This window comes from Salmonella sp. NW177 (assembly GCF_051811585.1).
GTDB classification, from domain to species: domain Bacteria; phylum Pseudomonadota; class Gammaproteobacteria; order Enterobacterales; family Enterobacteriaceae; genus Salmonella; species Salmonella enterica.
Window position 1 is genome coordinate 1 of record NZ_JAMMZV010000006.1, and the last position, 57,671, is coordinate 57,671.

The window sequence follows — 57,671 nt, forward strand, 5'->3', positions numbered from 1 at the left end:
ATTCTGAAAGGCGAATACGGCCACACCCCGGTGCCGGTGAACGCCGCGTTACAGGCCCGCGTGCTGGAAGGGGGCGCTCCGGTGACCTGCCGCCCGGCAGACCTGCTGAAGCCGGAGCTGGCTGAACTGGAAGCGGACGTCAGGCGCCAGGCGCAGGAGAAGGGGATTACTCTGGCGGGAAACGCCATCGACGACGTGCTCACCGTGGCGCTGTTCCCGCAGATTGGCCTCAAATTCCTTGAGAACCGCCATAACCCGGCGGCGTTTGAGCCGGTACCGCAGGCGGAAGCCGCGCAGCCGGTGGCAAAAGCAGAGAAGCCTGCCGCCTCCGGTATCTACACCGTGGAAGTGGAAGGCAAAGCCTTTGTGGTGAAGGTCAGCGACGGCGGCGATATCAGCCAGCTTACTACGGCTGTTCCGGCGGCCTCTTCCGCACCGGTTCAGGCTGCCGCCCCGGCAGGCGCAGGCACACCGGTCACCGCGCCGCTGGCGGGCAATATCTGGAAGGTGATTGCCACCGAAGGCCAGAGCGTGGCGGAAGGCGATGTGCTGCTGATTCTGGAAGCCATGAAGATGGAAACTGAAATCCGCGCCGCGCAGGCCGGGACGGTACGCGGTATCGCGGTGAAGTCCGGGGACGCGGTTTCCGTCGGCGACACCCTGATGACGCTGGCGTAAGGAACGGAATCGATGGAAAGTCTGAACGCCCTGCTTCAGGGCATGGGGCTGATGCACCTTGGCGCAGGCCAGGCCATCATGCTGCTGGTGAGCCTGCTGCTGCTGTGGCTGGCGATTGCGAAGAAGTTCGAGCCGTTGTTGTTGCTGCCGATTGGCTTCGGCGGCCTGCTCTCCAATATCCCGGAAGCGGGCATGGCGCTGACCGCGCTGGAGAGCCTGCTGGCCCATCACGACGCCGGGCAGCTGGCGGTGATTGCCGCGAAGCTGAACTGCGCGCCGGATGTGCACGCCATTAAAGAGGCATTAGCGCTGGCGCTGCCGTCGGTGCAGAGCCAGATGGAGAACCTGGCGGTGGACATGGGCTATACGCCGGGGGTGCTGGCGCTGTTCTATAAAGTGGCGATTGGCTCCGGTGTCGCGCCGCTGGTCATCTTCATGGGCGTCGGCGCGATGACCGACTTCGGCCCGCTGCTGGCGAATCCGCGCACCCTGCTGCTCGGCGCGGCGGCGCAGTTCGGCATCTTCGCCACCGTGCTGGGGGCGCTGACGCTGAATTACTTCGGCCTGATTGCCTTCACCCTGCCGCAGGCGGCGGCGATAGGCATTATCGGCGGCGCGGACGGCCCGACGGCGATTTATCTGTCGGGCAAACTGGCGCCGGAGCTGCTGGGGGCCATCGCGGTGGCGGCGTACTCGTATATGGCGCTGGTGCCGTTAATCCAGCCGCCGATTATGAAGGCGCTGACCACGGAGACGGAGCGCAAAATCCGCATGGTGCAGCTGCGCACCGTCAGCAAGCGGGAGAAGATCCTGTTCCCGGCGGTGCTGTTGCTGCTGGTGGCGCTGCTGCTGCCGGACGCGGCGCCGCTGCTGGGGATGTTCTGCTTCGGCAACCTGATGCGCGAGAGCGGGGTGGTGGAGCGTCTGAGCGACACGGTGCAGAACGGGCTGATTAATATCGTGACCATCTTCCTCGGGCTGTCGGTGGGCGCGAAGCTGGTGGCGGACAAGTTCCTGCAGCCGCAGACGCTGGGCATTCTGCTGCTGGGGGTGGTTGCCTTTGGTATCGGCACGGCGGCCGGGGTGCTGATGGCGAAGCTGCTCAATAAGTTCAACAGGAATCCGATTAACCCGCTGATAGGTTCAGCCGGGGTGTCGGCGGTGCCGATGGCAGCCCGCGTATCGAACAAAGTGGGGCTGGAATCGGACCCGCAGAACTTCCTGCTGATGCACGCGATGGGCCCGAACGTGGCGGGGGTGATTGGCTCGGCGATAGCCGCCGGGGTGATGCTGAAGTACGTGCTGGCGATGTAAATCTGTTCCTTTCCCGGAGGCGGCGCGTTGCGCCTGTCCGGGCTACCGGATTGCATGGATCTGTAGCCCGGACAGATGCGCAGCATCGCCTCCGGGAATGTCCCATAAGGAGACTTTGATGAATGAAACCATAGCATTTCGTCCGGAAGGCCGGGCGTCGACAAAAGATGTGGTTGTCAATTATACGCTGGCGTCACTGGACGAGCTTGAACAACTGCACCCGGCGCTGAATCTGCTGGCGCACCCGTCAATCGTCCGTGGCAGCCATGATTTCTTTGTCCGTTGTTATGACGCGGGCGTACAGCATGCGCAGGCCGGGGCGGCTGAAACGGTAGCGGTTTTGCCTGATTCACTGCCACAAGAACGGCAAAGGAGCGGGCTGCTGTGTGCCGCAGCAGGTCGTCTGGATGCCCTGCGCCAGCCGCTGACGCACAATCGTTTATGTGACCTGGCCAGTCAGTTCTGTGCTGGCATGGCAGATGTTGACAGCGAAACCCGCAGCGGTTTTTATACCGTGCGCAGCATATCGCTGCCGGTTTACCGGCGGCTGTTGCGGGATCAACATTCTCACAGTGTCTGCCTGCAGCAGGCTCTGCTGCACCTGCTGGCCTGGAAGAGCTATTCTCCCTGGGCGCGGCAGCAGGCGCAGCGGCTGCTCTGGCAGGGCGGCGTGCTGGGCGATAAAGGTGAGTTTGCGCTTATGACGCTGGATGATGAACTGCGGGAGCGCCAGATTGAGTGGCCCGGGCTGTGGTCGCTGCTGGCCGTCACCGGGTTTCTGGCGAAATTCCCTGCCGGACCGATATTTGCTGACTGAAAAATGAGGACTGCTGACAATTATCTGTGGTGTTGGCATTTCTGCGAGAGGCAGCTAGCGCTTTGCCTGACTTACGAAACGAGAATATCAACAGATTACGTACTTTTTGTAGGTCCGTGGTTGGAACATTGCCACCTGGTTACACGTTGTCAGCAGCCTCAAGCGTGGATGGCTCCACGCTTTTTTTGTCTATGGAAAACCCCCAGCCAGGCCCTGTCTCTTGATCAGGAGATCTGATCAAGAGACAGGGCTATGCCGGAGGATATTTATTGGAAACCGGTGAGATAGGCCACCGTGTCATTAATCGAAATATAAATAAATATATAACGAAATAATTCGGCGCTATAATTCTCCTCTGATTAATAACGTAGCCCGAACCATGACCTGTCAGGACAAATCACTTTTAGCCCCCGGTTTCGCTTCCACGCCCGTCATTCCGCGCTATCGCCAGATCATACGAAAACGGGCTGTGCTCATGTTAGCTATTGCGCTGGCGATGATGGCTTCACTGATGGTGAATGTAACCTGTGGGTCTTCTGGTTTACCGCTCAGTGCGCTGTGGCAGGCGCTTTTTCAGCCGGAAAAGGTGAATGCGGGCATACACGTTATTGTCTGGGATATCCGCTTACCCTATGCCCTGATGGCCCTACTGGTGGGCATGGCGTTAGGGTTAGCGGGCGCCGAAATGCAAACCATTTTAAATAATCCGCTGGCGACGCCGTTTACCCTCGGCGTATCGTCCGCGGCGGCTTTTGGCGCTGCGCTGGCGATTGTGTTGGGGATCGGTATTCCCGGTATTCCTGCCGCCTGGTTTATCCCGGCCAATGCGTTCATCTTTGCGCTTTTATCCGCGTTACTCCTGGACGGTATTACCCGTTGGACAGGCGTCGCCGCATCCGGAGTGGTGTTGTTCGGTATTGCGCTGGTATTCACCTTTAACGCGTTGGTCGCCATTATGCAGTTTGTGGCTGATGAAGATACGCTGCAGGGGCTGGTATTCTGGACGATGGGGAGCCTGGTCCGCGCGTCGTGGGAAAAATTGGGCGTACTGGCCGTGGTGTTTATTGCTGTGCTTTTTTGCGCGTTACGAAGCGCCTGGCAACTCACGGCATTACGTCTGGGCGAAGAGAGGGCGATGAGCTTTGGGGTTCATGTCCGCCGTTTACGCCTACTGTCATTGTTGCGTATCAGCTTGTTATCAGCGCTGGCGGTAGCTTTCGTCGGGCCGATTGGTTTTATTGGTCTCGTTGCACCGCACATTGCGCGAATACTTTTGGGGGAAGATCACCGTTTCTACCTTCCGGGCAGCGTGCTGATAGGCGGGCTGGTGTTATCGCTGGCCTCTATTGCGGCGAAAAATAGTATTCCGGGCGTCATGGTGCCGGTGGGGATTGTCACCTCGCTGGTCGGGGTTCCGTTCTTTTTAAGCATTGTATTGCGACATCGGGGGAGTCTCTGATGCGCGGGTTAATGCTCCGCTCATTTAGCGCCGGCTATTCCACTCAGCCGGTTATTGCAGATCTCAACGTTCCCTTACTGCCGCGCGGGAAAATTACCATTTTGCTGGGGCCGAACGGCTGTGGTAAATCGACGTTACTACGTTCGCTGGCCGGGCTGAATAACGCCGACGGCGAGGCGCTGCTTGATGGCGAAGATCTCATGTCGTTATCGTTTGCCGAGCGGGCGCAGAAAGTTGTATTTTTGCCGCAGTCATTACCGCAGGGTGTACATCTGCATGTACTGGAGTCGATTATCGTGGTACTACGGGCATCAGGCGGCAGAGACAATGCGCAGGGCAGATCGCAGATACTGGCTATCCTTGAGCAATTGGGCATAACGCATCTGGCGTTGCAGTATCTCGACCAGCTTTCCGGCGGTCAGCGGCAGTTAGTGGGTCTGGCGCAATCACTGATTCGTCGCCCTGAACTTCTGTTGCTGGATGAGCCGCTCAGCGCGCTGGATTTAAACTATCAGTTTCACGTAATGGATCTCGTGCGTCGGGATACCCAGGCGCAAAATAGGGTAACGATAGTCGTGGCGCATGACATTAATGTTGCACTGCGTCATGGTGACCATGTCCTGATGCTAAAAGACGGCAGGCTGGTCGCCAGCGGCGCGCCGGAGACGGTGATTACTGCGGAGCGTCTGGCTGAAGTGTACCGGGTACGAGGACGCGTGGAGCGCTGTTCGCAGGGGAAATTGCAGGTGGTGCTGGACGGCGTGATCGCTGTTGCCTGATGGCGCTGCGCTTATCCGGCCTACCCATTGCTCGTAGGCCGGATAAGGCAGTTATACCGCCATCCGGCAAAGGTGATTACTTCGCTTTACCCTGATTCGCCACGGCAGCCGCTTTCGCGGCGATTTCGTCAGCGTTGCCCAGATAGTAATGTTTGAGCGGCTTGAAGTTTTCGTCGAACTCATACACCAGCGGCACGCCGGTCGGGATGTTTAACTCAAGAATCTCATCTTCACTCATGTTATCCAGGTATTTCACCAGCGCACGCAATGAGTTACCGTGAGCGGCGATGATCACGCGCTCACCGCTCTTCATACGCGGCAGGATGGTGTCGTTCCAGTAAGGAATAACGCGGTCGATGGTCAGCGCCAGACTTTCGGTCAACGGCAGCTCTTTCTCGCTCAGTTTGGCATAACGTGGATCGTGACCCGGATAACGCTCATCATCTTTGGTCAGTTCCGGCGGCGTCACGGCAAAACCGCGGCGCCACTGCTTAACCTGCTCGTCACCATATTTTTCTGCCGTTTCCGCTTTATTCAGCCCCTGCAACGCGCCATAGTGACGTTCATTGAGTTTCCAGGATTTTTCCACCGGTAGCCACGCCTGATCCAGTTCATCCAGTACGTTCCACAGCGTATGGATAGCGCGTTTCAGTACGGAAGTGTAGGCAAAATCAAAGCTGAAACCTTCTTCTTTTAGCAGTTTACCCGCTGCTTTTGCTTCGCTTACGCCTTTTTCAGACAGGTCAACATCATACCAGCCGGTGAAACGGTTCTCTTTGTTCCATTGACTTTCACCGTGACGTACCAGAACCAGCTTAGTTACAGCCATACTCTCACTCCTATAAATCATATGTAATGATAATAATTCTCATTATATTGCCGCGAGGTGTTGGCGGCAATGCTTACGCATAACCATAGCGAAAATAGTGGCGCAGTGTAAGGTTCTTGTGAACTCAGAGTTGCGATTTTGTCTTTAAGTGGTGGAGGTTTGAGCAGGGCAATGGCGCGTAGGCCCGATAAGCTTGCGTCATCGGGCATGTAGCGGCATATCGTTAGAACGGAATAAACTGATACTCGGTCAGGCTGGCGTACTCCTCGCCAGGGCGAAGGATACAGTCAGGCTGCGGCCATTCAGGATGATTCGGACTGTCCGGCAGCAGTTCGCTTTCCAGCGCCAGCCCTTGCCAGTCGGCATAAGGTTCCGGCCCGCGGGAAGGTGTACCCGCCAGATAATTGCCGGAATAAAACTGTAGCGCCGGGGCGGTGGTGTAAACCATCATTTGTAGCTTTCCATCCTGTGACCACAGACGGGCCGCCGGCTTTTTGCCATCACCCTGCGTCTGTAGCAGGAAAGCATGATCGTAGCCTTTAACCTTGCGCTGATCGTCATCGGCGAGAAACTCGCTGGCAATGACTTTTGGCATCCGGAAGTCAAACGAGGTATTGGCTACCGATTTTAGCCCCTGGCGTGGAATACCGGATTCATCTACCGGCAGATACTCATCCGCCAGAATTTGCAGCTTATGTTGGCGCACGTCGGTCCGATCGCCGTCCAGATTAAAATAGACGTGGTTGGTCAAATTCACCGGACAGGGTTTATCGACCGTTGCCCGGTAGGTGATGGAGATTCTATTGTCATCGGTCAGACGATATTGCGCCGTGGCGCAAAGATGGCCGGGAAAACCCTGGTCGCCGTCATCAGAGGTGAGCGCGAATAATACCTGGCGATCGTTCTGGTTCACAATTTGCCAGCGGCGCTTGTCAAAGCCTTCCGGTCCGCCGTGTAGCTGGTTCTCGCCCTGGCTTGGGCTTAACTGTACGGTTTCGCCGGCAAACGTATAGCGGCTATTGGCGATACGGTTCGCGTAACGGCCAATAGAGGCGCCGAGGAATGACGTCTGTTCAGGGTAGTGTTCCGGGCTGGCGCAGCCCAGCAATGCTTCCCGAACGCTGCCGTCAGACAGCGGAATACGGGCGGAAAGAAGAGTGGCTCCCCAGTCCATCAGCGTTACCACCATCCCTGCGCTGTTGCGCAGGGTTAGCAGGCGGTACGGTTGACCATCGGGGGCCAGTGCGGGCGTTTCATTTAGCACTGTCCTGCTCCTTGTGACGGTTTGCATACATAAAAGGTTTCTTTGATTCCGGTTTTCGCTTCGTACTGTTGCGCAACGGCCTGCCGAACAGCGGGAACCAGATCTTCCGGGATCAGCGCGACAACACAGCCGCCGAAGCCGCCGCCGGTCATGCGCACGCCGCCTTGATCGCCGATGGTCGCTTTGACAATGTCTACCAGCGTGTCTATCTGCGGGACGGTAATTTCGAAATCATCGCGCATTGAGGCATGGGACTCCGCCATCAGTTGGCCCATACGTTGCAAATCACCTTTCTCCAGCGCGCTTGCCGCTTCAACGGTGCGCGCATTTTCGCTCAATACATGGCGAACGCGTTTTGCGACTACCGGGTCCAGTTCGCTGGCAACGGCATTGAACGCCTCAAGGCTGACATCGCGCAGGGCCGGCTGCTGGAAGAAACGGGCGCCGGTTTCGCACTGTTCACGGCGGGTATTATACTCGCTGCCCACCAGCGTGCGCTTAAAGTTACTGTTGATGATCACCACGGCGACACCTTTCGGCATGGAAACCGCTTTGGCGCCGAGCGTACGGCAATCAATCAGCAACGCATGATCTTTTTTGCCGAGCGCAGAGATGAGCTGATCCATAATGCCGCAGTTACAGCCGACAAACTGGTTCTCGGCCTCTTGTCCGTTGAGCGCAATTTGCGCGCCGTCCAGCGGCAGGTGATAAAGCTGCTGGAAGACGGTGCCCACCGCCACTTCCAGCGAGGCGGAGGAGCTTAACCCGGCGCCCTGCGGCACATTGCCGCTGATGACCATATCCACGCCGCCAAACGCGTTGTTACGCTGTTGCAGGTGTTTCACTACGCCGCGCACATAGTTAGACCACTGCTGGCTATCGTGGGTCACGATCGGCGCATCCAGTGAAAATTCGTCCACCTGATTGTCGTAATCGGCGGCAATCACCCGTACGGTACGATCGTCGCGCGGCGCACAGCTAATTACGGTCTGGTAATCGATAGCGCAGGGCAGAACGAAACCATCATTGTAATCAGTGTGCTCGCCGATCAGGTTGACGCGGCCTGGCGCCTGAATCGTGTGGGTGGCAGGGTAGCCGAAAATTTCAGCAAACAGCGCGCGCGTTTTCTCTTTCAGATTCATTTTTATACTCCGGATTCGCGAAAATGGATGTCGCTGACCGCGCGCAGGCGTTCAGCCGCTTGTTCTGCGGTTAAATCACGCTGGGTTTCCGCCAGCATTTCATAGCCGACCATAAATTTACGGACGGTCGCAGAGCGCAGCAGCGGCGGATAAAAGTGCGCGTGCAACTGCCAGTGTGCGTTTTCTTCACCGTTAAACGGCGCGCCGTGCCAGCCCATTGAGTAGGGGAAGGAACACTGAAACAGGTTGTCATAACGACTGGTCAGCTTTTTCAACGCCAGCGCCAGAGAGTCGCGCTGCTCGTCGCTTAAATCGGTAATGCGCAGGACATGCGTTTTGGGTAACAGTAGCGTTTCGAACGGCCACGCCGCCCAGTAAGGCACCACCGCCAGCCAGTGTTCGGTTTCGACCACGGTGCGGCTGCCGTCCGCCAGTTCCCGCTGGACATAATCCACCAGCATTGGCGAACGCTGTTCGGCGAAATAGGCTTTTTGTAAACGATCTTCGCGTTCGGCCTCATTCGGCAGGAAGCTGTTGGCCCAGACCTGTCCATGCGGATGCGGGTTCGAACAGCCCATCGCCGCGCCTTTATTTTCAAAGACCTGCACCCACGGATAGGTTTTGCCTAACTCGGCGGTCTGCGTTTGCCAGGTTCTGACGATTTCCGTCAGCGCGGGCAGGCTCAACTCCGGCAGCGTTTTACTGTGATCGGGAGAAAAGCAGATCACGCGGCTGGTGCCGCGCGCGCTCTGACAGCGCATCAGCGGATCGTGGCTGTCCGGCGCATCCGGCGTATCGGCCATCAGCGCCGCGAAATCGTTAGTAAAGACGTAAGTCCCTTTGTAATCGGGATTTTTATCGCCGGTGACACGCGTATTGCCCGCACACAGGAAGCAGTCCGGATCGTGGGCCGGCAGCATTTGCTGAGACGGCGTTTCCTGCGCCCCCTGCCAGGGGCGTTTTGCGCGATGCGGCGAAACCAGAACCCACTGGCCGGTAAGCGGGTTATAACGGCGATGCGGATGATCGATGGGATTAAATGGGGTCATAACAACGTCCTTAATCTGGGTATCCCTGCGGATGGCGTGACTGCCAGTGCCAGGTGTCCTGCGCCATTTCGTCAAGCGTGCGGGTGACGCGCCAGTTCAGCTCGCGATCGGCTTTGCTGGCATCCGCCCAATACGCCGGGAGATCGCCGTCGCGACGCGGCGCGAAGTGGTAATTAATGGGTTTACCGCAGGCTTTACTAAAGGCGTTGACCACATCCAGGACGCTACTACCGACACCCGCGCCGAGGTTATAAATATGTACGCCGGATTTGTCCGCCAGTTTTTCCATCGCCACGACGTGCCCGTCGGCTAAGTCCATAACGTGAATGTAATCGCGCACGCCGGTGCCATCCTCGGTCGGGTAATCGTTGCCGAAAACGGCGAGCGATTCGCGACGCCCCACGGCGACCTGGGCGATATAGGGCATCAGGTTATTCGGAATACCTTGCGGATCTTCTCCCATGTCGCCCGACGGGTGCGCGCCGACCGGGTTGAAATAACGCAGCAGCGCAATACTCCACTCCGGCTGGGATTTTTGCAGATCGGTGAGGATCTGTTCTACCATCAATTTACTTTTGCCGTAGGGGCTTTGCGGCGTGCCGGTAGGAAAACTTTCGACGTAAGGAATTTTGGGCTGATCGCCATAAACGGTGGCAGAGGAGCTAAAAATAAGGTTTTTAACGTTGGCCGCACGCATGGCGCTGACCAACCGCAGCGTACCGTTGACGTTGTTGTCATAGTACTCCAGCGGTCTGGCGACCGATTCGCCGACGGCTTTCAGGCCGGCAAAGTGAATCACGGTATCAATCGCGTGATCGTGCAGAATTTCGGTTATAAGCGCTTCGTTGCGAATATCGCCTTCGACAAAGGTCGGGTGCTTACCGCCCAGACGTTCAATAACGGGCAGCACGCTGCGCTTGCTGTTGCAGAGGTTATCGAGGATGACGACGTCATGACCATTTTGCAGCAATTGTACGCAGGTATGACTTCCAATGTAACCGCTACCACCTGTAACCAATACTCTCATAATTCGCTCCGTTAAGCCTATGGTATGGAATAACCATAGCATAACAAAGATGCGAAAAGTGTGACATGTAATAAATTAGTGGAATCGTTTACACAATGGTGATTTTACGCATTTGTATCAATTAAATGATTACAAATCATCTGGCTTGAGAATGCTTCTGCTTTTTATCCGAAAAAAGGCGCGTTACGCGCCTGGGAATGAAACGGACGGGGCAGGAGCTGTCAGTCTTTTTTACGCGAGAGTAGCTTCCTGGCGAGCGCCCCGACAGCGACGACGCCGATGGCGGTCACTTTCCAGAACTTAAGCAGCGCGATACCGAGCATAGCAAGCAGACCTACTTTTTTGGCCGCGATACCGCCAATCAGCGCGGCGAGCCCATACTCCGCTATTTTGTCCGTTGATTCGTTGAAGTCAGCGTAGCGTTGTCCAGCGTTGAACTTGACGGAACTGAGAATTCTTTTCGCCAGAGGGATTTCATGGTCAACAGAACCTCTGTCGGTCACCAGATTTAAAGAAAAATAGCCTTCACGTCCCAGCAGATAGGTGTTGTAGTTCACGCCTTGTTCATTCAGTGGTTCGTTGGTGCCGATATCCTGGATGGCGGCGGACCAGATCAGACGATGATTGGTTGCATCGTAGGTAGGCTTCTCGATCCAGCCAATAATTTCTATCGGCTCAATGCCTTTTGCAATACGATCTTTATTCGCTTCTTTTGTGCCTTTGCGCAGGTTATCCATTAATTCATCGGCATCCCAGTTTTTTGCATCATCATCTTTTACATAACCAGAATCATCATATTCGATAGAAATAAATCCATTCATTTCCTTTTTAAATACGAGACCGTAAAAATATTCATCGTCAACATAGTTACCAATTTCACGCATAAATACCGCCGCTTCTTTTGCGGGTATCCAGGTAAATCCTTCCGGTAGATTAAGCGTGGCTTTATCACCTAAACTAATCTTTGTCGGACCCGCAACGGCGGCGCGACTCATGCCTTCAACAGCGACCTCAACGGCGGTTTTACGCGCTTCCTGCGCAGCGGTCGGCTTTTGCTCAGCATAACTGCCGGGGCAAAATAACATGGCTGCCAGTAAAAATAGTATTATTTGTGGAAAACGAAAAGCCATAATGAATCCCTTATATTCACATACGACATCATTGTCGAAAATTTCAGGATTATTATGACAATGAGGCGGTCAGCGATTCAAGAGATAGTAAGCTTATCGACCGTTATTATTATTCTTAATAAAAGGAGAGTGGTTCCAGAATGGCGCGCGGCGCCATTCTGATAATACATTTAATTATTGCATCGTCCGGAAACGTACTTATAACGTTCGCCATCTGGTACAAATTCCAGCCGGTGGGTAATACAGGCAGGCGCATCCTCTGCATGATGGGAAACGAACAGCAGTTGGGTCTCTCCCTGGCGAATTAATACATCTACAAAACGGCGTACCAGTTGGCGGTTCAGCGGGTCCAACCCTTGCAGCGGCTCATCCAGAATCAACACTGTCGGATGTTTAACCAGCGCGCGCACGATCAGCGCCAGCCGCTGCTGTCCCCAGGAGAGACTGTGGAAGGGGGCATCCGCCGTACGCTTATCGATTCCCAGAATATCCAGCCACTGTTGCGCCAGTTTTCGTTGCCTGTCTGAAACGGCTTGGTAAATGCCGATAGAATCGAAATAGCCGGAGAGAATGACATTGCGTACCGTGGTACTGACGCGGTAATCCAGATGTAAACTGCTGCTGACGTAGCCGATATGTTTTTTGATATCCCAGATTGTTTCGCCGCTTCCTCGCCGCCGCCCGAACAGCGTAAGATCGTTGCTGTAGCCTTGCGGATGATCGCCAGTAATAAGGCTAAGCAACGTAGACTTACCCGCTCCGTTAGGACCGACGATCTGCCAGTGTTCGCCCGGATTGACTCGCCAGCTTAGGTGGTGGAGGATAGGGCGATCGTTATACGAGACTACGCCATCGTTAAGTACGATCCGTGGTTCGCCATCGGGTAACGCATGGCGGGCGGAAGGTTCGTCCGGTTCGGGTAATTGTACGTCGGTCAGACGCTCGCTGTGCGCGAGTTGAGCAACCAACGCCCGTTGCAGCAACTCCGCCGTCGTTCCGGTCTCCGCCAGCGTACAGTCGGCAAGCACGCCGGCAAACTGCACGAAGTCCGGGATTTCATCAAAACGGTTGAGTACCAGCGCCAGGGTCATACCCGCCTGGTTCAACGCCGTCAGGCGTTGCGCCAGTTGTTGACGGGCGGTCACGTCAAGTCCGTCGAACGGTTCATCAAGGATTAATAACTCCGGCTCAGACATCAGCGCCTGACACAGCAGCGCTTTTCGCGTCTCGCCGGTAGAAAGGTATTTAAAACGCCTGTTGAGTAAAGCGGAAATGCCGAACTGCTGCGCCAGCATCGCACAGCGGGCAGGATGGTGAACATCATCCTGAATAATTTCCGCGGTAGTGCGCCCGGTATCGTCTTCGCCAGGACTGAGCATATCGGTGTTATTACGTTGCCACTCATCGCTGACCAGCTTTTGCAATTGTTCAAAGGACAGACGAGTAATGCGGGTAAACCGACACTGGCGCTCGCCTGTTAATAACGGCAGTTCACCCGCCAGCGCGCGGGCGAGCGCCGACTTCCCGCTCCCGTTAGCCCCAACGAATGCCCAGCTATCGCCCGCATTGAGCGTCAGCGAATCCAGATGAAGTGTTTTTGTATCGCTCAGACGAAACGTGCCTTGCGAAATTTGCAACGATGACATTTTGCATCCCATTTTTTGCAGCGATGAATGACAGGGATACGTCTTTCGGCAACGGATGTCAATGTGCTTAGCACAACGTTGCAATAATCACTCTGTCCGCATTAAACCAGGCAATCACGTCATCGCCTTCCTTTAACGTGGCGGCATCCGCAGTCGGTATCGTGGCGCACAGCGTCTGACCGTCCGGTAGCGCCATCAACACTTCACACTGTTCCGCGCCGCGCTCAATATGGCTGATCGTTCCCGACAACTGATTGTCAGCGGCGCGCGCAACGGCTGCATCCCGGGTAATGCCAACCCACGGCGCTTTTAGCAGGATCAGCACTTCTTTTCCCTCCTCCAGGCCGAGACGCTCGCCGCTTTGCGCCGTCAGCGCGACTTTGAGCCGCGTTTTGCCGTCGGCCAGCAGCACGTCGACATGCTGTTGCACCTGATCGCGATCGCGGGCGGTAATGGTGCCGAACCACTGATTTCGGGCGCTGGTTTGCAGTGAAAAGCGGGAGATAGCGGCCAGCAGACTGTCAAGCGGCAGGGCGTCATCGTCGCTTAACACATCGAACGCTTTTTGCTGAATTTGGCCCAGCAAATCGTAAAGCTGGATCAGACGCTGGCCATAGCGGGTTAATACCGCGCCGCCGCCGCCTTTGCCGCCCGTTGCGCGTTCAACCAGCATATGTTCGCTAAGCTGGTTCATGTCGTTTATCGCATCCCAGGCGCTCTTATAGCTGATTCCCGCGTCTTTCGCGCCCTGACTAATCGAGCCGGAAAGCGCAATGTGTTTCAGCAGAGAGATACGTCGGGGATCGGCAAAAAGCTTTTGCTGAAGTTTCAGGGTAAGAAGGATTTCGGCCTGCATAACCAGCTCCTGGTAAAAAGACTATTGTGACTGAAAAGCGCGTCAGCGCAAAGCCGACCGCACAAAAGGGGAGTGCTTTTCTGTGTGATGCGGTTAAAATACAAAAAGGACTATATCTGGAGTTGCCCATGTTAGAGTTATTAAAAAGTCTGGTATTCGCCGTCATCATGGTACCGGTAGTGATGGCCATCATCCTCGGTCTGATTTACGGTCTGGGTGAGGTGTTCAACATTTTTTCCGGTATCGGTCAGAAAGACCAGTCCAGACAGAACCGCTGATTTCCCCAAACGCCCGCTCAGTCGGGCGTTTTTGTTACTCAAGATCCTGCTTTTCCTGCCGATATTTTCTGTGTTTAATCGTTAATGGGTATGAATAACCGCTGGGAAACCCCTGAGATTATCGTTATATTGTCGTTTACATAACGAAACGCACAAGGAGTTACAGATGGCGCATTCCTGGTTACGCCTGGTCGCAGGGGCGACATTATCTTTCGTCATCGCTGGTCATGCGCTGGCGGATGAAGGCAAGATCACCGTATTCGCCGCCGCGTCGCTAACGAACGCGATGCAAGACATTGCGGCAGAATATAAAAAAGAGAAAAATGTGGATGTGGTCTCCTCATTCGCCTCCTCTTCAACGCTGGCGCGCCAGATAGAAGCGGGCGCGCCGGCGGATCTGTTCATCTCTGCTGACCAGAAATGGATGGATTACGCAGCCGATAAAAAAGCGGTGGATACCACGACGCGCGAAACATTGCTTGGCAATAGCCTGGTGGTGGTGGTGCCGAAAGCCAGCGAGCAGAAACCGTTTACCATCGACAACAAAACGGACTGGATTCGTCTGCTGAACGGCGGACGTCTGGCAGTGGGCGATCCGCAACACGTACCGGCGGGAATTTATGCCAAAGAAGCGCTGCAAAAGCTGGGCGCATGGCAAACACTTGAACCGAAACTGGCGCCGGGCGAGGATGTACGCGGCGCGTTGGCGCTGGTCGAACGTAACGAAGCGCCTTTGGGCATTGTATACGGTTCTGATGCGGTCGCCAGCAAAGGGGTCAACGTGGTGGCGACGTTCCCGGAAGATTCACATAAAAAAGTGGAATACCCCATCGCTATCGTGGAGGGGCATAAAAATGCGACCGTCAGCGCGTTCTATGATTACCTGAAAGGACCGCAGGCCTCGGCAATCTTTAAACGTTATGGATTTACGACGAAGTAATGATACTGACCGATCCAGAATGGCAGGCTGTCCTTCTTAGCCTGAAAGTGTCTTCCCTGGCCGTGCTGTTTAGCCTGCCGTTTGGGATCTTTTTTGCCTGGTTACTGGTGCGATGCCGGTTTCCGGGCAAAGCCTTACTTGATAGCGTCCTGCATCTGCCGCTGGTGCTGCCGCCGGTGGTGGTCGGCTATCTGCTGCTGGTGTCGATGGGGCGACGCGGGTTTATTGGCCAGTGGCTGTATGACTGGTTCGGTCTCACGTTTGCCTTTAGCTGGCGCGGCGCCGTGCTGGCGGCGGCGGTGATGTCCTTCCCGCTGATGGTGCGGGCCATTCGGCTGGCGCTGGAGGGGGTGGATATCAAGCTTGAACAGGCCGCCAGAACGCTGGGCGCCGGGCGCTGGCGCGTTTTTCTGACTATCACCTTACCGCTTACCCTGCCGGGTATTATTGTTGGTACGGTGCTGGCGTTTGCCCGTTCGCTTGGCGAATTTGGCGCGACCATTACCTTTGTTTCCAATATTCCGGGCGAAACCCGCACCATACCTTCCGCCATGTATACCTTGATCCAGACGCCGGGCGGGGAGAGCGCGGCGGCGAGGCTGTGCGTGATTTCGATTGTATTAGCGCTGATTTCGCTGTTGATTTCTGAATGGCTGGCGCGGATTAGCCGTGAACGGACGGGGCGCTAACCATGCTGGAGCTTAATTTTTCCCAGACGCTGGGAACGCACTGTTTAACCCTCAACGAAACGCTGCCAGCCAGTGGGATCACGGCTATCTTTGGCGTCTCCGGCGCGGGAAAAACCTCGCTGATTAATGCCATCAGCGGTTTGACTCGCCCGCAAAAAGGACGCATCGCGCTGAATGGCCGGGTGTTGCATGACGCGGAAAACGGTATCTGTTTAACGCCGGAAAAGCGCCGCATCGGTTATGTTTTCCAGGATGCGCGCCTGTTCCCCCATTACAAAGTACGCGGCAATTTGCGCTACGGCATGGCGAAAAGCATGACCGGTCAGTTTGATAAGCTGGTGTCGCTGCTGGGAATTGAAGCGTTGCTTGATCGCCTGCCGGGGAGCCTGTCCGGCGGAGAAAAACAGCGCGTAGCGATAGGCCGGGCATTGCTCACCGCCCCGGAGTTGCTGCTGTTGGACGAACCGTTGGCCTCGCTGGATATCCCGCGTAAACGCGAATTACTGCCGTACCTGCAACGGCTGGCACGGGAAATCAATATTCCCATGCTGTATGTCAGCCATTCTCTCGATGAAATTCTCCACCTGGCGGATAAAGTCATGGTGCTGGAGGATGGACAGGTTAAAGCGTTTGGCCCGCTGGAAGAAGTCTGGGGAAGCAGCGTTATGCACCCGTGGCTGCCGAAAGAGCAACAGAGCAGTATTCTGAAAGTCAGCGTGCTGGAGCATCACCCGCATTATGCCATGACCGCCCTGGCGCTTGGCGACCAGCACCTGTGGGTAAATAAACTCAATCAGCCGCTGCAATCCACACTGCGTATTCGTATACAGGCGTCGGATGTCTCTCTGGTACTACAGCCGCCGCAGCAGACCAGTATCCGCAACGTATTGCGGGCAAAAGTGGCGAATTGTTATGACGATAACGGGCAGGTGGAAGTCCAGCTTGAGATAGGCGGCAGAACGCTGTGGGCGCGAATAAGCCCGTGGGCCAGGGATGAGCTGAATATCAAGCCTGGCCTGTGGCTTTACGCGCAGGTGAAAAGCGTTTCTATCACCGCCTGACTATAGCAGGTGGGTGTAAATAAATTTGGCGATGCTATCGGTAGTGTTATCGCCGATCACAACGTCAGCGCGCGCTTTCACCGCCTCATCGGCGTTGCCCATCGCAACGCCGGTGCCTGCCGCCTCCAGCATACTGATGTCGTTGTAGTTATCGCCGAAAGCGATCACATTTTTCATTGACCCTCCCTGCGCTTCTATCCACTGGGTAAGGCGCTTGCCTTTACTGTTGCCTTTGCGCGCGATATCCACCTGATCGTGCCATGACCATTCGCACTCCAGGCCAAGCGCCTGTTCAACATGCTGACCGAACCGCTGTAGTCTGGGAATATCTTCATCGGTAAGCGCAAACTTCCACACGGCATTCACGTCGCGCGCCGCCTGCGCTAACGAAGAGACCTGTGTAAAGGTCGGACGTTGTTCCGGCGGCAAGGTCTGCGCCCACCGGGAGGTACGCACGACGTGGCCGGTTGGGTGTTCGTAAAGCATAGCGTCATCAACATACATCAGGCCGTGAATCTGATGCTCATCCAGTAAATCAATCAACTGCAACGCCTTATCCACGGGCATAGGATCGGCATCCAGGACAGTTTTAGCTTGATAATCATACAAATAGGTGCCGTTGCAGCAAATAGCAGGTGTTTCCAGCGCCAGCGCCTGATAAAAAGGATGAATAGCAACGTGATGGCGACCAGTGACAATGATAAGTTGAAAGCCCGCCTCTTTGGCGCGTGATAGCGCGTCAAGCGAGGAGGGGAGTAAGGTTTTATGCGGGGTTAATAACGTTCCGTCTAAATCGAGGGCAATCACGCGTGCAGTCATAATTTTTTCCAGATTAAGAGTAATAATTCCGTCTGTCGGCATGGTACACCGGGACGGTAAGCAGACAAAATTCTGCGTCTGAATTCAGCATTCGCCGTCAAAAGCGACTACGTTAAGCTGTGTCCTGTTATTGCAGCTACATGCCATATGCAAAGGAGTATTCATGAAACAAACAGTCTATACCGCCAGCCCTGAGAGTCAGCAAATTCACGTCTGGAGCCTGAACCACGAAGGGACGCTGACGCTGGTGCAGGTCGTGGATGTGCCCGGTCAGGTTCAGCCGATGGTGGTCAGTCCGGATAAACGCTACCTCTATGTCGGCGTGCGCCCGGAGTTTCGTGTCCTGGCGTATCGTATTGCGCCGGATGATGGCGCGCTGACGTTTGCCGCCGAATCCGCCCTGCCGGGTAGCCCGACCCATATTTCTACCGATCATCATGGTCGTTTTGTCTTTGTCGGATCGTATAACGCCGGTAATGTCAGCGTGACGCGCTTACAGGATGGCCTGCCGGTTGAGCTGGTGGATGTGGTGGAAGGGCTGGACGGCTGCCACTCGGCAAATATTACGCCTGATAACCGCACCCTGTGGGTGCCTGCGCTAAAACAGGATCGCATTTGTCTGTTTACGCTAAGCGATGACGGCCATCTGGTGGCCAAGGAGCCGGCGGAAGTGAATACGGTTGAAGGGGCAGGCCCGCGTCATATGGTCTTCCACCCGAATCGACAATATGCCTATTGCGTCAATGAACTGAACAGTTCGGTGGATGTCTGGCAGCTTAAAAATCCGCATGGCGAGATAGAGTGCGTACAAACGCTGGATATGATGCCCGCCGATTTTTCCGATACCCGTTGGGCGGCGGATATTCATATTACGCCGGATGGACGGCATCTGTATGCCTGTGACCGCACCGCCAGTCTGATTACCGTCTTTAGTGTCTCCGAAGACGGCAGCGTACTGAGCGTTGAAGGCTTCCAGCCGACGGAAGCCCAACCGCGCGGCTTTAATATCGACAATAGCGGAAAATACCTGATTGCTGCGGGTCAAAAATCACATCATATCGCGGTCTATGAAATTACGGGCACTCAGGGGTTGCTGACGGAAAAAGGCCGTTATGCCGTCGGCCAGGGGCCAATGTGGGTTGTAGTGAACGCGTACTAAAGCGCTGTGTGCCGGAGGGCGGCGGGCTGCCTGATTAATTTCAATAAACATCGCTTGCAGTAAAACCACGGGCCGCCACATCTGCTGCGGCGGCCCGTTTATAAGCCTGAACCGGAACGGCGATTACTGCTTAGGTTCCGCCACTACTTTACTGCCTACACCGCGGTTGTTGTATTCCCACATGCGGTTGTAGTTAGTGTCGTTCAGATTACGCTGCACCTCGTCTTTGTCATCCACGGTTCCCGTATTTCCGGCAAACGGACGTTTCGAGATGACCGCGTCGGCCCACGGTTTGGCAACGTTGAAGCCCTCGTTAATCACGCTGTCGCGGATCACGACCTGACCGTTGGTGTTGGCGTCGACATCCAGCGAGCGGCCAAGCTGCGCAATGCCATCGCCGGAGGCGTTAAAGCGGCTGTTGATCGCCAAAAAGCCATAGTAAATATTGGACAGCGTCGCCGGGGCGAAAACGTAGGCTTCCTGCTGTGTGCGGGAGTTGACGACCTGGAAGTTGGTGTTATCGAACACCACGGCGCCGCGTCCGGACACCATATCCACATCGCCTTCAATATAGCTGTTCGTCACCAGCGTACGCGGCTGACGATCGGTCTGCAGACGGTTCTGCACGCCGCTGTTGGTCACAAAGAAGGTGTTCTGGCGGCCAAGGATATTGACCTTGTTAATCTGGACTTTGTCGCCATCGGTACGCAGCGCCACCGCCGGATGGTTTCCGGCATCGACACTGTCGCCCAGCGTGTTCTCGATGGTCAGATTTTGTAGCTGCAGACCGTTATTCTGTGACCAGAACGCGGCAGAACACATCACACCGATCGTCGCGGCGTGTTTGCTTTGGCAGTTATCGAACATATACCAGGCGGGTTTACCAGGCATATATTTCCCGCCGGGATTCACCGCGCGGCGCCAGTCAGCGACGCTCATTTCACCATCAATCGCCATCCCAATTTTCACATCGATCGGTTTTTCACCGGTCCCGTACAGGGTCAGACTTCCCGGCGCGGCGGGAACATACACGGTCCCCTGATAGTCGCCCGGCATAATAGCAATGTACTGGCGTTTGTTCGTGCGTTTAACCATTGCCGCATCGACCGCGGCCTGAATCGAGGTGTGCGTAACGCCTGGCGTACCTGCCGGCCCCACCACAAAGTCAGGCTGTGCGGGCAGGGTAATCGGCGACGGCGACCACGGGGCGGTATTCGGCGTCAGGGAGGCAAAATAGCGCGCCGCAACGAAGTTTTTCGCTTCATTTGCCGACAGAATTGGGCGCGAGGCGGTGCCAGGCGCGGTTTGATCGGAAGGGATCTGATCGGGTGGCGTAGAGCTACAGGCGCTCAGCGTCACGCCAAAAGCCAGTGCCAGCGCCAGACGGGAAACCGATAATGTATTCACAGGTTGCTCCGGGCTTGAAAAAGTTAAATGACATCCATTGAAGCCTGCTTTTTTATACTAAGTTGAACGAAACGGGAAGGCGAAAAGGTAAAAAGTTCCTTTTCAGGCTGGAAACACCTGTAGCATCAGATAGTTTTATCACAATTAAGCAACAACTTTCGCGCTTTGAGTTGACAATCCGGAGCAGAAAGAAAATAAATGTCTATACAACTCATGACAGGCAAGAGAGCGACAGGAATGCGGCAACTTTTACCGGACGATACTGTCTGGCGAAACATCAGGCTGGCGACAATGGACCCGCAGCGGCAAGTCCCGTACGGGCTGGTGGATAACCAGGCGCTGATTGTACGCGAAGGGCATATTTGCGATATCGTGCCAGAGACGCAGCTTCCTGTCAGTGGGGACAATATCCATGATATGCAGGGACGACTGGTAACCCCGGGACTTATCGATTGCCACACGCATCTGGTGTTTGCCGGTAACCGCGCCGCAGAGTGGGAACAGCGGCTTAACGGCGCGTCATACCAGCATATTAGCGCTCAGGGCGGCGGCATTAACGCGACGGTATCAGCAACCCGCGCCTGTGCAGAAGAGACGCTCTACCTGCTGGCGCGCGAACGCATGATGCGCCTTGCCAGCGAAGGCGTTACGCTGCTGGAGATTAAATCCGGCTATGGTCTGGAGCTGGCGACAGAAGAAAAGCTGTTGCGCGTTGCTGCAAAACTTGCCGCCGAAAACGCTATCGATATTAGCCCCACGCTACTTGCCGCTCATGCTACGCCAGCGGAGTATCGTGACGACCCGGACGGCTACATCACTTTGGTCTGCGAGACGATGATTCCGCAGCTCTGGCAAAAAGGGTTATTTGATGCGGTAGACCTCTTTTGCGAGAGCGTCGGCTTTAATGTGGCGCAGAGTGAGCGCGTATTGCAGACGGCGAAGGCGTTAGGTATTCCCGTTAAAGGCCATGTTGAGCAGCTTTCGCTGTTGGGCGGCGCGCAGCTGGTGAGTCGTTATCAGGGTTTATCGGCGGATCATATCGAATATCTTGATGAAGCGGGCGTCGCGGCGATGCGTGACGGCGGTACTGTTGGCGTGTTGTTGCCCGGCGCGTTTTATTTTCTGCGCGAGACGCAGCGCCCGCCGGTGGAACTGCTGCGCCGCTATCAGGTGCCTGTCGCCGTCGCCAGCGATTTCAATCCTGGCACCAGCCCGTTTTGCAGTTTGCATCTGGCGATGAATATGGCCTGCGTACAGTTTGGTCTGACGCCGGAAGAGGCATGGGCGGGCGTTACGCGCCATGCCGCTCGCGCGCTGGGAAGACAGGCGACGCATGGGCAGATCAGGGCCGGCTACCGGGCGGATTTTGTGGTGTGGGATGCTGAACAGCCGGTAGAGATTGTGTATGAGCCGGGGCGTAACCCTTTATATCAGCGGGTATACAGAGGACAAATCTCATGACGCAATGGTATCCGGCTTCTCCGGCGCTCTGGCAGGGGCGCGATGACAGTATAGAAGCGCCGGATGCGCGGCGTCTGTTTCAGACCGTCACGCGCAGCGAGACCTTTTCCCCCGAAAACTGGCAGCAAAAGATCGCGTTAATGGGATTTGCCTGCGACGAGGGGGTAAAACGCAATTCAGGCCGTCCCGGCGCGGCAGGCGCCCCGGACGCGTTGCGTAAAGCGCTGGCGAATATGGCCAGCCACCAGGGACATGAACGGCTGGTGGATTTAGGCAATTGGGTTGCGCCGACTCCCGATCTGGAAGGCGCGCAGCAGGCCTTGCGCGATGCGGTAAGCCGCTGTCTGCGGGCCGGGATGCGCACGCTGGTACTGGGCGGCGGGCATGAAACCGCGTTTGGACACGGCGCGGGGGTGCTGGACGCGTTTGCGCAGGAAAGCGTAGGGATCATTAATCTTGATGCGCATCTGGATCTCCGTCAGACCGACCGGGCAACATCCGGGACGCCGTTTCGTCAACTGGCGCAGCTATGCGACGCGCAGAGCCGCGCGTTTCATTATGCCTGTTTCGGCGTGAGCCGTGCGGCAAATACGCAGGCGTTGTGGCGGGAAGCGCAGTGGCGGAATGTTACCGTGGTGGAGGATCTTGACTGCCATGACGCGCTGGCGCAGATGACGCAGTTTATCGACAAGGTGGATAAAATTTATCTGACTATCGATCTCGACGTATTGCCTGTCTGGGAAATGCCGGCCGTCTCCGCTCCCGCAGCGCTGGGCGTGCCGCTGATACAGGTTCTGCGTTTAATTGAGCCGGTTTGCCGCAGCGGAAAATTACAGGCGGCGGATCTGGTTGAGTTTAATCCACGCTTTGATGACGATGGCGCAGCGGCGCGCGTGGCGGCGCGGCTTGGCTGGCAAATCGCGCACTGGTGGCGTTAATCTGTCATCCGGAAAACACTCTCCGCATAAGGAAGGCTTCACGCATGTATTCATCCCGCTCCCGTTCTGCGCCTGCGCCTTTTTACGAAACGGTGAAACAGGACATCTGTAAAAAAATAGCCGGCGGCGTCTGGCAGCCGCACGATCGCATTCCGTCGGAAGCTGAACTGGTCGCCCAGTATGGCTTTAGCCGAATGACCATCAACCGGGCGCTGCGTGAGCTGACGGATGAAGGGTGGCTGGTGCGTTTACAGGGCGTGGGGACGTTTGTCGCCGAACCAAAAGGCCAGTCCGCGCTGTTTGAAGTCCGCAGTATCGCCGAGGAGATTGCCGCCCGCCGTCATCAGCATCGTTGTGAGGTGCTCACGCTGGAGCGCGTGCGGGCAAACGCCATCCAGGCCAGCGCTCTCAACGTCAATGAGAGCGATGTCATTTTCCATTCCATCATGGTGCATTATGAAAACGATCTGCCGGTACAAATTGAAGATCGCTGCGTGAATGCGGATATTGCCGTGGATTACCTGACGCAGGATTACCGTCAGACCACGCCGCACGCTTATTTGTCGCGGATCGCGCCGCTAACGGAAGGGGAACATATTGTGGAGGCGGTGCGCGCCACGGCGCAAGAGTGCGCGTGGTTAACTATCAAAGAGCATGAGCCTTGTCTGCTCATTCGTCGTACAACCTGGTCCGCGTCGCGGATTGTTTCTCACGCCCGCTTACTTTTCCCCGGGTCGCGCTACCAGCTACAGGGACGATTTATCTCCTGAGCGGACTGCTGCCGGAAAACGTGATTGCTGACACAATATAACAAAATTGTATCATTTTTGTTAATTCTATTCTTGTGCTTACTTGTATAGACAAGTATATGTCTGATTCTTATCTGTGGGTCTGCGGCGGTGCCTGATAGTGGCGTTTTAGCGTTATTTGGCGATGGCAGACCGATAATAATGAGGAGTCATTGCTATGCCTGAAAGCAAGTATCGTCAGCAGACTATCCGCGCGCCCAGAGGCACGGTATTAACGGCGAAAAGCTGGCTGACAGAAGCCCCGCTGCGGATGTTAATGAATAATCTCGATCCTGACGTGGCGGAAAATCCGCATGAGCTGGTGGTCTACGGCGGGATTGGTCGCGCCGCGCGCAACTGGGAATGCTATGACGCTATTGTTGATGCGCTCACCAGGCTGGAGGCGGACGAAACGTTGCTTATTCAGTCTGGCAAACCGGTCGGCGTATTTAAAACGCACGACAACGCGCCGCGGGTATTAATCGCCAACTCCAACCTGGTTCCCCACTGGGCGACATGGGAACACTTTAACGAACTGGATGCGAAAGGGCTGGCGATGTACGGTCAAATGACGGCCGGAAGCTGGATCTATATCGGCAGCCAGGGAATCGTGCAGGGAACATACGAAACCTTTGTCGAGGCGGGGCGTCAGCACTATAACGGCACGCTGGCGGGACGCTGGGTGCTGACTGCCGGGCTGGGCGGCATGGGCGGCGCGCAACCGCTAGCCGCGACGCTGGCCGGAGCGTGTTCGCTGACGATTGAATGCCAGCAAAGCCGTATCGATTTTCGTCTGCGTACTCGTTACGTGGATGAGCAGGCCGCCACGCTGGATGACGCGCTGGCCCGCATTACGCGCTACACCCGCGAGGGGAAAGCCGTGTCCGTCGCCCTGTGCGCGAACGCGGCGGATATCCTGCCGGAACTGGTTAATCGCGGCGTGCGCCCGGACCTGGTGACCGATCAGACCAGCGCCCACGATCCGCTACATGGCTATTTACCCTCCGGCTGGCGCTGGGAGGAGTATCAGAAAAACGCGCAATCCGATCCCCACGGGACGATGCAGGCAGCGAAACGTTCCATGGCGGCGCATGTTCGGGCGATGCTGGCGTTCAGTAAAATGGGCGTGCCGACCTTTGACTATGGCAACAATATTCGCCAGATGGCGAAAGAGATGGGGGTGGAAAACGCCTTTGATTTTCCGGGATTTGTGCCAGCCTATATTCGTCCGCTGTTCTGTCGTGGCATCGGGCCGTTTCGCTGGGTGGCGCTGTCCGGCGATCCGCAGGATATCTATAAAACCGATGCCAAAGTCAAAGAGATAGTGGCTGAGGATAAACATCTGCATCACTGGCTGGATATGGCGCGCGAGCGCATTCATTTTCAGGGGCTACCGGCGCGTATCTGCTGGGTAGGCCTGGAGTGGCGGCAAAAACTGGGGCTGGCGTTCAACGAAATGGTGCGTTGCGGCGAGGTATCCGCGCCCATTGTGATTGGCCGCGATCACCTGGATTCCGGTTCTGTCGCCAGCCCTAACCGTGAAACCGAAGCGATGCGCGACGGCTCCGACGCGGTTTCCGACTGGCCGCTGTTAAATGCGTTGCTGAATACCGCCAGCGGGGCGACATGGGTATCGCTCCATCATGGCGGCGGAGTGGGGATGGGTTTTTCGCAACACGCCGGTATGGTGATTGTCTGTGATGGCACTGACGAGGCCGCCGCGCGTATTCGCCGCGTGTTACACAACGATCCGGCGACGGGCGTCATGCGCCATGCCGATGCCGGATATGATCTCGCGGTGGAATGCGCTGTTGAGCAAGGTCTGAATTTACCGATGGTTGCGGCGACGCAGGGGAAAGGCTGATATGAACACCATGACACTCACTCCGGGGCAGTTAAGCCTCTCTCAACTGTACGATGTCTGGCGTCATCCGGTACAGCTTCGGCTGGACGCCAGCGCCATTGACGGTATTAACGCCAGCGTCGCGTGCGTCAATGATATCGTTGCCGAAGGGCGTACCGCCTACGGCATCAACACCGGTTTCGGCCTGCTGGCGCAGACGCGCATCGCTGATGAAGACTTGCAAAATCTACAGCGATCGTTGGTGCTGTCTCACGCCGCGGGCGTAGGCGACCCACTGGATGACGCGATGGTGCGTCTGATTATGGTATTGAAAATCAATAGCCTGGCGCGCGGGTTTTCCGGGATTCGGTTGAGCGTGATAGAGGCGCTCATCGCTCTGGTGAATGCCGGCGTGTATCCGCTGATTCCGGCAAAAGGCTCGGTTGGCGCGTCGGGCGACTTAGCGCCGCTGGCGCATCTGTCGCTGACGCTGCTTGGCGAAGGAAAAGCGCGCTGGCAGGGCGAATGGCTTCCGGCACAGACGGCGCTAAAAAAGGCCGGACTGGAGCCTGTCGCGCTGGCGGCCAAAGAGGGGCTGGCGCTGCTTAACGGCACCCAGGCGTCAACGGCCTTCGCGCTGCGCGGTTTGTTTGAGGCACAGGAGTTATTTGCCTCCGCCGTCGTCTGCGGCGCGCTGACCACCGAAGCCGTACTGGGATCGCGCCGTCCTTTTGATGCGCGCATTCATGCCGCGCGCGGACAACAGGGGCAAATTGACGCCGCGCGGTTGTTCCGGCATCTGCTGACCGATACCAGCGCCATTGCTGAATCACATCACCACTGTCATAAAGTTCAGGACCCGTATTCCCTTCGCTGCCAGCCGCAGGTAATGGGCGCTTGTCTGACCCAGTTACGTCAGACGAAAGAGGTACTGCTGGCTGAGGCCAACGCGGTGTCCGATAATCCGCTGGTCTTTGCCGATGCGGGGGAGGTGATCTCCGGCGGTAACTTCCATGCTGAACCGGTTGCCATGGCGGCGGATAATCTGGCGCTGGCGATAGCGGAAATCGGCGCGCTATCGGAGCGGCGCATCGCGCTGATGATGGATAAACATATGTCGCAGTTACCGCCGTTCCTGGTGAAAAATGGCGGCGTTAATTCCGGTTTTATGATTGCCCAGGTCACCGCCGCAGCGCTCGCCAGCGAGAATAAAGCGCTGGCGCACCCGCACAGCGTGGATAGCCTGCCGACCTCGGCGAATCAGGAAGATCATGTCTCAATGGCCCCGGCGGCAGGACGGCGACTCTGGGAAATGGCGGCGAATACCCGCGGCATCATTGCCGTGGAGTGGCTGGCGGCCTGTCAGGGGATAGATTTACGGGAAGGGTTAACCTCCAGCTCGTTACTGGAACAGGCGCGGCAGACACTGCGCGAGCGGGTGGCGCACTATACGCAGGATCGTTTTTTCGCACCCGATATTGAGTGTGCGACGACGCTGCTGGCGCAAGGCGCGTTACAGCGTCTGGTGCCGGACTTTATGTGAATGCTGCCGGATGGCGCGGCGCGTATTCGGCTTACCCAACCCGTTGGCAGGGTAAGACGTTTACGCCGCCATCCGGCACAGCGTTTAACTGAACATCGCCGTGATCGAGGCGCTGGCGAGCGAATGGAAATGCACGTTAAAGCCGACCATCGCGCCGCTGGCGTCTTCATCAACGTCAAGACGCTCGACGTCCAGCGCGTGAACCGTAAAGATATAGCGGTGCGTTTCCCCTTTAGGCGGCGCCGCGCCGCCGTAGCCCGCTTTACCGAAATCGGTACGCGTCTGAATGACGCCGTCTGGTACGGCCACCAGGCCTGAGCCGAACCCCTGGGTCAGTACGCGCGTATCCGCCGGGAGGTTCACCACCACCCAGTGCCACCAGCCGGAGCCGGTCGGCGCGTCGGGATCGTAACAGGTCACGACAAAACTTTTGGTGCCCATCGGCACGTCGTCCCAGGCCAGATGCGGCGAAATATTATCGCCATCATAGCCCATACCGTTAAAAACGTGGCGATGAGGAAGTTTATCTCCATCGCGCAAATCGTTGCTGATAAGTTTCATGCGCTCTCCTTTTGACTCACCAGAAGTGTAGCCAGAAGCAGCATCGCTTACCGCTGATTAATGGCTAAAAAATGTTTCATTGTGTACCGTGTCATTGACCGCTTGGGTCAAACGGCGCAGTTGATCCGGACGAATAATGTAGGGCGGCATCAGGTAGATTAGCTTGCCGAACGGCCTGATCCAGACGCCTTGCCCGACGAAGAAGCGTTGAAGCGCCGCCATATTGACCGTGTGCGTGGTTTCAACCACCCCAATCGCGCCCAACACCCGCACATCCGCCACCCAGGGCGAACTTTGCGCGGGGGCTAACTCAGCGCGTAACTGAGACTCGATAGACGCCACCTGCTGACGCCATTCGCCGCTTTCCAGCAGCGTCAGGCTGGCGCAGGCGACGGCGCAGGCCAGCGGATTCCCCATAAACGTCGGGCCATGCATAAAACACCCCGCCTCGCCGTTGCTAATAGTCTCTGCAACCTGGCGTGTCGTGAGCGTTGCCGAGAGGGTCATGGTGCCGCCGGTTAACGCTTTGCCGAGACACAGAATATCCGGTGCGATCCCGGCATGCTCGCAGGCGAACAGTTTGCCGGTACGGCCAAACCCGGTGGCTATTTCATCGGCAATCAGCAGAATGCCTTCGCGATCGCACATGTTACGAATACGCCTGAGCCATTGTGGATGATATATGCGCATCCCGCCCGCGCCCTGAACGATAGGTTCCAGAATCACGGCGGCTATTTCATGGCGATGCGCGGCCATCAGGCGAGCAAATGGCGCGATGTCGCTTTCATCCCATTCGCCATCCATCCGACTTTGCGGTGCCGGCGCGAACAGATTTTCCGGCAGATAGCCTTTCCACAAGCTGTGCATGGAGTTATCCGGATCGCACACCGACATCGCGCCGAACGTGTCGCCATGATAACCGTGGCGAAACGTCAGAAAACGCTGACGCGATTCGCCCCGCGCCTGCCAGTATTGCAGCGCCATCTTCATGGCCACTTCCACCGACACCGAACCGGAGTCGGCCAGAAAGACACACTCCAGCGGCTCAGGCGTTATCGCGACCAGCTTACGGCACAGATTCACCGCAGGTTGATGGGTTATGCCGCCGAACATGACATGCGACATGGCGTCAATTTGCGCTTTCATCGCCGCATTCAATTGCGGGTGGTTATAACCATGAATGGCCGCCCACCAGGAGGACATCCCCTCAATCAGGCGTTCGCCCGAGGCGAGAACCAGCTCGCAGCCTTCGGCCCGCTCAACGGGATATACCGGCAGCGGCGAGGTCATGGAAGTGTAAGGATGCCAAATATGGCGTTTATCGAAGGCCAGATCGTCCGTTGTCATAATCGACTTGTAAACCAAATTAAAAAGATTTAGGTTTACGAGTCTACACCATATCAAAAACAAACAACATATTTTGGAGAAGCCCGATGGCTCGCCACCCACGCTGGACACTGTCGCAAGTAACCGAATTATTTGAAAAACCACTGCTGGAATTGCTGTTTGAAGCGCAGCAAATTCATCGCCAGCATTTCGATCCGCAGCAGGTACAGGTTAGTACGCTGCTGTCGATCAAAACCGGCGCCTGCCCGGAGGATTGTAAATACTGCCCGCAGAGCTCGCGCTATAAAACCGGGCTGGAAGCCGAGCGTTTAATGGAAGTAGAGCAGGTACTGGACTCCGCCCGTAAAGCGAAAAACGCCGGTTCGACCCGCTTCTGTATGGGGGCGGCCTGGAAGAATCCGCATGAACGCGATATGCCTTATCTGGAGCAGATTGTACAGGGCGTCAAAGCGATGGGGCTGGAAACCTGTATGACGCTAGGCATGTTGAACGAGAGCCAGGCGCAGCGTCTGGCTAACGCCGGGCTGGATTACTACAACCACAACCTCGATACCTCGCCGGAGTTTTACGGCAATATCATCACTACCCGTACCTATCAGGAGCGCCTCGACACGCTGGAAAAAGTCCGTGAAGCAGGGATTAAAGTATGCTCCGGCGGCATTGTGGGTCTGGGCGAAACGGTTACCGATCGCGCCGGACTGTTGTTGCAGTTGGCGAACCTGCCGACGCCGCCGGAAAGCGTGCCAATCAACATGCTGGTGAAGGTAAAAGGCACGCCGCTTGCGGATAACGATGACGTGGATGCATTTGATTTTATTCGTACTATCGCCGTAGCGCGCATCATGATGCCGACCTCATACGTGCGTCTTTCCGCAGGACGTGAACAGATGAACGAGCAGACCCAGGCGATGTGCTTTATGGCCGGGGCGAACTCGATTTTCTATGGCTGCAAATTGTTAACTACGCCAAATCCGGCAGAGGACAAGGATCTGCAGTTATTCCGTAAGCTGGGGCTGAATCCGCAGCAGACCAGGGTGCTGGCGGGCGATAACGAGCAGCAGCAACGTCTGGAGCAGACGCTGATGACGCCTGACACCGATGATTATTACAACGCGGCAGCCTTATGAGTTGGCAACAACGCGTCGACGATGCGCTGACGGCGCGTCGGGCGACGGATACATTGCGCCGCCGCTATGTGGTGTCGCAGGGCGCCGGACGCTGGCTGGTAGCGAACGGGCGACAGTATCTTAACTTCTCCAGCAATGATTACCTCGGCTTAAGTCAACACCCGCAGATTATTCGCGCCTGGCAACAGGCAGCGATACGTTTTGGCGTCGGCAGCGGCGGGTCGGGTCATATCAGCGGTTATTCCGTGGCGCACCAGGCGTTAGAGGAGGAACTGGCGCAATGGTTAGGATATCCACGCGCGCTGCTGTTTATCTCTGGCTTTGCGGCGAATCAGGCGGTCATTACCGCCTTAATGAAAAAAAATGACCGGATTGTGGCCGACAGGTTGAGTCATGCTTCCCTGCTGGAGGCCGCCAATCTGAGTCCGGCGCAGCTTCGCCGCTTTATCCATAACGATACGCAGCATCTGTCGCGTTTACTGCAATCGCCCTGCGTGGGCCAGCAACTGGTGGTGACAGAAGGTGTATACAGCATGGACGGCGACAGCGCGCCGCTGGCGGAAATCCAGCACATTGCCCGCAGGCATCATGCCTGGCTGTTGGTTGATGATGCGCACGGCATCGGCGTGACTGGCGATGAGGGGCGGGGCACCTGCTGGCAACGGGGGGTGAAGCCTGAGTTGCTGGTGGTGACTTTCGGTAAGGGGTTTGGCGTCAGCGGCGCAGCGGTGCTCTGCTCGGAAAGCGTCGCGGATTATCTGCTGCAATTCGCCCGTCATCTGGTTTACAGCACCAGTATGCCGCCCGCCCAGGCGCAGGCGTTAAGCGCCTCGCTGGCGGTGATCCGTAGCGATGAAGGTCGTGAACGGCGCGAAAAACTCGCCGCTCTGGTTCAGCGCTTTCGGGCCGGCGTTAACGCGTCCCGGTTTACGCTACTGAATGCCCATAGCGCCATCCAGCCGTTAATCGTGGGCGATAACAGCCGTACATTGCGCCTGGCGGAGGCGCTGCGTCAACAAGGATGCTGGGCGACGGCGATTCGTCCGCCGACGGTGCCTGTCGGTACGGCGCGCCTGCGCTTAACGTTAACGCAGGCGCATGAAGCATGCGATATAGACCGTCTGCTGGAGGTGCTGCATGGCGCAGGTGAATAAGCAGGCTATTGCGGCGGCGTTTGGCCGGGCCGCATCGCAATATGAACAGCACGCCTCTTTGCAGCAACACAGCGCGGATGCGCTGCTGACGCTGTTGACAGGCCGCCAGTTTGCCAGTGTGTTGGACGCAGGCTGCGGCCCCGGACGTATGAGTCGTTACTGGCGAGAGCGGGGGAGCGAAGTGACCGCCCTGGATCTTTCGCTGCCGATGCTGCAACAGGCGCGCGATCGTCAGGCGGCGCATCACTATTTGCTGGCGGATATCGAAGCGATTCCCCATGACGTCGAAGTTTTTGACCTGGCCTGGAGCAACCTGGCGGTCCAGTGGTGTGGTGATTTACGTGATGCGTTGAGCGAGTTGTATCGGGTTGTACGGCCCGGCGGCGTGGTGGCGTTTACCACCTTGTGCCAGGGGTCGTTGCCGGAACTGCGTCAGGCATGGCAGGCCGTCGATAATCGCGCTCACGCGAATAGCTTTTTGCCGGAAGAGGCCATTGACCACGCGCTGCGCGGCTGGCGGGTGTCTCGTCATACTCAGGCGATGACATTGTGGTTTGAGGATGCCCTGAGCGCGATGCGCTCGCTTAAAGGCATTGGCGCCACCCATCTTCATGAAGGGCGGGAGTCGGATGTATTAACCCGCGCCCGGCTTAGACAGATTCAACTGGCATGGCCGCAGCGGCAGGGGAAATATCCGCTGACGTACCATCTTTTTATGGGAGTGATTGAACGTGACTAAACGCTATTTTGTGACCGGTACTGATACTGAAGTCGGTAAAACGGTTGCCAGTTGCGCCTTATTGCAGGCCGCAACGCAGTTAGGTTATCAAACCGTAGGCTATAAGCCCGTCGCTTCCGGCAGCGAAATGACAACCGACGGGCTACGCAATAGCGATGCCCTGGCCTTGCAGCGTAACAGCAGCCTGCCGCAACCTTATTCCGCTATCAATCCTTATACTTTTGCCGAGCCTACCTCTCCCCACATCGTTAGCGCCGACGAAGGCCGGGCGATAGACGCGGCGGTGTTATCACGCGGATTGCGAACGCTGGAGGCGCAGGCAGACTGGGTGTTGACAGAAGGGGCGGGCGGCTGGTTTACACCGCTCTCTGCCACGCTGACGTTTGCCGACTGGGTACAGACGGAACAGCTGCCGGTGATTCTGGTTGTTGGCGTCAAGCTGGGCTGTATTAATCACGCCATGCTGACGGCGCTGGCGGTAGAACAGGCCGGATTACCGCTTGTCGGATGGATAGCCAACGACGTACAGCCGCCAGGCGCGCGTCATGGTGAATATCTCGCGACGCTTCGCCGCGTCATACCGGCCCCGCTATTAGGGGAAATCCCGTGGCTGGGCGTTTCTCCATCGCAGGCGGCGACAGGACAGTATCTGGACCTTAGCCCCCTGGAACGCGCCTGACCGCGCTTAAAAACCGCCTTCTTGCAGGATCAGACGATCCTGCTGTTCTTTCGCCAGCCCCTCCTGACGTCGCCAGGCTAAAAATGTGCAAAATGTGAGCGTCTACGCCTCAATTTTTCCCTTCTCGTTAGCCAATAATCTGCCAAAAATAGCGATAATTTTTTTTTATCGCCCGGCGAAAACGTCAGGGGCTGATTTTGCCAGGCGGCAGGGGATACGGGCTGGAAGCAGTTATCCACTATTCCTGTGGATAACCTTGTGTATTAGAGTTAGAAAACACAACGTAAGCGAGAGGCGACGCGGCCTGCGACTAAATTGGCGCGAAAGACGGCTTGAGAAAATATCCCTTTTCAGACAGCAAGTTATATAAAATCAATGGTTGTAAAGGAAGGGGGATACGTTGACATAAAACTTTCATCATCCGACTTGACAAATGTTAAAAAAGACTCTGGTCTGGGGATAACCAGCACACTGCTGGAATTTTACCCCGCGACTGTCTATGTTTTACCTCTAAATAGCGTGTGGTATCTGCCGATAGCCATTATACACTGGAGTGTTACTGTTTTTTCATCCAGTATTTTTTATTGGCAATATTCACCGTCGAGAGTAAAATTACACCCCTGCCCGCTCACTCCTTCAGGTAGCCGCTCATGAGTAAACCGTTCAAACTGAATTCCGCTTTTAAACCTTCTGGCGATCAGCCGGACGCTATACGTCGTCTGGAAGAGGGGCTGGAGGACGGGCTGGCGCATCAGACGTTATTGGGCGTGACCGGCTCCGGGAAGACATTCACCATAGCCAACGTCATTGCGGACTTGCAGCGGCCAACGATGGTGCTTGCGCCCAATAAAACCCTGGCGGCGCAGCTCTACGGCGAAATGAAAGAGTTTTTCCCGGAAAACGCGGTGGAGTATTTCGTCTCCTACTATGACTACTATCAGCCGGAAGCGTATGTGCCAAGTTCGGATACGTTTATCGAAAAAGACGCTTCGGTAAACGAACATATTGAGCAGATGCGGTTGTCGGCAACGAAAGCGTTGCTTGAGCGACGCGATGTCGTGGTGGTGGCTTCCGTGTCCGCGATTTACGGTCTGGGCGATCCGGATCTCTACCTGAAAATGATGCTGCATCTGACGGTGGGAATGCTGATTGACCAGCGCGCGATTTTGCGTCGGCTGGCGGAATTGCAATACACCCGTAACGATCAAGCTTTTCAGCGTGGTACCTTTCGCGTGCGCGGCGAAGTGATCGACATCTTCCCGGCTGAATCTGACGACATCGCGCTACGCGTTGAGCTGTTTGATGAAGAAGTGGAACGCCTGTCGCTGTTCGACCCGTTAACCGGGCAGGTAGAGTCAACGGTGCCACGTTATACTATCTATCCCAAAACGCACTACGTGACGCCGCGCGAGCGTATTCTGCAGGCGATGGAAGAGATAAAAGATGAGCTGGCGGACAGGCGTAAGGTTTTGCTGGCAAATAATAAGCTGCTTGAAGAGCAGCGATTAAGCCAGCGCACGCAGTTCGATTTAGAGATGATGAACGAGCTGGGCTACTGCTCAGGCATTGAAAACTATTCCCGCTTTCTGTCGGGCCGCGGGCCGGGCGAACCGCCGCCAACCTTGTTCGATTATCTGCCCGCCGACGGACTGCTGGTGGTGGATGAGTCTCATGTCACCATCCCGCAGATAGGCGGCATGTACCGCGGCGACCGGGCGCGCAAAGAGACGCTGGTCGAGTATGGCTTCCGTCTGCCTTCGGCGCTGGATAACCGTCCGCTGAAGTTTGAGGAGTTTGAAGCCTTAGCGCCGCAAACTATCTATGTTTCCGCCACGCCCGGCAACTATGAGCTGGAAAAATCTGGTGATGAGGTGGTGGATCAGGTCGTGCGACCGACCGGGCTGCTGGACCCGATTATTGAAGTGCGTCCGGTGGCGACCCAGGTGGACGATCTGCTGTCCGAAATTCGTCAGCGTGCGGCCATTAATGAGCGTGTCCTTGTCACTACGCTCACCAAACGGATGGCGGAAGATTTGACCGAATATCTGGAAGAGCACGGCGAGCGCGTGCGTTACCTGCACTCAGATATTGATACCGTGGAGCGCATGGAAATCATCCGCGATTTGCGTCTGGGCGAGTTTGACGTTCTGGTGGGGATTAACCTGCTGCGCGAAGGGCTGGATATGCCGGAAGTCTCGCTGGTGGCGATTCTGGACGCCGATAAAGAGGGCTTCCTGCGCTCCGAGCGCTCCCTGATTCAGACCATAGGGCGCGCGGCGCGTAACGTTAACGGTAAAGCGATTCTGTATGGCGATAAAATCACGCCGTCAATGGCAAAGGCGATTGGCGAAACCGAGCGACGTCGCGAGAAGCAGCAGAAGTACAACGAAGAGCACGGTATCACTCCGCAGGGGCTGAACAAAAAAGTGGTCGACATCCTGGCGCTGGGGCAGAACATTGCGAAAACCAAAGCGAAGGGGAAAGGCAAGGGCCGTTCTACGGCAAAAGCCGGAATTGTCGAACTGGATATGACGCCGAAAGCGTTGCAGCAGAAAATTCATGAACTGGAAGGGCAAATGATGCAGCACGCGCAAAATCTGGAGTTTGAAGAAGCCGCGCAAATTCGCGACCAGTTGCACCAGTTACGCGAGTTGTTTATCGCGGCGTCCTGACAATGTGTCGATCGCCAGCGAGTCATCGTTACCATGGCTCGCTTTTGAGAATTTCAGTGCAATAGTCAGGGCTAAGTCAGTCAGGAATGAAAAACAGTGACAGGCTTTGACTAACGAGATTGTCGAAAAAGTCAAAACATCAATGAGTTAGCTAGTTTAATCACAACTGAAGAAAATTAGCGTTGAGGCTGAACCCAACGCTAATTTTCCCTCTCTCCTCGGCTATGAAAAAAACGCCCCGTATTATCGGTATAGCTATCCTTATGATCGTCATTTTAATCTTATGTGAGTTCGTTGAAATCGTGTCATGGCAACAGATAACATCATCCTACGTAAAAAAAGAGGTGATGGAAGCGTGAGCATTTATAAGTCAAGCGCTGCAAATACTGAATGATTTGTCCGAAATAATGACGACTATGACCTCTTATTTAAAGTTGAGAATATCCTTATCTGTTACTTTAGGTTACGTTCAGATCAGGTAGGGAAAATATGTTTAATATTACTAATATACAACCTACGGCAAGGCATCAAAGTATTAGCAATGAGGCATCAACAGAGGTGCCTTTAAAAGAAGAGATATGGAATAAAATAAGTGCCTTTTTCTCTTCAGAACATCAGGTTGAAGCACAAAGCTGCATCGCTTATCTTTGTCATCCACCTGAAACCGCCTCGCCAGAAGAGATCAAAAGCAAGTTTGAATGTTTAAGGACGTTAGCTTTCCCGGCGTATGCGGATAATATTCTGTATAGTAGAGGAGGGGCAGACCAATACTGTATTTTGAGTGAAAATAGTCAGGAAATTCTGTCTATAGTTTTTAATACAGAGGGCTATACCGTTGAGGGAGGGGGAAAGTCAGTCACCTATACCCGTGTGACAGAAAGCGAGCAGGCGAGTAGCGCTTCTGGCTCCAAAGATGCTGTGAATTATGAGTTAAACTGGTCTGAGTGGGTAAAAGCGGCGCCAGCGGAAGAGGCAGCAAATCGTGAAAAAGCCGTACAACGGATGCGTGACTGCCTGAAAAATAATAAGACGGAACTCCGTCTGAAAATATTAGGACTTACCACTATACCCGCCTGTATTCCTGAGCAGATAACTACTCTGATACTCGATAACAATGAACTGAAAAGTTTGCCGGAAAATTTACAGGGAAATATAAAGACCCTGTATGCCAGCTGTAATCAGCTAACCAGTATCCCTGCCTCGTTACCGGATACCATACAGGAAATGGAGCTGAGCATTAACCGTATTACTGAATTGCCGGAACGTTTGCCTTCAGCGCTTCAATCGCTGGATCTTTTCCATAATAAAATTAGTTTTTTACCTGAAAATCTACCTGAGGAACTTCGGTACCTGAGCGTTTATGATAACCGCATAAGGACATTGCCAGAACATCTTCCGTCAGGGATTATCCGTTTGAATGTGCAGAGTAATTCGTTAACCGCTCTGCCTGAAACATTGCCGCCGGGCCTGAAGAATCTGGAGGCCGGCGAAAATGCCTTAACCAGTCTGCCCGCATCGTTACCACCAGAATTACAGTTCCTGGATGTAAGTAAAAATCAGATTACTGTTCTGCCTGAAACACTACCTCCCACGATAACAACGCTGGACGTTTCCCGTAACGCATTGAGTAATCTTCCGGAAAACCTCCCGGCAGCATTACAAATAATGCAGGCCTCTCGCAATCGCCTGGTCCGTCTCCCGGAGTCGTTACCCCATTTTCGTGGTGAAGGACCTCGACCTACAAGAATAATCGTAGAACATAATCCTTTTTCAGAACGAACAATACAGAATATGCAGCGGCTAATGTCCTCTGCGGGTTATCAGGGACCCGAGGTATTTTTCGCCATGGGCGACTTTTCAACTGTTCGGGTAACTCGACCACTGCATCAAGCTGTCCGGTGGTGGCTAACCAATCTCGAGGAGGAAGACGTCAACCAATGGCGGGCGTTTGAGACGGAAGTAAACGCGGCAGCCTTCAGCATGTTTCTGGATCGTCTTAGCGATACGCAGAACACCCGACACCCGGATTTTAAGGAACAAGTCTCCGCCTGGCTAATGCGCCTGGCTGATGATGGCGCACTAAGAGAAACCGCATTTTTTATAGCGATGGATGCAACGATAAGCTGTGAAGATCGGGTCACACTGGCATACCACCAAATGCAGGAAGCGACGTTGGTTCATGATGCTGAAAGAGGCGCCTTTGATAGCCACTTAGCGGAACTGATTATGGCGGGGCGTGAAATTTTTCGGCTGGAGCAAATAGAATCGCTCGCCAGAGAAAAGGTAAAACGGCTGTTTTTTATTGACGAAGTCGAAGTATACCTGGGTTTTCAGAATCAGTTACGAGAGTCGCTGTCGCTGACAACAATGACCCAGGATATGCGGTTCTATAACGTTTCGGGTATTACTGAGTCTGACCTGGACGATGCGGAAATAAGGATAAAAATTGCTGAAAATAGGGATTTTCACAAATGGTTTGCGCTGTGGGGGCCGTGGCATAAAGTGCTGGAGCGTATAGCGCCAGAAGAGTGGCGTGAAATGATGGACAAAAGGGCTGAGTGTATTGAAACGGATGAGTATCAGAGCCGGGTCAATGCTGAACTGGAAGCGTTAAGAATAGCAGACGACTCTGACGCAGAGCGTGCTATTGGGAAAAAAATAATGGAAGAAATTAATCAGTCACTCTGTACTGAGCTCATGGAGAATATATTGCTGAAAAAAGAGGTGAGCTCGCTCATGAGCGCCTACTGGCGGTAGCTGAACGCAGTTTATCAGAAGGGGGAGAGAGCCTGTTTACCCTTCGGTGTAAACAGGCTTCTGATAAGCGCAGCGTCGTCGGTAAACGGGCTTAACCCAACGCCTGTAGCGCTTTTTCCAGCGCATTATGTAATAACTGACGATCGTGGCGATAGGGGATATCGCTGGCCTCCAGCACTTCCTGAATCACCAGCCGATCGTTCACCGCACTGACGTCAACTCGCGGCCCAACCACTACTGCGTCAATGACTTTTTTGCCAATATATTGCTCCATCATCGCCAGCTTATCGACCAGCGTTAAACTGGCGGCGGGCAGACTCAGTTCGCGACCCAGATTGCCGATATACACCATTGGCGCTGGGGTGCGCCGCAGCGCCTGCGCCAGTTCATCCAGCAGCAGGCAAGGCATCAGGCTGGTATAAAAACTGCCAGGGCCAATCAGAATCAGATCCGCGTCATTAATGGCCTGTACCGCTTCCCGCGTCGCCGGAACGTTTGGCGTTAACATGATCTCCTGCGGCGGCGTCGCTAACTGATCGATATTCACCTCGCCATAAATATCATGCCCCTGATCGTCAATCGCCATCAGATCTACCGGTAGCTCCGACATCGGGATCAGCTGCGCGTCCACTTTAAGCAGATTACGAATTAAATTAATCGCTTCCAGAGGCCGCACGCTCAGGTGATCTAACGCCTTTAACATCAAATTTCCGAGGTTATGACCAGAAAGTTCGCCATTACCGCCAAAACGGTACTCAAACATAGCGGATGCGACGCTGGGTTCGGTAATTAACTGATTCAGACAGTTGCGCATATCGCCCCAGGCGATCCCGCCTTCCGAGCGGCGAATACGGCCAGTTGACCCCCCGTTATCTGTGGTAGTCACAATGCCGGTCAGGCGCGAACCTAATGAAGAAAGCGAGGAGAGGACGCGTCCTAATCCATGCCCTCCGCCGAGGGCAACGACACGATCAAGGTCAGCCAGCGTACGATTGCGCATAAAAATTCCTGAAGTCAAATAAGCAGCGCTACAGTAGCGCAAGTCGCGGGTTTTCAGCAATTAGCCGACCGGCTAAAAGACAATTAATTATTCCCGACTACCCCTTTATAGCGAGGGCGTTACCACGGCTAAATGATATATATCAATGTAAAAGTGTGATTTTCACGTATTCTGTCGCTAAATAGCACGATCATATCGCTATGTATATGTTTATATAGCGAAAGCGTGATGGCGAAATTGTCATTTACACGCTAGTATCGGCGTAACCACAGTAAACACTCTAGCCTCTGCACCTGGGTCATTTTTGATATGGTGCTTTGGCCGTGACAACGTTTAACGTTTGCCACCAGGGCGCAGGAAGAAATGACTCCGCCTCCCGTATTTGGAAAGGTGTACATGGCTTCACAACTTACCGATGCTTTCGCGCGTAAGTTTTACTACTTGCGTTTGTCGATTACCGATGTGTGTAACTTTCGTTGCACCTACTGCCTGCCGGATGGCTACAAACCTGGCGGCGTCACTAACAACGGTTTCCTTACCGTTGATGAAATTCGTCGCGTTACGCGCGCTTTTGCCAGTCTTGGCACGGAGAAGGTGCGTCTTACCGGCGGCGAGCCTTCATTACGCCGCGATTTTACCGACATCATTGCCGCCGTGGGTGAAAATGATGCTATTCGCCAGATCGCGGTGACCACTAACGGTTATCGACTGGCGCGCGATGCCGCGAACTGGCGCGAAGCGGGGCTGACGGGCGTCAATGTTAGCGTGGATAGTCTGGATGCGCGTCAGTTCCATGCGATTACCGGTCAGGACAAATTCCGCCAGGTGATGGCGGGCATCGATGCCGCCTTTGACGCCGGTTTCGAAAAGGTGAAAGTCAACACCGTGCTGATGCGCGACGTGAATCACCATCAGTTGGATACCTTCCTTGCCTGGATTCAGCCTCGCCCCATTCAGCTACGCTTCATTGAACTTATGGAGACGGGCGAGGGGAGCGATCTCTTCCGCAAACATCATATTTCGGGTCAGGTATTGCGCGACGAGCTGATTAAGCGCGGCTGGATCCACCAGCTCCGCCAGCGTAGCGATGGTCCGGCGCAGGTTTTTTGTCACCCCGATTACGCCGGTGAGATCGGTCTCATTATGCCGTACGAAAAAGATTTCTGCGCCACCTGTAATCGCCTGCGTGTTTCGTCCGTCGGTAAGCTGCATTTATGTCTGTTTGGCGACGGCGGCGTGAGTTTACGCGACCTGTTACAGGATGATGCGCAGCAATACGCGCTTGAGGAACGTATTTCCGACGCGTTGCGGGAGAAAAAGCAGACCCATTTCCTTCACCAGAGCAATACTGGTATTACGCAAAATTTATCTTACATTGGCGGTTAATCCTTAATAAGGAGATTTCAGATGAGTCAGGTCAGCGCTGAATTTATCCCGACCCGCATCGCTATTCTTACTGTTTCCAGCCGACGCGGCGAAGAAGACGACACCTCCGGTCATTATCTGCGTGATTCGGCGCAGGAGGCCGGGCATGAAGTGGTGGCGAAAGCCATCGTTAAAGAAAACCGTTACGCGATTCGCGCCCAGGTTTCCGCCTGGATCGCCAGTGATGAGGTGCAGGTCGTATTGATAACTGGTGGGACCGGTTTGACCGAAGGCGATCAGGCGCCGGAAGCGCTGTTGCCGCTGTTCGATCGTGAAGTGGAAGGATTTGGCGAAGTGTTTCGCATGCTCTCGTTTGAAGAGATCGGCACCGCAACTCTACAGTCGCGCGCGGTAGCTGGCGTGGCGAATAACACCTTGATTTTCGCCATGCCGGGCTCCACAAAAGCGTGCAGAACCGCATGGGAGAATATCATTGCGCCGCAGCTGGATGCCCGTACACGCCCATGTAATTTTCACCCTCATTTAAAGAAATAACGATGTCGCAATTAACCCATATAAACGCCGCAGGCGAAGCGCACATGGTGGACGTTTCCGCGAAAGCGGAAACCGTTCGTGAAGCGCGTGCGGAAGCATTCGTTACCATGCGTAGTGAAACGCTGGCGATGATTGTTGATGGCAAACACCACAAGGGCGATGTTTTCGCCACCGCCCGAATTGCCGGTATTCAGGCCGCCAAACGCACCTGGGAGCTGATCCCGCTGTGCCACCCGCTACTGCTAAGTAAAGTGGAGATTCAGCTTCAGGCCGAGCCGGAGCATAACCGCGTGCGTATTGAGTCTCTGTGCCGTCTGACCGGTAAAACCGGCGTCGAAATGGAAGCGTTAACCGCGGCGTCCGTCGCGGCGTTAACCATCTACGACATGTGCAAAGCGGTACAAAAAGATATGGTAATTGGTCCGGTGCGCCTGCTGGCGAAAAGCGGCGGCAAATCGGGGGATTTTAAGGTGGATGCGCATGATTAAAGTGCTTTTCTTCGCCCAGGTTCGCGAGCTTACAGGAACTGACGCGCTGGATCTTCCAGCAGATTTTTCCACCGTTGAGTCGCTGCGACAGCATCTGGCGACAAAGAGCGATCGTTGGGCGCTGGCGCTGGAAGACGGCAAGCTGTTGGCGGCGGTCAACCAGACGCTGGTCAGTTTTGACCATCCGCTGACGGCGGGCGATGAAGTGGCGTTTTTCCCGCCAGTCACGGGGGGCTAACATGCGTGAAACGCGAATTGTAGTCGGCCCTGCGCCGTTTAGCGTCGGGGAGGAATATTCCTGGCTGGCGGCGCGCGACGAAGACGGCGCGGTCGTCACCTTTACTGGAAAAGTGCGCAATCATAACCTGGGCGATAGCGTTAAGGCGCTGACGCTGGAGCATTATCCCGGCATGACTGAGAAAGCTCTGGCGGAGATCGTCGCGAAGGCGCGTTCCCGCTGGCCGCTGGGGCGGGTCACGGTGATTCATCGCGTTGGCGAATTATGGCCGGGCGATGAGATTGTGTTTGTCGGCGTCACCAGCGCGCACCGCAGTAGCGCGTTCGACGCCGGCCAGTTCATTATGGATTATCTGAAAACCCGTGCGCCGTTCTGGAAGCGTGAAGCCACGCCGGAAGGCGATCGCTGGGTCGAAGCGCGCGACAGCGACCAGCAGTTGGCGAAACGTTGGTAGCAGAATGTGATACGCTTTAGGGTATCATTTCCACACAGGAGTTCATCATGGACAGATTTCCACGATCTGATTCAATAGTGCAGGCACGGTCCGGCCTGCAGACCTATATGGCGCAAGTGTATGGCTGGATGACGGTCGGACTGTTACTGACCGCGTTTATCGCGTGGTATGCGGCTAATACGCCAGCCGTCATGATGTTTGTCTTTTCCAGTAAGATCACCTTCTTTGGCTTAATTATTGCCCAGCTTGCGCTGGTGTTTGTTCTGTCGGGACTGGTGCATAAACTTAGCGCCGGAATGGCGACGACGCTGTTTATGCTCTATTCGGCGCTAACCGGATTGACGTTATCCAGTATTTTTATCGTTTACACCTACTCCTCTATCGCCAGCACGTTTGTGGTGACGGGGGGAATGTTTGGCGCCATGAGCCTGTACGGGTACACCACTAAACGCGATCTTAGCGGTTTCGGCAATATGCTGTTTATGGCGCTTATTGGTATCGTTCTGGCGTCGCTGGTCAATTTCTGGCTGAAGAGTGAAGCGCTGATGTGGGCGGTAACCTATATCGGGGTGGTGGTGTTTGTCGGTCTGACCGCCTATGACACGCAGAAACTGAAAAATATCGGCGAGCAAATAGATACCCGCGATAGCGCTAATCTGCGTAAATATTCGATTCTCGGCGCGTTAACGCTGTACCTGGACTTTATCAACCTGTTCCTGATGTTACTGCGTATTTTTGGCAATCGCCGCTAATTATAGCGATCTCTTAAAATCCTGGCCCTGCGCCAGGATTTTTTTAGGACTATATTTAGGGCGAAACAGCATAAATATCTTAGAAATGTTTTCCTGCGCTTGCCATTCTTATCACCGTGATCATGTGAAGAGTGATAAATGACAAGTGGGACCTCTGGCTGCAATACGTATACGACAAATAGCATTTATTCCCGCGACAATGTTATCCCTTACCTATTGGTATACTGCGTTGGGACTATGGTGTACCGCCGGCATTATATGGTTAACGTTGTATACTCATTTTTTGATACCTCACGTTCAACCTGTTGTTGTTTTGTGGATATCAGCACTTTTGCTTGGCCTGGGGTATGGGACCGTTACCTGTCTTTCCCGCTTTGGCACTGTTGTCGCAACGTTGATATATATTGCCATCATTACGCTTACCGGCGTGTCATTAGCTTACCTTTTCTCAGGTAGCGCGACCATTTTCGTGATTGTTGGAATCATGTTTAGTCTTAATGCCTTATTTATTTTCTACCTGAATATCAGTTCTGGTCTATTCAGGCCGTTAATTTTCATGGCGGTAAGCGGGATCATCGCTGCGATAGTTGTCAATAGCCTGGTGGCCAGTAGCACTCTGGTCTGGATAGTCAGTGTGCTGACGGTATTGGTGTGGACATTGATTACAGCACTAGAAAAATCGACACTTCATGGTTATGCCCGCATGTTATACCACAGCGAGTTTTCATCCCTGTCTCGTTACGCTTTATTTGGCGCGCTGACGCTTTACCTTGGCATTATTAATGCTGTGGTTACGCTGTGTCGTTATATCATTTTGATGATTCTGGAAATACTATTATCTTTCAGGTCGTAGGCGTTGCAGGTTTTTTATTCAGGTTGGTGATGATGGGTATAATGAGTAAATTATGTGGCAAACAATTTTGGTTAGCGTTTTGTGAAGCTAAAGACGTCACTCGCGCCATTAAAAATGGCGGCGAGGATTTTAATCAGAAATGCCCGCCAGCGCTGATTTCTCATTTCATTACCGGATTGTCATGGGAACATTCATTACCCAATCCTGCGCCTGTTTGCGCGTTTAGTTTTATGCTTCTTGTGGGAGGTGTGTGCAGTGCGCATTTTGTTTTTGATAAGTTTATTCTATATTGGCCACTAAATATAATCATTTATTTGGGCAGTGCTATAGGTATGATGCTATGTGTTATGGCTGAGGTATGGCTTATTGCCAAGGGTTATATCCTGGGGTTGCGCCTCTGCGTTTTACTGTTTTTATTAAATATTATGCTCTGCGGTACTGGATTATTTGACGTGTTGTGCAATCAAAATAGCGAACTAAAAAGTGATCTGGTTATCGCGATTATTATGGTTGTGCTTTGCCGCTGGGTGATGAATGGCGAAACGTTTACGATGATGATTCGTTTCTGCCTGGGGCGTCGATTAGTGCGAGTCGCATTACAAAAATATCTCACCTCACAGACAAGGAAATGATAAGCCCATGAACCTGATGACGTGGCTAACAGGAAAAACACTGGCGGAGCTGGTGAAAAAAGGGCAGTTGATCCCGCCAGAAATTAAGTTACCTGTGTATCCGGCCAGCCACTACAAAAAAAACTGGTATGAACAAGGTATTCCTCACGGAGGCGTTATTGGGCTTACGGCGATTATGATGACCATGACATGGATCGTCAGTATAAACATGGTTATTGCGCAGTTTGAGCTGCACAATAAAAAGCATCTGGAGCTGGTCTTCTTTCTGGCCGTGGGCTATATCGCTTTTCTTACCCCGTCAAATCAGCTCCTGCTTAAAGGAAGAATGAGCGGGGTCATTATTTACCGCTATGCGCTATTACTGGCCATTATTTCCGTTACGTTGGCAACGTTCTGTACCCTGTCATCAGTATTCATGGGCGAGTTTCACGAAGTGCTCCTGCTGCTGTTTAGCTGGTCATTGCTGCTTTTTTCCCGCTTACAGATGAATACGTCTTTTTTCTCAGCATATGTTTATTTTTACCGGATAAAACGCGTTGTGCTGGAAAGCGAAAACGCGTCTGCTTAAATTTATTTCGCCATCGCCCGCTCGTTTTTCGCCCGCAGCTTCTTCGCCCGGCTCTCCAGGATCAGGTAGCACACCAGCGCCAGCAGCAGGGGAATAAAATAGTAAAGCACGCGGTACGCGAGCAGGGCGGCGATAATCGTGCCTTGCGACGTATGTTCGCCCGCCAGCAACGCGAGGAATACGGCCTCCAGCACGCCGATGCCTGCCGGAATATGCACGATGACGCCCGCGATACTGCTCACCAGCAGTACGCCCAGTACAAAGAAATAGTTCACATCCTGACCCATCAGCAGCCAGATGATGGCGCCCATCGCCATCCAGTTCGCGCTGGAGATCGCCATCTGCGCCAGCGCGAATTTCCATGACGGCAGCACCAGTTTCTGCCCTTTAATCGTCATATGCCGCCGCTTCGCAAAGGCGCAAAACCACAGATAGACCGCGATAATCAACAATAAAACGATACCGAGAATACGTAGCGTGCCTTCATCGATATACCAGTGGTCGGGAAGCTGGACAATGCCGAAGGTAAAAATGATGCCGCCAAGCAGAATATAGCCCAGCCAGTTAGTGGTAATGCTGAGTGAGAAAATACGCGTGATAGTACTGCCGGGCAACCCGAGGCGAGAGTATAGTCGGTAACGCATCCCGATCCCGCCGACCCAGGTGCTGAGCGTCAGGTTAAAGGCATAGCAGACGAACGATACCAACATCACCTGTCGCTTCGCCAGCTTATGGCCGCAATAAAGCCGTCCAAGCAGGTCGTAGCAGCCGTACAGAAGATAGCTAACGATCACCAGTCCCACAGCGCTTAAAAGCGCCGTGCGGTTATAGTCGCGGATGACGGTCCAGACATCGCCCCAGTCGACCTTTTTAGCATAAACCACCAGCAGAACGACGACCGCAATAAAAAACAGCCAGGTCAGCACTTTTTTAGCCAGCCGCCAGCGCGGATGCGATTTAGCCATTAGGGCTTCACTCCTGTATTTTCTGGATCAACGCGATCCTGGGTTTCCATTTCCGGCTGGGCAGGCGGGGGAACCTGCGCCAGATGCGGGGTATGCGCCGGTAGCCAGCCGACCAGCGCCGGGAAATGACGTAAAAAGTGGAACGCCAGCACGCTTTTGGTCAGGTTCCACCAGGTGCGTTTCGGCAGCATAGACTCATCGACCTGCTTACAATCGTTCACGATGATGCCTTGTAAATTATCGCGCAGGGTCTGGTTAAAGGTACGATCGTGAATGATCAGGTTAGCTTCAAGGTTAAGCGACAGGCTGAGCGGATCGAGATTACTCGACCCTACCGTGGCCCAGTGATCGTCCATCAGCGCCACTTTGCCATGCAGCGGACGGCGTCGGTATTCATAAACCTGCACGCCGCCCTTCACCAGATAGTTATAGAGCAACCGCGCGCCGACTTTGACTATCGGCATGTCTGGTTCCCCCTGGACAATCAGTTTTACGCTCACGCCACGGCGGGCGGCTTTACGCATTGCGTGGAGCAAGCGATAGCCGGGGAAAAAATAGGCGTTAGCGATAATCACTTCACGCTTTGCCTGGGTCAGCATTTTCAGATAATGACGTTCGATATCGTCGCGGTGCTCTTCATTATCTCGCCAGACAAACAGCGCCTGCGCTTCGCCGGGGTGACGGTTTTCTTCGGCCTGGTGATGGCGCTTCCACCAGCGGCGCGCAGGGCTTTGCCCCGGCAGATTCTCGACTTCGAATTGCAGGATATCGGCCACAACAGGCCCTTCGACCCGTACCGCGTAGTCTTGTTTCGCCTGCGGGCCGTAATCCGACATATGCTCGGCGGAGTAGTTAATGCCGCCGACAAAGGCAATACGATCATCAATCACCACAATTTTGCGGTGCATTCGGCGGAAGATATTGGTTCGCAACCCCAGTAGACGCGGGCGGGGGTCGTAATAGCGAAAAATCACGCCCGCTGAGGTTAATTCGCCGACAAACGCGTCGCTGAGATCGGGAGAGCCGTAGCCGTCGAGTAATACTTCGGCTTTTACGCCGCGCTGTGCGGCTTTTAGCAGAGCGGCATGGAGTTTTTTACCCACCTCATCTTCAAACAAGATAAAGGTTTCCAGAATGATTTTTTGCTGTGCCTGAGCGATAGCCTCAAACACGGCAGGATAGAACTGGTCGCCGTTTTCCAGTAGCTGAATTTGATTACCTTCACGCCAGCCGCATTTCATAGATGGATCTCCGCGCTAAGGGGGGCATGGTCTGATAAATGTCGCCAGTTCCGCAGCGGTAGCGCCGTAGGAGAACTGGCGTTCGCATTCTTGACGTAAATACGATCGAGTCGCAGCAGCGGCATACTCACCGGGAATGTGCGCGCCGGTCGGCCATGGGCACGGGTGAATATTTCCTCCAGCCCGGCCGCGTTTAACGGCGGGCCGGCCTTTTGCCGCCAGTCATTAAAGTCTCCGGCCACCAGCACCGGTTCTGATTCCGGCAAGGCATTCACCCATCCCGCCAGCATGGTTAACTGCGCCTGGCGGTGGCTCTCCCGCAGGCCGAGATGTACGCACATGACGTGGATAGGGCGGTTGAGCATGGGCGGCGTAATGCGGCAATAGAGCACGCCGCGTTTTTCGCTACCGCCGACCGAGACGTCGCGATTTTCATAATGTTCAATGGGATAGCGAGAAAGAACCGCGTTACCGTGGTGGCCTTCCGGATAGACCGCATTGCGGCCATAGGCGAAATCGCTCCACATGGTGTCGGCCAAAAATTCATAGTGGGTAGTGTCCGGCCAGTTTTCGATATGCAGCGGATGTACTTCATGCGCGCCCATCACTTCTTGCAGACAGACGATATCGGCACCGACCGTTCTGACGGCGTCGCGCAGCTCCGGCAGGATGAAGCGTTTATTAAAGGCGGTAAAACCTTTGTGCGTATTAATTGTGAGCACTTTGAATGAAAAATTTCGCGTGTGTTGAGTCATTTTCTTCCTGTCCGCGTCACTATCCTGATTGAAATAGTGTAGTCGTCGTCACAAAAAGATGCGGTCTTACGGAATTTTCCGTAAAGTTCGGTACTCTGAATAATGAGAGAAAAATGCTTCAGGAGAAAAGCCATGAAGTGGCAACAACGCGTTCGTGTCGCAACCGGCCTCGGTTGTTGGCAGATTATGTTGCATTTACTGGTAGTGGCGATGCTGGTAATAGGCTGGATGAGCGGCACATTAGTGCGCGTCGGCCTGGGATTATGCGTGCTTTATGGCGTGACGGTACTGCTGATGCTGGCGTTGCAGCGCCATCATGAGCAACGCTGGCGCGATGTGGCGGATGTGCTGGAAGAGCTGACTACCACCTGGTACTTCGGCACCGCGCTGATTGTCCTCTGGCTGCTATCCCGCGTATTGCAAAACAATGTCTTGCTGGCGCTGGCGGGGCTGGCTATCCTGGCCGGGCCCGCCGTGGTCTCGCTACTGGCGAAAGATAAAAAGCTACATCACTTTGCGTCTAAACATCGCATACGCCGCTGAACCCGTGGTGGCCGCTATCACCAGTAGCGGCCACAAACTTCCCCAGACAATCCCCAGACTCGCATCCTTAAGATAAATTTGCTTGGTAATATCAGTAAAGTGGCGGATAGGATTTATCCACGTCAGGTTTTGCAGCCAGACTGGCATATTTTCCACCGGCGAGACATAACCCGAGAGCAAAATCGCTGGCATCATAAAGACAAAGACGCCGATAAACGCCTGCTGTTGCGTGGCGCAAAGCGATGATATCAGCAAGCCAAAGCCTACCAGCGACAGCCCGTAAATCACCATCGTGAAATAAAACAGCGCTAATGAACCGGCGAAGGGAATTTGGTATGCCCAAATGCCGATAGCCAGCACGATCGTGGCCTGGAAGGTCGCGACAATCAGCGCCGGCACCGCTTTACCAACGAAAATCTGCCAGGTGGTGAGCGGAGAGACCAGCAGCTGATCCAGAGTGCCTTGTTCACGCTCGCGGGCGACGGACAGCGAAGTGACGATCATCACGCCAATAGTGGTGATCATGGCGATCAGCGAGGGCACCACAAACCACTTGTAGTCCAGATTCGGGTTATACCAGTTGCGTACCACCAGTCCGCTATTGTTGGGCTTTGGCTTGCCGTCCATCAATGTCTGCTGATACTCCTTGACGATCTGTTGCAGATAATTGGCGGCGATTTGCGCGCTGTTGGAGTTACGTCCATCAAGAATGAGTTGCATCGGCGCAGGCTGGAAGGTATCCAGATTCCGCGAGAAATCCGCCGGGAAGCGCACCAGCAGCAGCGCTTTTTGCGTATCGATAGTCGGCTGGATCTCCTGCGGACTGTTCAGCAATAGCACATGGGTAAACGCTTTCGCGCGGGCAAAGCGCTGGGTAAGTTCTACCGAATGTTTGCCGTTATCTTCGTTATAGATGGCGATAGTCGCGTTAGTGACTTCAAGCGTCGCGGCGAACGGAAACAGGATGACCTGAATCAGCACCGGCAGAATCAGGATCGCGCGCGTTTGTGGTTCGCGTAAAAGCGATTGCAGTTCTTTGCGAATTAACGTCCATAAGCGATGAAACATGTCCGTCCTCTCAGTCCAGTTTGTAGGCCTGATAAGCAAAGCGCATCAGGCATAATACCGGATGGCGGCGTGAACGCCTTATCCGGCCTACGACGACAATTATCCATACACATAGTTAATCCAGCCGTCGTTTGGTTTTTAGCCACGTCAGGCCAATAAACATCACCGCCGAGGCGATTAAAAACAGTACGTTAACGCCTAACACGACCGGAATATTGCCGGCCAGAAACAGACTTTGTAGGGTGCTGACAAAATAGCGCGCCGGAATAATATAGGTCACCGCGCGGATCACCGCAGGCATACTGTCTATCTGGAAGATAAATCCGGACAGCATAATCGAGGGCAAAAACGCGGCGTTCAGCGCCACCTGCGCGGCGTTAAACTGGTTGCGAGTGATGGTGGAAATCAACAGCCCCATCCCCAGCGTACTCAGTAAAAACAGACTGGTGATGATAAACAGAATCACCAGCGAACCGCGATACGGCACGCCGAGAATAAACACCGATACCAGCATACAGAGCAGCATCGCCAGCATACCGAGAAAGTAATAGGGAATAAGCTTACACAGCAGCAGTTCAACACGCGTCACTTCGGTCGAGAGCAGCGCCTCCATCGTGCCGCGCTCCCATTCGCGGGCAACGACCAGCGAGGTGAGGATTGCGCCAATTACCGTCATGATAATGGTCACCGCCCCGGGAATAATAAAATGCTGACTGATCGCCGCTGGGTTAAACCAGTAGCGCGTCTGGACGTCGATGAGCGGTTCAAAGGTGTCGCCGCGATCTTCCGCCCGCTGCTGTTGCCAGATTTGCCAGATGCCTTCAACATAACCCTGAACGAAGTTGGCGGTGTTTGGCTCGCTGCCGTCGGTAATCACCTGAATCGGCGCGCTGTCACCGGCGCGCGCCATTTGCTGCGCGAAATCCACCGGAATCACCACCAGTCCGCGAATACGTCCGGCCTGCATTTTTTCAATTAATTCATGGCGATTATCGCTAATGGTCGCGTCGATATAGGGTGAACCGGTCATCGCATGAGTGAAATCCAGCGCCTCCTGGCTTTGCTGTTCAAGCAGAATCCCCACCCGCAGCTTGCTGGAGTCGAGGTTAATGCCGTAACCAAAAATAAACAGCAACAGCAGCGGGATCACCACCGCAATCAGCCAGCTACTGGGATCGCGCACGATCTGGCGCGTCTCTTTGACGCACAACGCACGCACGCGGCGCCAGGAGAGAGACTTACTCATGCGTATGCTCCTTATCCCAGTCATTGATGAGAGTGATAAAGGCCTGCTCCATCGTCGGATCGGCCTGTTGCTCATCGGCGGCCTGCGCTTTGAGATCGTCCGGCGTACCGCTGGCGATAAGCTTCCCGCGATAAACCAGTCCGATGCGATCGCAATATTCCGCTTCATCCATAAAGTGGGTCGTCACCATTACCGTGACCCCTTTTTCCACCATGCTATTAATGTGCAGCCAAAATTCACGGCGGGTGAGGGGATCAACCCCGGACGTTGGTTCATCAAGGAATAAAATATCCGGTTCGTGCATCAGCGAGCAGGCCAGCGCCAGTCGCTGTTTAAAGCCCAGCGGCAGCGCATCGGTGGGATGCGACGCGATGCTTTTCAGACCAAACGCTTCACTCATGCGCTGAATTTTTTCATTTTGCGCGCGGCCCCGCAAACCGTAGACGCCGGAGAAAAAACGCAGGTTCTGCTCAACCGTCAGGTTGCCGTAAAGCGAAAATTTTTGCGCCATATAGCCCAGATGCTGACGGGCTTTGCCGGAGCTGACTTTCAGATCCATATCCAGCACCAGCGCCTTGCCGGACGTCGGCACCAGCAGGCCGCACATCATTTTAAAGGTGGTTGATTTACCCGCGCCGTTCGGGCCGAGCAGGCCAAAAATCTCGCCGCGCTGTACGACGAAATTAACATGGTCCGTGGCCGCGAAATCGCCAAATTTTTTCGTCAGTTCCTGCGCTTCAATCACCGTTTCGCCGGCAGTGCCTTCAACAGTATGCAGGATTGAACCCAGCGGAGACTCCGAGGTTCCCGCTCCGCCAAGCAGATCGATAAACGCATCTTCGAAACGCGGCGCGGTCTCATTGAGGGTGATTTCCGGCATCCCTTCGGCCTGACGAATATCTGCTGCGGTCGCCTCTTTTTTCAGGATCAGGCGTACCGAACGTCCCTGAATCATGCCGTCGCTCACCTGCGGCAGTCTGAGCGCTCTCTGTAGCAACTTACGGTTGTTTTCCTGTGGACTACTCATCAGAAAGCTACGACCGGCCATCGTTTGCGTCAGCGCTTTAGGTTCGCCCTGATAGAGCAGCTCGCCTTCATTCATCAGCAGTACATCGCGACACTGTTCGGCTTCATCCAGATAGGAGGTGCTCCATAAAATCAGCATCCCGTCGCCCGCCAGTTCGTGGACCATTTGCCACAACTCGCGCCGTGAAATCGGGTCAACGCCAACGCCCGGTTCATCCAACAGCAGCACTTTCGGTTCGCCGACCAGCGTACAGGCCAGCCCCAGTTTTTGCTTCATCCCGCCGGACAATTTCCCCGCCAGACGGCCAGTGAAAGGGCCGAGGGCGGTAAACTCCAACAAACGGGCAAAGGTCTTTTCCCGTATCTCGCCGGTAACGCTGCGTAAATCGGCATAGAGATTAAGGTTCTCCATGACGGTAAGATCTTCATACAGACCGAATTTCTGCGGCATATAGCCCAGAACCGCGTGCAGCTCGCTGTCGTTTTGTATCGGGTCGAAGCCCAATACGGACGCGCTGCCGCCATCGGCTTTGAGCAGGCCCGCCAGCATACGCATCAGCGTAGTTTTTCCTGCGCCGTCCGGCCCTACCAGCCCGGTGACATAACCGGAATGAATGGTACAGTCGAGCGGCGCGACGGCGGGTTTATCCATTCCCGCAAAGCGCTTCGTCAGACCGTGCAGCGTAATAACGGCCTCACTCATGCCGTGCCTCGTCATTAAATTTCACCGTGACTGGCATCCCCTGGCGTAACGCATCGTCCGCATCGGTGACGATAATGCGCAGGCGATAGACGAGATCGGTACGCAGATCCGGCGTTTCGACGGTTTTCGGCGTAAATTCCGCGGTGGGCGAAACGAAACCAATCTTGCCGTGGTAAGGTTTGTCAGGACGACCGTCGGTATACAACAGAATGTCGCGCCCCGGTTGCGTCTGACTGAGGTTGCGTTCATCGACATAGGCGCGCACCCAGACGGGGCGGGTCAGCGAGAGCGTTAATACCGTGCTGCCGGCGTTCAGCATACTGCCAGGCTCGACCGCGCGGGTGAGCAAGGTTCCGTTGGCAGGCGCGATAAGCGTGGTGTCCTGCAAATCAAGCTGCGCCTGCGCCAGTTGGGCCTTTGCCTGTTCCAGGCTGGCTTTCGCCTGGGCGATATCCTGTTCACGATTACCGGTACGGTACTGGCTCAGTTTATCCTGCGCGGACTTCAGCGTCGCCTGCGCCTGATCGCGCGATGAGCGGGCGTTTTCCAGATCGTTAGCGGAAATGGTGCGGCTTTTCCACAATCCTTGCTGACGGTTATAAAAGTTTTGTGCGTAGTCATAGGCGGCTTGCGCCTGTCTGACGGCGGCGGCGGCCTGGGCTATCTCTTCATCGCGATAGCCTGCCAGCATCAAATCATATTGCGCCTGCGCGACCGACACGCCAGCTTTCGCCTGCATTAGCGCGTTTTCGTATGGCGCGTGATCCAGTTCGCCGAGCACCTGTCCGGCTTTGATGGCATCGCCTTCATCAACATTCAGCGATGCCAGCCTGCCGCCGACGCGAAAGCTGATATTGACGGTACGGATATCGACATTACCGTATAGCGTCAGCCCATCGTCCTGCCGACTTTGATACCACCAGGTTCCACCGGCAATCACAGCGACGATCGCTGCGATTGCCAGTCCGATAACGACAGGTTTTTTCATCAGTCCAGACTCCTTTGCGTTAAACCGTGCAGAATAAGATCGATGTGGCAGGTTACCGTCTGGTAAATCAGCTCCGCTTTTTCTTCATCAAACTGCGGCCAGCCGGTACGTAACAGAATAGTTTCTTTGCCGAGACGAAACGCCAGCACTTCGCCCAGTAAGGCATGGGTATGCAAAATCATGCGCGTATCATTGGCGTCGCAGCCGGTATAAGCGGCAACCAATCTTGTCAGATGGGTGTGCAACGGATCGATAACCTGTTCATGGACCAATTGATAGGCCGACGTGGGAGAGAGCTGCTCGCGTGAAATAAATTTGCTCAGGTTAACGGTGTCTTCCTGCGTCAGCAGCATAATCATGTTCTTGCAGGCGAGCAGAATGAGTTCGCGTATGGCGTCCCGGTCAGGGGCAGGCTGGCTAAACAGACGTTCCGCTTTTTCAGCATGGGGGCGAAATTTTTCGCCAAGAAAATCGGCAATCCACTGGGCGCAGGCGAGGTATAAATCCTCTTTTGAGCCGAAATAGTAAGTAATGGCGGCAATATTTTGCCCCGCCAGCGCGGCGATATCGCGCGTGGTGGCATGGAGGCCATACTCGCCAAACTGCGCCAGTGCGGCGGCAATGAGCTGACTTTTCGCCTGCTCGCCCTTGGTGGTCGTGGTGGGAATATTCATCACACGCCCTAAGTCTTAATCAATCGATTGATTAACTTTAGGCGCACATTTCAGGTTTGTCTACCGCCAGCTATTAGATCTGAAATCCTTCGCGGCTTAGCTCTTTGGAAACCCAATTAAAGAATATCTTTACTTTCTCTTTTTGTTCATTGTGATGTGGCAAAACGAAGTGGTGAGCGTTAACCGGCATACTCACGTCAGTCGTAAAAACGGGCGCCAGGTGGCGTTGGCTAACGCTTTGTCCGGCCAGTAAATTGCTTTCAAGAATAATCCCCATGCCCATACGTGCAGCCTCAATGCTCATATAGGAGCGGTCAAAATTAAAAATAAAGTTTTTATTCCAGCCGCGAACCTTATGCCAGGACAGCCAGTTGCTCCAGTTGATCAGCGTGCTATCTGAATGAATAAGATCGCAACCCAGTAAGTCTTCAATGTTTTGAATGCTATGACTCGCTAAATAAGTCGATGACGTATAGGGGAGCATACGTTCATTTTTTATGGTTTTGACGACCAGCGTCGGCCATTGTGAAAGGCCGTGGCGGATATCGATGTCGATATTATCACGGGAGAACTGAATACTTTCGTAAGAACAGGTCAGGCTAATTTTAAGCTCAGGCCAGGCCTGGCGAAATTTATTCAGACGGGGCATCAACCATAGTAATCCAAAACTCGGTGCTGAATGTATGCGTAAATAATCCTGGTGAATATCATTTATGACCTGGTTGGTAGCCTGTCCAATAATGTTTAACGCCCCCGAAACCTCTTTTAAATATTTTTCACCAATCGCGGTCAATACGACGCCTTTACTGCTGCGCGAAAAAAGTTTCTTTCCCAGATACTGTTCCAGACTGGCTATCTGATGGCTTACCGCGGAGGCCGTAACATTGAGATTTTCAGCTGCCAGATTCAGGCTGTTGGTATCAGCCACTTCAATGAATGCCTGGATATTGCGTAAAGATGGCACAGGCAAGCTTTTATTCTGTAGTGGCTGGTTCATGATTATCTCCGGTGAATGGAATGATGATCGCCCAATTTTATTACCCCAGGAAGTAAATTCAGCGGTTACTCCCCTAATACCTGGTCAGCTTAACATAGGCGAAAAATAAGTTATGGGGTAATTCGTGATGAAGTTAACAGTTTTATCTGCCATTTCTGTCGGTCAAGCTGATTCAACAATAATTTGAATCCAGTCACGAAGCAAATTTTCCTCATTCATAATTGAGGTTTTTTGAATACCGTTTCTTTTGGGGATTGTTATATTGCAACCACAGGCCTGATAACAAGGCGCGATGCGGTAAGGTTCGCGAAAAAACATATACCCAAAATAATTCGAGTTGCTTAAAGGCGGCAAGGGAGTGAGTCCCCAGGAGCATAGATAACTATGTGACTGGGGTGAGCGACAAATCTGCCGGGAGCAGATTTGAACGTCGCGTGCGACGGCCCGTCAGGGCGAGGCCCATGGATGGGCCGAGTATCCGTAGCCAACACATAAGCAACTTGAAGTATGAAGGGTATAAACAATAATGAGGATACCCTATGTCACGTATAGATACTGTAGTCTGTACTGACGCCAGGAAGACAAAATATCGTTTGGTGGTTTTGACGATGATTTTCCTGGTGTATGCAATAAATTACGCCGACAGAACCAATATCGGCGCGGTGCTGCCGTTTATCATTAATGAGTTTCATATCAACAACTTTGAAGCCGGGGCCATCGCCAGTATGTTTTTCCTTGGCTACGCGGTAAGCCAGATCCCGGCAGGTTTTTTTATCGCCAAACGCGGCACGCGGGGGTTAGTTTCACTGTCAATTTTCGGCTTTTCCGCTTTCACCTGGCTGATGGGCACGGTAAGTTCGGTGTTTAGCCTGAAGATGGTGCGACTGGGACTGGGGCTTAGCGAAGGACCATGCCCGGTGGGGCTGGCTTCAACGATTAATAACTGGTTCCCGCCGAAAGAGAAAGCCACGGCAACCGGCGTTTATATCGCGGCCACCATGTTTGCGCCGATTATCGTGCCGCCGTTGGCGGTGTGGATTGCGGTCACCTGGGGCTGGCGGTGGGTCTTTTTCTCCTTTGCGATCCCGGGGATCATGGCGGCGATTGCCTGGTATTTACTGGTTAAGTCAAAACCTTCAGAGAGCGGATTTGTTTCGCAAAGTGAACTGGAAGAGATTAATGCCGGGCGTGATATCCATAAAAACACCGTGCGGGAAAATATATTAATTGCCGATCGTTTCACTTTGCTGGATAAAATTATTCGGGTGAAAAAAATGGCGCCTATCGATACGGCAAAAGGATTATTTACTTCCAAAAATATCCTCGGTGACTGCCTGGCCTATTTTATGATGGTTAGCGTGCTGTACGGCTTATTAACCTGGATTCCGCTCTATTTAGTGAAAGAGCGCGGTTTTGATGTCATGAGTATGGGGTTTGTAGCCAGTATGCCGTGCATCGGCGGGTTTATTGGCGCGATTGGCGGCGGATGGATTTCGGATAAAGTATTAGGCCGTCGTCGTAAGCCAACGATGATGTTTACCGCTATTTCCACCGTGGTCATGATGTTAATTATGCTGAATATTCCGGCAAGCACCTGGGCGGTATGTGTTGGGTTATTCTTCGTCGGTTTATGCCTGAATATTGGCTGGCCCGCATTCACAGCATACGGTATGGCGGTTTCGGACACGAAAACTTATCCCATTGCCTCTTCTATTATCAATAGCGGCGGCAACCTCGGCGGGTTTGTCGCTCCGATGGCTGCGGGTTTTTTACTTGATAAGACCGGCAGCTTTAATTCTGTATTTACCTATTTCGGTATCTGCGCAGCAATTGGTCTGGTGGTTATTCTCTTCCTCGATGAGCCACAATAACGGAAATATATCCTGTTAATTAATATGACGTAATGTCATGGAGTGAAAATATGTTATTAAAAGATAAAGTCGCCATTATTACTGGCGCGGCCTCCGCACGCGGTTTGGGTTTTGCTACCGCGAAATTATTTGCTGAAAACGGCGCTAAAGTGGTCATTATCGACCTCAATGGCGAAGCCAGTGAAGCCGCAGCTGCGGCATTAGGCGAAGGTCATCTCGGGTTGGCGGCAAACGTCGCTGACGAAGTTCAGGTTCAGGCGGCAATTGAACAGATCATGGCTAAATATGGTCGGGTCGATGTACTGGTGAATAACGCCGGTATTACTCAGCCGCTGAAGCTAATGGACATTAAGCGCGCTAATTATGACGCGGTGCTTGACGTCAGCCTGCGCGGCACGCTGTTGATGTCACAGGCGGTTATCCCGGTCATGAGAGCGCAAAAATCCGGCAGCATTGTCTGCATCTCCTCCGTTTCCGCCCAGCGCGGCGGCGGTATCTTCGGCGGCCCGCACTACAGCGCGGCAAAAGCCGGCGTGCTCGGTCTGGCGCGGGCGATGGCGCGTGAGCTTGGCCCCGATAACGTCCGCGTAAACTGCATCACTCCGGGGCTGATTCAGACCGACATCACCGCCGGTAAGCTGACCGATGAAATGACGGCCAACATCCTTGCCGGGATCCCGATGAACCGCCTGGGCGATGCGGTAGACATCGCGCGCGCCGCGCTGTTCCTGGGAAGC

At 54.4% G+C, this 57,671-nt stretch carries 55 protein-coding genes, 2 pseudogenes and 1 riboswitch (1 of these 58 running past the window's edge); of the genes and pseudogenes, 35 read left to right on the forward strand and 22 right to left on the reverse strand.

The features are described 5' to 3' along the window. The 6 genes and pseudogenes from NA986_RS16655 to NA986_RS16680 form a co-directional block, all read left to right on the forward strand. Positions 1–678, forward strand: a 678-nt coding sequence (locus tag NA986_RS16655) for a biotin/lipoyl-containing protein (protein WP_439039726.1), incomplete at its 5' end; no start/stop codon positions are given. Positions 679–690: 12 nt separating this feature from the next. Then, positions 691–1,992, forward strand: a complete 1,302-nt coding sequence (locus NA986_RS16660) for an oxalacetate decarboxylase subunit beta (RefSeq protein ID WP_023216979.1) — start codon at positions 691–693, stop codon at positions 1,990–1,992. Positions 1,993–2,110: 118 nt separating this feature from the next. Further along, positions 2,111–2,809 (forward strand): triphosphoribosyl-dephospho-CoA synthase, encoded by a 699-nt coding sequence (locus NA986_RS16665; protein ID WP_070794042.1) that lies wholly within the window; start codon positions 2,111–2,113, stop codon positions 2,807–2,809. Positions 2,810–3,188: 379 nt separating this feature from the next. Then, positions 3,189–4,268: a FecCD family ABC transporter permease gene (locus NA986_RS16670; RefSeq protein WP_024147233.1), complete on the forward strand. Its 1,080-nt coding sequence runs from the start codon at positions 3,189–3,191 to the stop codon at positions 4,266–4,268. Next, positions 4,268–5,047, forward strand: a complete 780-nt coding sequence (locus NA986_RS16675; RefSeq protein ID WP_023216977.1) for an ABC transporter ATP-binding protein — start codon at positions 4,268–4,270, stop codon at positions 5,045–5,047. The genes NA986_RS16670 and NA986_RS16675 overlap by 1 nt, the downstream gene beginning before the upstream one ends. Next, a pseudogene (locus tag NA986_RS16680) lies at positions 5,037–5,118 on the forward strand (hypothetical protein); the annotation flags it as partial. The gene NA986_RS16675 and the pseudogene NA986_RS16680, both read left to right, overlap by 11 nt. A gap of 5 nt (positions 5,119–5,123) precedes the next feature. On the opposite strand, the gene gpmA reads toward NA986_RS16680, so the two are convergent. From gpmA to modE, 8 genes are all read right to left on the reverse strand, one after another. Continuing rightward, on the reverse strand, positions 5,124–5,876 hold the full coding sequence (gene gpmA / locus NA986_RS16685) for a 2,3-diphosphoglycerate-dependent phosphoglycerate mutase (protein ID WP_000301556.1): 753 nt from the start codon (positions 5,874–5,876) through the stop codon (positions 5,124–5,126). Positions 5,877–6,099: 223 nt separating this feature from the next. After that, entirely contained in the window at positions 6,100–7,140 is a 1,041-nt protein-coding gene (galM, locus tag NA986_RS16690) for a galactose-1-epimerase (RefSeq protein WP_000931428.1), read from the reverse strand. Further along, the gene (galK, locus tag NA986_RS16695; protein WP_001049365.1) at positions 7,134–8,282 is read right to left on the reverse strand and encodes a galactokinase; all 1,149 of its coding nucleotides are present in this window, start codon (positions 8,280–8,282) and stop codon (positions 7,134–7,136) included. The genes galM and galK overlap by 7 nt, the downstream gene beginning before the upstream one ends. A gap of 2 nt (positions 8,283–8,284) precedes the next feature. After that, on the reverse strand, positions 8,285–9,331 hold the full coding sequence (gene galT, locus NA986_RS16700) for a galactose-1-phosphate uridylyltransferase (RefSeq protein ID WP_000187473.1): 1,047 nt from the start codon (positions 9,329–9,331) through the stop codon (positions 8,285–8,287). Positions 9,332–9,341: 10 nt separating this feature from the next. Then, a complete protein-coding gene (gene galE, locus NA986_RS16705; protein ID WP_023216976.1) occupies positions 9,342–10,358 on the reverse strand; it encodes a UDP-glucose 4-epimerase GalE in 1,017 nt (338 codons plus the stop codon). Between the two features lie 221 nt (positions 10,359–10,579). After that, positions 10,580–11,488 carry a DUF2167 domain-containing protein gene (locus tag NA986_RS16710; protein WP_000885519.1) on the reverse strand — a complete coding sequence of 303 codons (909 nt, stop codon included), beginning with the start codon at positions 11,486–11,488 and terminating at the stop codon, positions 10,580–10,582. 170 nt (positions 11,489–11,658) lie between these two features. Continuing rightward, positions 11,659–13,134 carry a molybdate ABC transporter ATP-binding protein ModF gene (gene modF / locus NA986_RS16715; protein ID WP_001616901.1) on the reverse strand — a complete coding sequence of 492 codons (1,476 nt, stop codon included), beginning with the start codon at positions 13,132–13,134 and terminating at the stop codon, positions 11,659–11,661. Positions 13,135–13,201: 67 nt separating this feature from the next. Beyond that, positions 13,202–13,990 (reverse strand): molybdenum-dependent transcriptional regulator, encoded by a 789-nt coding sequence (modE, locus tag NA986_RS16720; RefSeq protein ID WP_001147416.1) that lies wholly within the window; start codon positions 13,988–13,990, stop codon positions 13,202–13,204. A 128-nt stretch (positions 13,991–14,118) separates the two neighbouring features. On the opposite strand from modE, the gene NA986_RS16725 reads away from it, so the two are divergent. From NA986_RS16725 to modC, 4 genes are all read left to right on the forward strand, one after another. After that, positions 14,119–14,268 (forward strand): AcrZ family multidrug efflux pump-associated protein, encoded by a 150-nt coding sequence (locus NA986_RS16725; protein WP_000891513.1) that lies wholly within the window; start codon positions 14,119–14,121, stop codon positions 14,266–14,268. Between the two features lie 166 nt (positions 14,269–14,434). Then, positions 14,435–15,208 (forward strand): molybdate ABC transporter substrate-binding protein, encoded by a 774-nt coding sequence (modA, locus tag NA986_RS16730; RefSeq protein ID WP_023216715.1) that lies wholly within the window; start codon positions 14,435–14,437, stop codon positions 15,206–15,208. Continuing rightward, on the forward strand, positions 15,208–15,897 hold the full coding sequence (gene modB, locus NA986_RS16735) for a molybdate ABC transporter permease subunit (RefSeq protein ID WP_000604026.1): 690 nt from the start codon (positions 15,208–15,210) through the stop codon (positions 15,895–15,897). The genes modA and modB overlap by 1 nt, the downstream gene beginning before the upstream one ends. A 2-nt stretch (positions 15,898–15,899) precedes the next feature. Then, entirely contained in the window at positions 15,900–16,958 is a 1,059-nt protein-coding gene (gene modC, locus NA986_RS16740) for a molybdenum ABC transporter ATP-binding protein ModC (RefSeq protein ID WP_000891710.1), read from the forward strand. Here modC and NA986_RS16745 read toward each other — a convergent pair whose 3' ends face one another. Beyond that, positions 16,959–17,777, reverse strand: coding sequence for a pyridoxal phosphatase (locus NA986_RS16745; protein ID WP_001748281.1), 819 nt, complete (start codon positions 17,775–17,777; stop codon positions 16,959–16,961). A 163-nt stretch (positions 17,778–17,940) separates the two neighbouring features. Between NA986_RS16745 and pgl the strand changes: the two genes are divergently transcribed. Further along, positions 17,941–18,936, forward strand: a complete 996-nt coding sequence (gene pgl / locus NA986_RS16750) for a 6-phosphogluconolactonase (protein ID WP_023216716.1) — start codon at positions 17,941–17,943, stop codon at positions 18,934–18,936. A gap of 123 nt (positions 18,937–19,059) precedes the next feature. On the opposite strand, the gene NA986_RS16755 is transcribed toward pgl, so the two are convergent. Beyond that, a complete protein-coding gene (locus tag NA986_RS16755; RefSeq protein WP_001094772.1) occupies positions 19,060–20,343 on the reverse strand; it encodes a putative acyl-CoA thioester hydrolase in 1,284 nt (427 codons plus the stop codon). A gap of 237 nt (positions 20,344–20,580) precedes the next feature. On the opposite strand from NA986_RS16755, the gene hutI reads away from it, so the two are divergent. The 5 genes from hutI (at position 20,581) to hutH (ending at position 26,916) form a co-directional block, all read left to right on the forward strand. After that, positions 20,581–21,804: an imidazolonepropionase gene (gene hutI / locus NA986_RS16760; protein ID WP_023216717.1), complete on the forward strand. Its 1,224-nt coding sequence runs from the start codon at positions 20,581–20,583 to the stop codon at positions 21,802–21,804. Next, a complete protein-coding gene (gene hutG, locus NA986_RS16765; protein ID WP_023195249.1) occupies positions 21,801–22,742 on the forward strand; it encodes a formimidoylglutamase in 942 nt (313 codons plus the stop codon). Before hutI ends, hutG begins: the two co-directional genes overlap by 4 nt. Positions 22,743–22,786: 44 nt before the next feature. Beyond that, positions 22,787–23,512 (forward strand): histidine utilization repressor, encoded by a 726-nt coding sequence (locus NA986_RS16770; RefSeq protein WP_023216718.1) that lies wholly within the window; start codon positions 22,787–22,789, stop codon positions 23,510–23,512. A gap of 196 nt (positions 23,513–23,708) precedes the next feature. Continuing rightward, entirely contained in the window at positions 23,709–25,394 is a 1,686-nt protein-coding gene (gene hutU, locus NA986_RS16775; protein WP_001115209.1) for a urocanate hydratase, read from the forward strand. Position 25,395: 1 nt separating this feature from the next. Continuing rightward, positions 25,396–26,916, forward strand: coding sequence for a histidine ammonia-lyase (hutH, locus tag NA986_RS16780; protein WP_001095239.1), 1,521 nt, complete (start codon positions 25,396–25,398; stop codon positions 26,914–26,916). An 84-nt stretch (positions 26,917–27,000) separates the two neighbouring features. On the opposite strand, the gene NA986_RS16785 is transcribed toward hutH, so the two are convergent. Together NA986_RS16785 and bioA are read right to left on the reverse strand one after the other, a co-directional pair. Then, the gene (locus NA986_RS16785) at positions 27,001–27,477 is read right to left on the reverse strand and encodes a kinase inhibitor (RefSeq protein ID WP_000767403.1); all 477 of its coding nucleotides are present in this window, start codon (positions 27,475–27,477) and stop codon (positions 27,001–27,003) included. Between the two features lie 57 nt (positions 27,478–27,534). After that, a complete protein-coding gene (gene bioA / locus NA986_RS16790) occupies positions 27,535–28,824 on the reverse strand; it encodes an adenosylmethionine--8-amino-7-oxononanoate transaminase (RefSeq protein WP_023216719.1) in 1,290 nt (429 codons plus the stop codon). Positions 28,825–28,910: 86 nt separating this feature from the next. On the opposite strand from bioA, the gene bioB reads away from it, so the two are divergent. The 7 genes and pseudogenes from bioB (at position 28,911) to slrP (ending at position 37,952) form a co-directional block, all read left to right on the forward strand. Then, positions 28,911–29,951, forward strand: coding sequence for a biotin synthase BioB (gene bioB / locus NA986_RS16795; RefSeq protein WP_000090727.1), 1,041 nt, complete (start codon positions 28,911–28,913; stop codon positions 29,949–29,951). Further along, on the forward strand, positions 29,948–31,105 hold the full coding sequence (bioF, locus tag NA986_RS16800) for an 8-amino-7-oxononanoate synthase (RefSeq protein WP_023216721.1): 1,158 nt from the start codon (positions 29,948–29,950) through the stop codon (positions 31,103–31,105). Before bioB ends, bioF begins: the two co-directional genes overlap by 4 nt. Further along, a complete protein-coding gene (bioC, locus tag NA986_RS16805; protein WP_023216722.1) occupies positions 31,089–31,844 on the forward strand; it encodes a malonyl-ACP O-methyltransferase BioC in 756 nt (251 codons plus the stop codon). The genes bioF and bioC overlap by 17 nt, the downstream gene beginning before the upstream one ends. Further along, positions 31,837–32,523, forward strand: coding sequence for a dethiobiotin synthase (bioD, locus tag NA986_RS16810; protein ID WP_023216723.1), 687 nt, complete (start codon positions 31,837–31,839; stop codon positions 32,521–32,523). Before bioC ends, bioD begins: the two co-directional genes overlap by 8 nt. A gap of 650 nt (positions 32,524–33,173) precedes the next feature. Then, a complete protein-coding gene (uvrB, locus tag NA986_RS16815) occupies positions 33,174–35,195 on the forward strand; it encodes an excinuclease ABC subunit UvrB (RefSeq protein ID WP_000042502.1) in 2,022 nt (673 codons plus the stop codon). Positions 35,196–35,502: 307 nt separating this feature from the next. After that, positions 35,503–35,677: pseudogene (locus NA986_RS16820) on the forward strand (hypothetical protein). Between the two features lie 7 nt (positions 35,678–35,684). Beyond that, positions 35,685–37,952 (forward strand): SPI-1 type III secretion system effector E3 ubiquitin transferase SlrP, encoded by a 2,268-nt coding sequence (slrP, locus tag NA986_RS16825; protein WP_079940935.1) that lies wholly within the window; start codon positions 35,685–35,687, stop codon positions 37,950–37,952. Positions 37,953–38,043: 91 nt separating this feature from the next. On the opposite strand, the gene yvcK is transcribed toward slrP, so the two are convergent. After that, complete coding sequence (gene yvcK, locus NA986_RS16830; RefSeq protein WP_070794038.1) at positions 38,044–38,952, reverse strand: uridine diphosphate-N-acetylglucosamine-binding protein YvcK; 909 nt, start codon at positions 38,950–38,952, stop codon at positions 38,044–38,046. Between the two features lie 264 nt (positions 38,953–39,216). Beyond that, positions 39,217–39,361, forward strand: a riboswitch (molybdenum cofactor riboswitch). Here yvcK and moaA point away from each other — a divergent pair. The 9 genes from moaA to NA986_RS16875 all read left to right on the forward strand — a co-directional run bounded on the left by moaA (position 39,349) and on the right by NA986_RS16875 (position 44,857). Next, on the forward strand, positions 39,349–40,338 hold the full coding sequence (gene moaA, locus NA986_RS16835; protein WP_000168180.1) for a GTP 3',8-cyclase MoaA: 990 nt from the start codon (positions 39,349–39,351) through the stop codon (positions 40,336–40,338). (Overlaps the previous riboswitch by 13 nt.) 21 nt (positions 40,339–40,359) lie before the next feature. Then, entirely contained in the window at positions 40,360–40,872 is a 513-nt protein-coding gene (moaB, locus tag NA986_RS16840) for a molybdenum cofactor biosynthesis protein B (protein WP_000084604.1), read from the forward strand. A gap of 2 nt (positions 40,873–40,874) precedes the next feature. After that, positions 40,875–41,360: a cyclic pyranopterin monophosphate synthase MoaC gene (moaC, locus tag NA986_RS16845; RefSeq protein ID WP_000080894.1), complete on the forward strand. Its 486-nt coding sequence runs from the start codon at positions 40,875–40,877 to the stop codon at positions 41,358–41,360. After that, positions 41,353–41,598, forward strand: a complete 246-nt coding sequence (gene moaD / locus NA986_RS16850; protein WP_000598596.1) for a molybdopterin synthase sulfur carrier subunit — start codon at positions 41,353–41,355, stop codon at positions 41,596–41,598. Before moaC ends, moaD begins: the two co-directional genes overlap by 8 nt. A gap of 1 nt (position 41,599) precedes the next feature. Then, positions 41,600–42,052 (forward strand): molybdopterin synthase catalytic subunit MoaE, encoded by a 453-nt coding sequence (gene moaE / locus NA986_RS16855; RefSeq protein WP_001209384.1) that lies wholly within the window; start codon positions 41,600–41,602, stop codon positions 42,050–42,052. A gap of 47 nt (positions 42,053–42,099) precedes the next feature. Then, positions 42,100–42,804 carry a Bax inhibitor-1/YccA family protein gene (locus NA986_RS16860; protein ID WP_000373611.1) on the forward strand — a complete coding sequence of 235 codons (705 nt, stop codon included), beginning with the start codon at positions 42,100–42,102 and terminating at the stop codon, positions 42,802–42,804. A gap of 145 nt (positions 42,805–42,949) precedes the next feature. Then, a complete protein-coding gene (locus NA986_RS16865) occupies positions 42,950–43,657 on the forward strand; it encodes a Bax inhibitor-1 family protein (protein WP_023216742.1) in 708 nt (235 codons plus the stop codon). 23 nt (positions 43,658–43,680) lie between these two features. Beyond that, positions 43,681–44,289, forward strand: coding sequence for a hypothetical protein (locus NA986_RS16870; RefSeq protein WP_077957245.1), 609 nt, complete (start codon positions 43,681–43,683; stop codon positions 44,287–44,289). 7 nt (positions 44,290–44,296) lie between these two features. Further along, positions 44,297–44,857: a hypothetical protein gene (locus NA986_RS16875; RefSeq protein WP_001052196.1), complete on the forward strand. Its 561-nt coding sequence runs from the start codon at positions 44,297–44,299 to the stop codon at positions 44,855–44,857. Between the two features lie 2 nt (positions 44,858–44,859). On the opposite strand, the gene NA986_RS16880 is transcribed toward NA986_RS16875, so the two are convergent. Genes NA986_RS16880 through NA986_RS16890 form a run of 3 tightly spaced genes read right to left on the reverse strand, consistent with a single transcriptional unit; the run spans position 44,860 to position 47,818 of the window. Continuing rightward, positions 44,860–45,822, reverse strand: a complete 963-nt coding sequence (locus NA986_RS16880) for a lysylphosphatidylglycerol synthase transmembrane domain-containing protein (RefSeq protein WP_001129817.1) — start codon at positions 45,820–45,822, stop codon at positions 44,860–44,862. Further along, positions 45,822–47,063: a cardiolipin synthase ClsB gene (gene clsB / locus NA986_RS16885; protein WP_000649639.1), complete on the reverse strand. Its 1,242-nt coding sequence runs from the start codon at positions 47,061–47,063 to the stop codon at positions 45,822–45,824. Before clsB ends, NA986_RS16880 begins: the two co-directional genes overlap by 1 nt. Beyond that, entirely contained in the window at positions 47,060–47,818 is a 759-nt protein-coding gene (locus NA986_RS16890) for an endonuclease/exonuclease/phosphatase family protein (RefSeq protein WP_000192039.1), read from the reverse strand. The genes clsB and NA986_RS16890 overlap by 4 nt, the downstream gene beginning before the upstream one ends. A gap of 132 nt (positions 47,819–47,950) precedes the next feature. On the opposite strand from NA986_RS16890, the gene NA986_RS16895 reads away from it, so the two are divergent. Then, the gene (locus tag NA986_RS16895; RefSeq protein WP_000871970.1) at positions 47,951–48,361 is read left to right on the forward strand and encodes a YbhQ family protein; all 411 of its coding nucleotides are present in this window, start codon (positions 47,951–47,953) and stop codon (positions 48,359–48,361) included. On the opposite strand, the gene NA986_RS16900 is transcribed toward NA986_RS16895, so the two are convergent. The 6 genes from NA986_RS16900 to NA986_RS16925 form a co-directional block, all read right to left on the reverse strand. Further along, positions 48,323–49,429 (reverse strand): ABC transporter permease, encoded by a 1,107-nt coding sequence (locus NA986_RS16900; protein ID WP_000469052.1) that lies wholly within the window; start codon positions 49,427–49,429, stop codon positions 48,323–48,325. The genes NA986_RS16895 and NA986_RS16900 overlap by 39 nt on opposite strands. A gap of 115 nt (positions 49,430–49,544) precedes the next feature. Beyond that, the gene (locus NA986_RS16905; RefSeq protein WP_000045762.1) at positions 49,545–50,675 is read right to left on the reverse strand and encodes an ABC transporter permease; all 1,131 of its coding nucleotides are present in this window, start codon (positions 50,673–50,675) and stop codon (positions 49,545–49,547) included. After that, complete coding sequence (locus NA986_RS16910) at positions 50,668–52,404, reverse strand: ATP-binding cassette domain-containing protein (protein WP_001287616.1); 1,737 nt, start codon at positions 52,402–52,404, stop codon at positions 50,668–50,670. Before NA986_RS16910 ends, NA986_RS16905 begins: the two co-directional genes overlap by 8 nt. Next, positions 52,397–53,392, reverse strand: coding sequence for a secretion protein HlyD (hlyD, locus tag NA986_RS16915; RefSeq protein ID WP_000743431.1), 996 nt, complete (start codon positions 53,390–53,392; stop codon positions 52,397–52,399). The genes NA986_RS16910 and hlyD overlap by 8 nt, the downstream gene beginning before the upstream one ends. Next, positions 53,392–54,066 (reverse strand): transcriptional regulator CecR, encoded by a 675-nt coding sequence (gene cecR, locus NA986_RS16920; protein ID WP_001025254.1) that lies wholly within the window; start codon positions 54,064–54,066, stop codon positions 53,392–53,394. The genes hlyD and cecR overlap by 1 nt, the downstream gene beginning before the upstream one ends. A gap of 73 nt (positions 54,067–54,139) precedes the next feature. Continuing rightward, positions 54,140–55,063, reverse strand: coding sequence for a LysR substrate-binding domain-containing protein (locus tag NA986_RS16925; RefSeq protein WP_001075546.1), 924 nt, complete (start codon positions 55,061–55,063; stop codon positions 54,140–54,142). 539 nt (positions 55,064–55,602) lie between these two features. Between NA986_RS16925 and NA986_RS16930 the strand changes: the two genes are divergently transcribed. Next, positions 55,603–56,934: an MFS transporter gene (locus NA986_RS16930; RefSeq protein WP_023216739.1), complete on the forward strand. Its 1,332-nt coding sequence runs from the start codon at positions 55,603–55,605 to the stop codon at positions 56,932–56,934. 50 nt (positions 56,935–56,984) lie between these two features. Then, a protein-coding gene (locus NA986_RS16935) for an SDR family NAD(P)-dependent oxidoreductase (RefSeq protein WP_000924697.1) crosses the window boundary here: on the forward strand, positions 56,985–57,671 show its 5' portion. 63 nt of this gene lie beyond the right edge of the window; the window shows 687 of its 750 coding nt (coding positions 1–687); the start codon lies at positions 56,985–56,987; the stop codon falls past the right edge of the window.

Bases quoted from the DNA above. Each gene is read 5' to 3' on its own strand.
- hutI (WP_023216717.1), top strand. From the start codon at position 20,581: ATGCGGCAACTTTTACCGGACGATACTGTCTGGCGAAACATCAGGCTG.
- NA986_RS16665 (WP_070794042.1), top strand. From the start codon at position 2,111: ATGAATGAAACCATAGCATTTCGTCCGGAAGGCCGGGCGTCGACAAAA.
- modB (WP_000604026.1), top strand. From the start codon at position 15,208: ATGATACTGACCGATCCAGAATGGCAGGCTGTCCTTCTTAGCCTGAAA.
- bioA (WP_023216719.1), bottom strand. From the start codon at position 28,824: ATGACAACGGACGATCTGGCCTTCGATAAACGCCATATTTGGCATCCT.
- NA986_RS16725 (WP_000891513.1), top strand. From the start codon at position 14,119: ATGTTAGAGTTATTAAAAAGTCTGGTATTCGCCGTCATCATGGTACCG.
- NA986_RS16900 (WP_000469052.1), bottom strand. From the start codon at position 49,429: ATGTTTCATCGCTTATGGACGTTAATTCGCAAAGAACTGCAATCGCTT.
- cecR (WP_001025254.1), bottom strand. From the start codon at position 54,066: ATGAATATTCCCACCACGACCACCAAGGGCGAGCAGGCGAAAAGTCAG.
- NA986_RS16910 (WP_001287616.1), bottom strand. From the start codon at position 52,404: ATGAGTGAGGCCGTTATTACGCTGCACGGTCTGACGAAGCGCTTTGCG.
- NA986_RS16860 (WP_000373611.1), top strand. From the start codon at position 42,100: ATGGACAGATTTCCACGATCTGATTCAATAGTGCAGGCACGGTCCGGC.
- galE (WP_023216976.1), bottom strand. From the start codon at position 10,358: ATGAGAGTATTGGTTACAGGTGGTAGCGGTTACATTGGAAGTCATACC.
- hutH (WP_001095239.1), top strand. From the start codon at position 25,396: ATGAACACCATGACACTCACTCCGGGGCAGTTAAGCCTCTCTCAACTG.
- NA986_RS16785 (WP_000767403.1), bottom strand. From the start codon at position 27,477: ATGAAACTTATCAGCAACGATTTGCGCGATGGAGATAAACTTCCTCAT.
- NA986_RS16890 (WP_000192039.1), bottom strand. From the start codon at position 47,818: ATGACTCAACACACGCGAAATTTTTCATTCAAAGTGCTCACAATTAAT.
- NA986_RS16905 (WP_000045762.1), bottom strand. From the start codon at position 50,675: ATGAGTAAGTCTCTCTCCTGGCGCCGCGTGCGTGCGTTGTGCGTCAAA.
- bioB (WP_000090727.1), top strand. From the start codon at position 28,911: ATGGCTCGCCACCCACGCTGGACACTGTCGCAAGTAACCGAATTATTT.
- modE (WP_001147416.1), bottom strand. From the start codon at position 13,990: ATGCAGGCCGAAATCCTTCTTACCCTGAAACTTCAGCAAAAGCTTTTT.
- bioF (WP_023216721.1), top strand. From the start codon at position 29,948: ATGAGTTGGCAACAACGCGTCGACGATGCGCTGACGGCGCGTCGGGCG.
- gpmA (WP_000301556.1), bottom strand. From the start codon at position 5,876: ATGGCTGTAACTAAGCTGGTTCTGGTACGTCACGGTGAAAGTCAATGG.
- slrP (WP_079940935.1), top strand. From the start codon at position 35,685: ATGTTTAATATTACTAATATACAACCTACGGCAAGGCATCAAAGTATT.
- NA986_RS16660 (WP_023216979.1), top strand. From the start codon at position 691: ATGGAAAGTCTGAACGCCCTGCTTCAGGGCATGGGGCTGATGCACCTT.
- hutU (WP_001115209.1), top strand. From the start codon at position 23,709: ATGCCTGAAAGCAAGTATCGTCAGCAGACTATCCGCGCGCCCAGAGGC.
- galK (WP_001049365.1), bottom strand. From the start codon at position 8,282: ATGAATCTGAAAGAGAAAACGCGCGCGCTGTTTGCTGAAATTTTCGGC.
- modF (WP_001616901.1), bottom strand. From the start codon at position 13,134: ATGTCATCGTTGCAAATTTCGCAAGGCACGTTTCGTCTGAGCGATACA.
- NA986_RS16670 (WP_024147233.1), top strand. From the start codon at position 3,189: ATGACCTGTCAGGACAAATCACTTTTAGCCCCCGGTTTCGCTTCCACG.
- moaA (WP_000168180.1), top strand. From the start codon at position 39,349: ATGGCTTCACAACTTACCGATGCTTTCGCGCGTAAGTTTTACTACTTG.
- NA986_RS16895 (WP_000871970.1), top strand. From the start codon at position 47,951: ATGAAGTGGCAACAACGCGTTCGTGTCGCAACCGGCCTCGGTTGTTGG.
- modC (WP_000891710.1), top strand. From the start codon at position 15,900: ATGCTGGAGCTTAATTTTTCCCAGACGCTGGGAACGCACTGTTTAACC.
- moaB (WP_000084604.1), top strand. From the start codon at position 40,360: ATGAGTCAGGTCAGCGCTGAATTTATCCCGACCCGCATCGCTATTCTT.
- moaC (WP_000080894.1), top strand. From the start codon at position 40,875: ATGTCGCAATTAACCCATATAAACGCCGCAGGCGAAGCGCACATGGTG.
- NA986_RS16675 (WP_023216977.1), top strand. From the start codon at position 4,268: ATGCGCGGGTTAATGCTCCGCTCATTTAGCGCCGGCTATTCCACTCAG.
- clsB (WP_000649639.1), bottom strand. From the start codon at position 47,063: ATGAAATGCGGCTGGCGTGAAGGTAATCAAATTCAGCTACTGGAAAAC.
- modA (WP_023216715.1), top strand. From the start codon at position 14,435: ATGGCGCATTCCTGGTTACGCCTGGTCGCAGGGGCGACATTATCTTTC.
- NA986_RS16770 (WP_023216718.1), top strand. From the start codon at position 22,787: ATGTATTCATCCCGCTCCCGTTCTGCGCCTGCGCCTTTTTACGAAACG.
- pgl (WP_023216716.1), top strand. From the start codon at position 17,941: ATGAAACAAACAGTCTATACCGCCAGCCCTGAGAGTCAGCAAATTCAC.
- NA986_RS16880 (WP_001129817.1), bottom strand. From the start codon at position 45,822: ATGGCTAAATCGCATCCGCGCTGGCGGCTGGCTAAAAAAGTGCTGACC.
- NA986_RS16745 (WP_001748281.1), bottom strand. From the start codon at position 17,777: ATGACTGCACGCGTGATTGCCCTCGATTTAGACGGAACGTTATTAACC.
- hlyD (WP_000743431.1), bottom strand. From the start codon at position 53,392: ATGAAAAAACCTGTCGTTATCGGACTGGCAATCGCAGCGATCGTCGCT.
- yvcK (WP_070794038.1), bottom strand. From the start codon at position 38,952: ATGCGCAATCGTACGCTGGCTGACCTTGATCGTGTCGTTGCCCTCGGC.
- NA986_RS16930 (WP_023216739.1), top strand. From the start codon at position 55,603: ATGTCACGTATAGATACTGTAGTCTGTACTGACGCCAGGAAGACAAAA.
- galT (WP_000187473.1), bottom strand. From the start codon at position 9,331: ATGACCCCATTTAATCCCATCGATCATCCGCATCGCCGTTATAACCCG.
- uvrB (WP_000042502.1), top strand. From the start codon at position 33,174: ATGAGTAAACCGTTCAAACTGAATTCCGCTTTTAAACCTTCTGGCGAT.
- NA986_RS16710 (WP_000885519.1), bottom strand. From the start codon at position 11,488: ATGGCTTTTCGTTTTCCACAAATAATACTATTTTTACTGGCAGCCATG.
- moaE (WP_001209384.1), top strand. From the start codon at position 41,600: ATGCGTGAAACGCGAATTGTAGTCGGCCCTGCGCCGTTTAGCGTCGGG.
- moaD (WP_000598596.1), top strand. From the start codon at position 41,353: ATGATTAAAGTGCTTTTCTTCGCCCAGGTTCGCGAGCTTACAGGAACT.
- hutG (WP_023195249.1), top strand. From the start codon at position 21,801: ATGACGCAATGGTATCCGGCTTCTCCGGCGCTCTGGCAGGGGCGCGAT.
- NA986_RS16925 (WP_001075546.1), bottom strand. From the start codon at position 55,063: ATGAACCAGCCACTACAGAATAAAAGCTTGCCTGTGCCATCTTTACGC.
- bioC (WP_023216722.1), top strand. From the start codon at position 31,089: ATGGCGCAGGTGAATAAGCAGGCTATTGCGGCGGCGTTTGGCCGGGCC.
- NA986_RS16875 (WP_001052196.1), top strand. From the start codon at position 44,297: ATGAACCTGATGACGTGGCTAACAGGAAAAACACTGGCGGAGCTGGTG.